Annotated in this window: 43 protein-coding genes and 3 tRNA genes (1 of these 46 running past the window's edge); 25 read left to right on the top strand and 21 right to left on the bottom strand. The window is 70.5% G+C overall.

Annotation, left to right across the window (positions count from 1 at the left end):
- The first annotated feature begins 5 nt into the window (after positions 1–5).
- The 3 genes from RBH18_RS05970 to RBH18_RS05960 are packed head-to-tail and all read left to right on the top strand — an operon-like array spanning position 6 to position 3,186.
- The gene (locus RBH18_RS05970) at positions 6–1,745 is read left to right on the top strand and encodes a replication initiator (protein ID WP_306204931.1); all 1,740 of its coding nucleotides are present in this window, start codon (positions 6–8) and stop codon (positions 1,743–1,745) included.
- Positions 1,742–1,942 carry a helix-turn-helix domain-containing protein gene (locus RBH18_RS05965; RefSeq protein ID WP_306204922.1) on the top strand — a complete coding sequence of 67 codons (201 nt, stop codon included), beginning with the start codon at positions 1,742–1,744 and terminating at the stop codon, positions 1,940–1,942. Before RBH18_RS05970 ends, RBH18_RS05965 begins: the two co-directional genes overlap by 4 nt.
- Positions 1,939–3,186: a tyrosine-type recombinase/integrase gene (locus RBH18_RS05960; RefSeq protein ID WP_306204921.1), complete on the top strand. Its 1,248-nt coding sequence runs from the start codon at positions 1,939–1,941 to the stop codon at positions 3,184–3,186. The genes RBH18_RS05965 and RBH18_RS05960 overlap by 4 nt, the downstream gene beginning before the upstream one ends.
- A 67-nt stretch (positions 3,187–3,253) precedes the next feature.
- On the opposite strand, the gene RBH18_RS05955 is transcribed toward RBH18_RS05960, so the two are convergent.
- Positions 3,254–3,329 (bottom strand) — tRNA-Arg (locus RBH18_RS05955).
- Positions 3,330–3,380: 51 nt separating this feature from the next.
- Positions 3,381–3,471, bottom strand: a tRNA-Ser gene (locus tag RBH18_RS05950).
- 119 nt (positions 3,472–3,590) lie between these two features.
- Here RBH18_RS05950 and RBH18_RS05945 point away from each other — a divergent pair.
- Positions 3,591–4,766: a hypothetical protein gene (locus tag RBH18_RS05945; protein ID WP_306204920.1), complete on the top strand. Its 1,176-nt coding sequence runs from the start codon at positions 3,591–3,593 to the stop codon at positions 4,764–4,766.
- On the opposite strand, the gene RBH18_RS05940 is transcribed toward RBH18_RS05945, so the two are convergent.
- Positions 4,721–5,500, bottom strand: a complete 780-nt coding sequence (locus RBH18_RS05940) for a CPBP family intramembrane glutamic endopeptidase (protein WP_306204919.1) — start codon at positions 5,498–5,500, stop codon at positions 4,721–4,723. The genes RBH18_RS05945 and RBH18_RS05940 overlap by 46 nt on opposite strands.
- Positions 5,501–5,567: 67 nt before the next feature.
- Here RBH18_RS05940 and RBH18_RS05935 point away from each other — a divergent pair, with 67 nt between their 5' ends.
- The gene (locus RBH18_RS05935) at positions 5,568–6,674 is read left to right on the top strand and encodes a globin domain-containing protein (protein ID WP_306204918.1); all 1,107 of its coding nucleotides are present in this window, start codon (positions 5,568–5,570) and stop codon (positions 6,672–6,674) included.
- Here RBH18_RS05935 and RBH18_RS05930 read toward each other — a convergent pair.
- The gene (locus RBH18_RS05930) at positions 6,671–8,206 is read right to left on the bottom strand and encodes a peptide deformylase (protein ID WP_306204917.1); all 1,536 of its coding nucleotides are present in this window, start codon (positions 8,204–8,206) and stop codon (positions 6,671–6,673) included. The genes RBH18_RS05935 and RBH18_RS05930 overlap by 4 nt on opposite strands.
- Before the next feature lie 392 nt (positions 8,207–8,598).
- On the opposite strand from RBH18_RS05930, the gene RBH18_RS05925 reads away from it, so the two are divergent.
- On the top strand, positions 8,599–9,321 hold the full coding sequence (locus RBH18_RS05925) for a hypothetical protein (protein WP_306204916.1): 723 nt from the start codon (positions 8,599–8,601) through the stop codon (positions 9,319–9,321).
- 204 nt (positions 9,322–9,525) lie between these two features.
- On the opposite strand, the gene RBH18_RS05920 is transcribed toward RBH18_RS05925, so the two are convergent.
- Positions 9,526–11,106: a hypothetical protein gene (locus RBH18_RS05920; RefSeq protein ID WP_306204915.1), complete on the bottom strand. Its 1,581-nt coding sequence runs from the start codon at positions 11,104–11,106 to the stop codon at positions 9,526–9,528.
- A gap of 48 nt (positions 11,107–11,154) precedes the next feature.
- Between RBH18_RS05920 and RBH18_RS05915 the strand changes: the two genes are divergently transcribed.
- Complete coding sequence (locus tag RBH18_RS05915) at positions 11,155–11,382, top strand: hypothetical protein (protein WP_306204914.1); 228 nt, start codon at positions 11,155–11,157, stop codon at positions 11,380–11,382.
- A 379-nt stretch (positions 11,383–11,761) separates the two neighbouring features.
- Positions 11,762–12,475: a class I SAM-dependent methyltransferase gene (locus RBH18_RS05910; RefSeq protein ID WP_306204913.1), complete on the top strand. Its 714-nt coding sequence runs from the start codon at positions 11,762–11,764 to the stop codon at positions 12,473–12,475.
- 593 nt (positions 12,476–13,068) lie between these two features.
- Here RBH18_RS05910 and RBH18_RS05905 read toward each other — a convergent pair.
- Both RBH18_RS05905 and RBH18_RS05900 read right to left on the bottom strand, forming a co-directional pair.
- Positions 13,069–13,599 carry a YbhB/YbcL family Raf kinase inhibitor-like protein gene (locus tag RBH18_RS05905; RefSeq protein ID WP_306204912.1) on the bottom strand — a complete coding sequence of 177 codons (531 nt, stop codon included), beginning with the start codon at positions 13,597–13,599 and terminating at the stop codon, positions 13,069–13,071.
- A 313-nt stretch (positions 13,600–13,912) separates the two neighbouring features.
- A complete protein-coding gene (locus RBH18_RS05900; RefSeq protein ID WP_306204911.1) occupies positions 13,913–14,236 on the bottom strand; it encodes a C40 family peptidase in 324 nt (107 codons plus the stop codon).
- A gap of 889 nt (positions 14,237–15,125) precedes the next feature.
- Between RBH18_RS05900 and lipB the strand changes: the two genes are divergently transcribed.
- Entirely contained in the window at positions 15,126–15,758 is a 633-nt protein-coding gene (gene lipB / locus RBH18_RS05895) for a lipoyl(octanoyl) transferase LipB (RefSeq protein ID WP_306204910.1), read from the top strand.
- Between the two features lie 400 nt (positions 15,759–16,158).
- Here lipB and RBH18_RS05890 read toward each other — a convergent pair whose 3' ends face one another.
- Positions 16,159–16,935, bottom strand: a complete 777-nt coding sequence (locus RBH18_RS05890; protein ID WP_306204909.1) for a TIGR02452 family protein — start codon at positions 16,933–16,935, stop codon at positions 16,159–16,161.
- 63 nt (positions 16,936–16,998) lie between these two features.
- Positions 16,999–17,083 (bottom strand) — tRNA-Ser (locus tag RBH18_RS05885).
- Positions 17,084–17,300: 217 nt separating this feature from the next.
- Between RBH18_RS05885 and RBH18_RS05880 the strand changes: the two genes are divergently transcribed.
- Positions 17,301–19,127 carry a ricin-type beta-trefoil lectin domain protein gene (locus RBH18_RS05880; protein WP_306204908.1) on the top strand — a complete coding sequence of 609 codons (1,827 nt, stop codon included), beginning with the start codon at positions 17,301–17,303 and terminating at the stop codon, positions 19,125–19,127.
- A 38-nt stretch (positions 19,128–19,165) separates the two neighbouring features.
- On the top strand, positions 19,166–20,146 hold the full coding sequence (locus RBH18_RS05875) for an NAD(P)H-quinone oxidoreductase (protein ID WP_306204907.1): 981 nt from the start codon (positions 19,166–19,168) through the stop codon (positions 20,144–20,146).
- 353 nt (positions 20,147–20,499) lie between these two features.
- Here RBH18_RS05875 and soxR (RBH18_RS05870) read toward each other — a convergent pair whose 3' ends face one another.
- Entirely contained in the window at positions 20,500–20,931 is a 432-nt protein-coding gene (gene soxR, locus RBH18_RS05870) for a redox-sensitive transcriptional activator SoxR (protein ID WP_306204905.1), read from the bottom strand.
- Between the two features lie 58 nt (positions 20,932–20,989).
- Here soxR (RBH18_RS05870) and RBH18_RS05865 point away from each other — a divergent pair, with 58 nt between their 5' ends.
- From RBH18_RS05865 to RBH18_RS05855, 3 genes are all read left to right on the top strand, one after another.
- On the top strand, positions 20,990–21,529 hold the full coding sequence (locus RBH18_RS05865) for an NADPH-dependent FMN reductase (protein WP_306204903.1): 540 nt from the start codon (positions 20,990–20,992) through the stop codon (positions 21,527–21,529).
- Positions 21,530–21,531: 2 nt separating this feature from the next.
- Positions 21,532–22,161, top strand: a complete 630-nt coding sequence (locus RBH18_RS05860) for an antibiotic biosynthesis monooxygenase (protein WP_306204902.1) — start codon at positions 21,532–21,534, stop codon at positions 22,159–22,161.
- Positions 22,162–22,273: 112 nt separating this feature from the next.
- Complete coding sequence (locus tag RBH18_RS05855) at positions 22,274–22,696, top strand: hypothetical protein (RefSeq protein ID WP_306204901.1); 423 nt, start codon at positions 22,274–22,276, stop codon at positions 22,694–22,696.
- Positions 22,697–22,702: 6 nt separating this feature from the next.
- On the opposite strand, the gene soxR (RBH18_RS05850) is transcribed toward RBH18_RS05855, so the two are convergent.
- Positions 22,703–23,143, bottom strand: a complete 441-nt coding sequence (gene soxR, locus RBH18_RS05850; protein ID WP_306204900.1) for a redox-sensitive transcriptional activator SoxR — start codon at positions 23,141–23,143, stop codon at positions 22,703–22,705.
- 46 nt (positions 23,144–23,189) lie between these two features.
- On the opposite strand from soxR (RBH18_RS05850), the gene RBH18_RS05845 reads away from it, so the two are divergent.
- Both RBH18_RS05845 and RBH18_RS05840 read left to right on the top strand, forming a co-directional pair.
- Entirely contained in the window at positions 23,190–23,858 is a 669-nt protein-coding gene (locus RBH18_RS05845; protein WP_372338872.1) for a transketolase, read from the top strand.
- Between the two features lie 2 nt (positions 23,859–23,860).
- The gene (locus RBH18_RS05840; RefSeq protein WP_306204929.1) at positions 23,861–24,730 is read left to right on the top strand and encodes a transketolase family protein; all 870 of its coding nucleotides are present in this window, start codon (positions 23,861–23,863) and stop codon (positions 24,728–24,730) included.
- On the opposite strand, the gene RBH18_RS05835 is transcribed toward RBH18_RS05840, so the two are convergent.
- Positions 24,727–25,167, bottom strand: coding sequence for a hypothetical protein (locus RBH18_RS05835; RefSeq protein WP_306204899.1), 441 nt, complete (start codon positions 25,165–25,167; stop codon positions 24,727–24,729). The two genes, RBH18_RS05840 and RBH18_RS05835, sit on opposite strands and share 4 nt — an antisense overlap.
- Before the next feature lie 72 nt (positions 25,168–25,239).
- Positions 25,240–26,364: a thiolase family protein gene (locus RBH18_RS05830; protein WP_306204898.1), complete on the bottom strand. Its 1,125-nt coding sequence runs from the start codon at positions 26,362–26,364 to the stop codon at positions 25,240–25,242.
- A 30-nt stretch (positions 26,365–26,394) separates the two neighbouring features.
- On the opposite strand from RBH18_RS05830, the gene RBH18_RS05825 reads away from it, so the two are divergent.
- Both RBH18_RS05825 and RBH18_RS05820 read left to right on the top strand, forming a co-directional pair.
- Complete coding sequence (locus RBH18_RS05825; RefSeq protein WP_306204897.1) at positions 26,395–26,823, top strand: PH domain-containing protein; 429 nt, start codon at positions 26,395–26,397, stop codon at positions 26,821–26,823.
- A gap of 156 nt (positions 26,824–26,979) precedes the next feature.
- Positions 26,980–28,023 (top strand): DUF4236 domain-containing protein, encoded by a 1,044-nt coding sequence (locus RBH18_RS05820; protein ID WP_306204896.1) that lies wholly within the window; start codon positions 26,980–26,982, stop codon positions 28,021–28,023.
- Between the two features lie 25 nt (positions 28,024–28,048).
- Here the strand turns inward: RBH18_RS05820 and RBH18_RS05815 are convergent, their stop codons facing one another.
- Both RBH18_RS05815 and RBH18_RS05810 read right to left on the bottom strand, forming a co-directional pair.
- Positions 28,049–28,951: a rhomboid family intramembrane serine protease gene (locus tag RBH18_RS05815; protein WP_306204895.1), complete on the bottom strand. Its 903-nt coding sequence runs from the start codon at positions 28,949–28,951 to the stop codon at positions 28,049–28,051.
- 13 nt (positions 28,952–28,964) lie between these two features.
- Positions 28,965–29,489, bottom strand: a complete 525-nt coding sequence (locus RBH18_RS05810; protein WP_306204894.1) for a peptidylprolyl isomerase — start codon at positions 29,487–29,489, stop codon at positions 28,965–28,967.
- Between the two features lie 162 nt (positions 29,490–29,651).
- On the opposite strand from RBH18_RS05810, the gene RBH18_RS05805 reads away from it, so the two are divergent.
- A complete protein-coding gene (locus RBH18_RS05805; RefSeq protein WP_306204893.1) occupies positions 29,652–30,359 on the top strand; it encodes a hypothetical protein in 708 nt (235 codons plus the stop codon).
- Positions 30,360–30,558: 199 nt separating this feature from the next.
- Here RBH18_RS05805 and eccB read toward each other — a convergent pair whose 3' ends face one another.
- The 3 genes from eccB to RBH18_RS05790 all read right to left on the bottom strand — a co-directional run bounded on the left by eccB (position 30,559) and on the right by RBH18_RS05790 (position 34,539).
- Positions 30,559–31,962 (bottom strand): type VII secretion protein EccB, encoded by a 1,404-nt coding sequence (eccB, locus tag RBH18_RS05800; RefSeq protein ID WP_306204892.1) that lies wholly within the window; start codon positions 31,960–31,962, stop codon positions 30,559–30,561.
- A gap of 30 nt (positions 31,963–31,992) precedes the next feature.
- Positions 31,993–33,150 carry a magnesium/cobalt transporter CorA gene (gene corA, locus RBH18_RS05795; RefSeq protein WP_306204891.1) on the bottom strand — a complete coding sequence of 386 codons (1,158 nt, stop codon included), beginning with the start codon at positions 33,148–33,150 and terminating at the stop codon, positions 31,993–31,995.
- Positions 33,151–33,444: 294 nt separating this feature from the next.
- Positions 33,445–34,539 carry an aminotransferase-like domain-containing protein gene (locus RBH18_RS05790; RefSeq protein ID WP_306204890.1) on the bottom strand — a complete coding sequence of 365 codons (1,095 nt, stop codon included), beginning with the start codon at positions 34,537–34,539 and terminating at the stop codon, positions 33,445–33,447.
- A gap of 39 nt (positions 34,540–34,578) precedes the next feature.
- Here RBH18_RS05790 and RBH18_RS05785 point away from each other — a divergent pair, with 39 nt between their 5' ends.
- The 4 genes from RBH18_RS05785 (at position 34,579) to RBH18_RS05770 (ending at position 37,634) form a co-directional block, all read left to right on the top strand.
- Positions 34,579–35,028: an NUDIX domain-containing protein gene (locus RBH18_RS05785; RefSeq protein ID WP_306204889.1), complete on the top strand. Its 450-nt coding sequence runs from the start codon at positions 34,579–34,581 to the stop codon at positions 35,026–35,028.
- Between the two features lie 56 nt (positions 35,029–35,084).
- Positions 35,085–35,816 carry a phosphocholine cytidylyltransferase family protein gene (locus tag RBH18_RS05780; protein WP_306204888.1) on the top strand — a complete coding sequence of 244 codons (732 nt, stop codon included), beginning with the start codon at positions 35,085–35,087 and terminating at the stop codon, positions 35,814–35,816.
- Positions 35,804–36,865 carry an iron-containing alcohol dehydrogenase family protein gene (locus RBH18_RS05775; protein ID WP_306204887.1) on the top strand — a complete coding sequence of 354 codons (1,062 nt, stop codon included), beginning with the start codon at positions 35,804–35,806 and terminating at the stop codon, positions 36,863–36,865. The genes RBH18_RS05780 and RBH18_RS05775 overlap by 13 nt, the downstream gene beginning before the upstream one ends.
- Before the next feature lie 64 nt (positions 36,866–36,929).
- A complete protein-coding gene (locus RBH18_RS05770) occupies positions 36,930–37,634 on the top strand; it encodes a CDP-alcohol phosphatidyltransferase family protein (RefSeq protein WP_306204886.1) in 705 nt (234 codons plus the stop codon).
- A 32-nt stretch (positions 37,635–37,666) separates the two neighbouring features.
- Here RBH18_RS05770 and RBH18_RS05765 read toward each other — a convergent pair whose 3' ends face one another.
- From RBH18_RS05765 to RBH18_RS05755, 3 genes are read right to left on the bottom strand one after another with little or no spacing between them, the layout of a single operon-like run.
- Complete coding sequence (locus tag RBH18_RS05765; RefSeq protein ID WP_306204885.1) at positions 37,667–37,987, bottom strand: hypothetical protein; 321 nt, start codon at positions 37,985–37,987, stop codon at positions 37,667–37,669.
- Between the two features lie 23 nt (positions 37,988–38,010).
- The gene (locus RBH18_RS05760) at positions 38,011–39,507 is read right to left on the bottom strand and encodes an arylsulfotransferase family protein (RefSeq protein WP_306204884.1); all 1,497 of its coding nucleotides are present in this window, start codon (positions 39,505–39,507) and stop codon (positions 38,011–38,013) included.
- Between the two features lie 30 nt (positions 39,508–39,537).
- The gene (locus RBH18_RS05755; RefSeq protein ID WP_306204883.1) at positions 39,538–40,728 is read right to left on the bottom strand and encodes a glycosyltransferase family 4 protein; all 1,191 of its coding nucleotides are present in this window, start codon (positions 40,726–40,728) and stop codon (positions 39,538–39,540) included.
- Positions 40,729–40,753: 25 nt separating this feature from the next.
- On the opposite strand from RBH18_RS05755, the gene RBH18_RS05750 reads away from it, so the two are divergent.
- Complete coding sequence (locus tag RBH18_RS05750) at positions 40,754–41,614, top strand: Fpg/Nei family DNA glycosylase (protein WP_306204882.1); 861 nt, start codon at positions 40,754–40,756, stop codon at positions 41,612–41,614.
- Positions 41,615–41,822: 208 nt separating this feature from the next.
- Positions 41,823–42,781, top strand: partial view of a sugar transferase gene (locus RBH18_RS05745; RefSeq protein ID WP_306204928.1) — the 5' portion only. It continues 601 nt past the right edge of the window; the window shows 959 of its 1,560 coding nt (coding positions 1–959); its start codon is at positions 41,823–41,825; its stop codon lies beyond the right edge, outside the window.

Here is a 42,781-nt window from a genome sequence, read left to right as displayed (position 1 = left end):
ACCCGATGACCATCTCCCTCGAACCCGCGTCGAGACCTGGCTCGCGGGCTGCGCGCCTCGCCATGCCGCGCGCCATCGACGCCCTGAAGCAGTTGGCCACCGACCACGGCGTCTGCATCCGCCCGATTGCTCTGCGCCGCACCGATCTTGCCACGGGACAGACGGAACTGATCGACCTGCCGTGCGGCGCCACTCTCGAAGCGAAATGCCCACCATGCGCGAGACGCGCTCGCCACTTCCGGCAAGTGCAAATCCGCGAGGGCTGGCACCGCACCGACGAACCGCTTCCTGCACCGGGCCCCGCAACCGAGGAGCAGCGGGCACTGATCACGCTGCGGGCTCATTTCGAGTATTACCGCGCCGCAGCCGAGCGCGACGCCGAGTGGGACCAGGTTGCTGACCTCGACATGGCCATTCTCGACGTAGAGGGCGCGATCGCCGAGGAAGGTCTGCGCGGCCGGATCAGTCCGCCCCATACGAACGTCGAGGATGACGGCACAGAAGACAGTGACCGTCCTCGGCGTAAGCGGTCGACCCGACGACGTCAGGACGTCCCCGACCTGCCACGCCAGAAGGTGCAGCCACGCACCGTCGGACGTACCTACGTCGGCAGTGACGGCACCACTCACCAGCCCTCCATGTGGTTGACGCTGACCCTCGACAGCTACGGTCCTGTTCACTTCAGCTACGCCGGGCGGCCCTGCGCCTGTCACCGCCAGCACAATCAAGATGATCCGCTGCTCGGCACGCCGGTCAACCCCGCCACCTATGACTACCGGCGCGCCGCCTGGGACGCCGTCCACTTCCCGCGGCTGCTCGACCGCTACTGGCAGAACTTGCGACGCGCGGTCGGCTGGAACGTCCAATACGCCGGATGCGTTGAGCCGCAACGACGCCGTGCACCGCATGCGCACTTCGCCATTCGCGGCACGATCCCACGCAGCATGCTCGAACGCGTCGCCGCCGCTACATATCACCAGGTGTGGTGGCCGGCGGCTGACACACCGAGCTGCGTCCCTCAGTGGGACGGTAAGACCTGGATCGACGCGACCACGAACCTGCCACTATCGACCTGGGGCGAGGCCTTGGACGCGCTCGACGACGACCCCGATAGCGAGCCCGCACACGTGGTCAGGTTCGGACCACAGGTCAAGGCCAAAGGTGTTTCGGCCGGCAGCCGGGACGCGACCCGCACCATCGGCTACATCACCAAATACGTCACGAAGTCCGCGGCCGACTGCCACGAAACCACCAGCGACCCGCAACGTGATCACCTCGACCGGCTCTGGGCCGAACTTCGACGCACGCCCTGCTCGGATCGCTGCGCGAACTGGCTGCTCTACGGCATCCAACCGAAGAAGGCTCACGGCCGGCTACGCCCTGGCCTGTGCAAGGGCAAGGTCCACCAAAAGACCACCCTAGGCATGGGTGGCCGGCGCGTCCTGGTCTCCCGCGACTGGTCCGGCAAAACGCTCGCCGACCACCGAGCAGACGCACACGCCTGGGTGAAGGCACTCCTCGGTGTGAGCGAGGAAGCGGCCACCGCGCAGGGCGCATCGCCTTTCGCCTGGGAGTTAGCCCGGCCTGATGACCGTGACCTTCCGCCGCTACAACACCGGCTTCTGCGCATGGTCAGCCAGCGCATTCAGCGGAGGGGGCAACTCGATGTAGCCCGCCGGCGGGGGAGAGCCGACCCGCCTCGGTCATCCAATCTTCTGGCCAATGCCCAGGGAGAGGCGGCGTGAGCGTGCAGGCGAAGGTGGAACTCGTATTGCTGCGGCCGGAGCAGGCCGCGGAAGCGCTGTCGATGGGGCGAACGGTGGTCTACGGGCTGATGCGCTCGGGCCAACTCCGCTCAGTCAAGGTCGGTGGGCTTCGTCGCATCCCCGCAACCGCCTTGGCGGAATTCGTTCGGCAGCTCGAACAGGAGCAGGCCGCATGAGCGAGGCGAAACGGCCGAGGGCACGTCGCGGGCAAGGCGAGGACTCGATCTATCGCGACGGGGACCGTTGGCGTGGGGCGGTGTCTCTCGGATTCGGGCCGGACGGGAAGCGGCTGCGCAAGAAGGTGTCCGGAGCGACGCGCGACGAGGTCGTGCAGAAGCTTCGCAAGCTACGCGAACAGCTCGATGCGGGCCTCCCACCAGCTGATGACCGCCTGTCGGTCGGTGACTTCTTCGACCGCTGGCTTCTGGTCAACCTGCCTGGACAGGTCGGGCCGTCGACATTGGATGACTACGACGACACGGTCAGATTGCATCTACGGCCGGGCCTCGGCCGGAAGAAGTTGACCAAGCTGACCGTGCGCGAGTGCGACCAACTTTGGCAGGCCAAGCGAGAAGCCGGCTACAGCTCGAACAGCATCCGGATCATGCGCACAGTTTTGCGGAAGGCCCTAGGGCAAGCCGAGAGGGAGGGCTTGGTCTCGCGCAACGTCGCCGCTCTGTCGGCAGCACCCCGCCTCTCCGCGAAGGAGGGCAGAACGCTAACCCTTGACCAGGCTCAGGCGCTCTTGACCGCCGTCCGCGGGGAGCGGAGGGAAGCGCTCGTAACACTCCTGCTGGCGTATGGGATGCGCCGAGGTGAGGCGCTGGGGCTGTACTGGGATCGGCTGAATTGGGACGAGGGGACGCTCCTGGTCACGCACAGCGTCAAGCGCATCAAGACGCACGACGAACGGCCTAACGCTCGTCTTACGAAGCTGGTCGTGAGCGAGCTCAAGACCCGTAAGTCTCGCCGCACCCTGTACCTAACCCCGGAGTTGATCGCGTTGCTTCGCCGGCATCGCGCGGTCCAAGCCGAGGAGAGGGCTGCGGCCGCCGATGCCTGGCAGGATCATGGGCTGATCTTTCCGAGCGAAGTGGGCACGCCGATGGATCCGGACAACTTCTCGCACCGCTTCTCCTCGCTCTGCGAGCGGGCCGGTCTCGGTCACTGGCACCCGCACGAGCTGCGCCACTCGGGCGCCTCGCTGATGCTCGCCCAAGGCACTGAGTTGCACGTGGTCTCAGAGGTGCTCGGGCATACGTCGATTGCCATCACGAAGGATGTCTACGGTCACCTGTTGGAGGCGGGCCGACGATCGGCAGCCGAGCTGATGTCTCGTGCGCTGTTCAGGGCGAGCGGGAGCCAGATTGGCTCCCACAATCCTGGTGGCTCCCAGCGTGGCTCCCGCGGCGCTGCATGAACCGGAAGCCAGATATGAGAAAGGCCCTCCACCTCGCCGTTGTGGCTGGTGGAGGGCCTTTCCTTGCTGGTGCGCCCGAAGGGACTCGAACCCCTAACCTTCTGATCCGTAGTCAGATGCTCTATCCATTGAGCTACGGGCGCTTCACGCTCTCGCGCTTGGTGCTTTGCCAGCATACACACTGGCTCAGACCGCGGAGACTCCGGGATTCGAACCCGGGAGGGGCTTTAAAACCCCAACCGCATTAGCAGTGCGGCGCCATAGACCAGACTAGGCGAAGTCTCCTCGGTGACGCGGGGCCACCGATCCACGAGGATACCGGACGGGCCGAGGGGCGTTCAAACAGGTATGCACCGTGTTGCTCGAGGGGTGACGGGGCGGGTTTGGGGCTAGGCTCGCGAGGCATGGAGGACAACCCGCCCACGCCGCGCCCGCCGCGCCCGCCTCGGCCCTCGTTCAGCACCCCTGAGCAGGCCGAACCTTCCGGGTCGCCGGGGCGGCGGGCGGCGCCTTCGGTGACCTTCCAGCCGCCGGCCGGTGACGCCGCCGGGGCGTCCGCGGGGACCGGGGAGCCGGTCGCTCCCCAGAGCCCGCCCCGGAAGCGCGCGCCGGCGAAGAAGGCGGCGCCGAGGGTCGAGCGCCCGGCGGAGAAGGCGGCGCCGGCGACCGGGGAGGCGCCCGCGAAGGCGACTCCGGCCAAGAAGGCAGTGACGAAGGCCACAAAGCCGGTCAAGAAGTCCTCACCCGCGGCGACGAAGACGACACCAGGCCCGACACCGGAGGCGGCGACGGCGGGCTCGGGGGTGACGAAGGCAACACCGAAGCGGGCGGTGAAGCGGGCCGTCGCCGAGGTGGCGCCGGCCGTTGTCGCTCCGACGATGGAGACGGTTCCGGACGAGCCGGCGCCGATTCTGCCCGCCCAGCGCACCCCGGCCCCCGAGCCGGCCGAGCGGACCGAGGCGTGGGCCCGGCTGCTCGCCGATCCGGGTCACTCTCCCGAGTTGCTCGCGCTGGCGGCCGTCCAGTCGCTGGGCCCGGCCGCCGCCGAGTGGGCGAAGGGCGTGCGGGAGGCCTACCCCACCGCGACGCCGGACGGGATCGCGCGGCTGGCCGTGGAGCGGTTCACCCGGTTCGGCACGGCGAGCAGCGTGTTCGCCGCCGTGGCCGGTTCCTACGCACCTCCCGCCCTGCTCGGCGCGGCTGCGTACACCCAGGCCGAGCTGTGCCTGCACGTGGCGGCGGCGTACGGGCTCGATCCGGCCGACGAGGCCCGCGCGGTCGACCTGCTCGTGCTCAGCCGGGTGCACCCGAGCGCGGAGGACGCGGTGGCGGCGCTCGCCTCGGCACGGGAGTACACGTACGAGAACACGGGCCTGACGGACGCCGCCTGGCGCCTGGGCCGGATGGTCGTCGCGCAGGCCGGCGGCTGGGCTGCCCTGCGACTGGTCAACCGCGTCTTCCCGGGCACGAGCCTGCTCGCCGCGTGTCTCACGAGCCGCGCCGCGGTCCGCACGAGCGCCGCCCGCGCGACGCTCTACTTCAGGAGCCAGTCCAGCCAGTCCGACGGCACGAGCGTGTAGCCGACGAAGGCCACCACATCGAGCAAGGTGTGCGCCACGATCAGCGGCATCACGCGACCCTTGCGCAGGAAGAAGAGCGAGAACACGACGCCCATCACCGCGTTGCCCACGAACGCGCCGAAGCCCTGGTAGAGGTGGTAGGAGCCGCGCAGCACCGAGCTCGCGGCGACCACCCACCAGAGGCGCCAGCCCAGCTGGCGGAGCCGGGTCACCACGTAGCCGACGACGATGACCTCCTCGAGGACGGCGTTCTGGACGGCCGAGAGCACGAGCACCGGCACCGCCCACCAGACCGGCTGCAACGCGGCGGGCACGATCTGGGCGTTGAGGCCGAGCTGCGCGGCGGCGTACACGAGGAGCAGGCCGGGAAGCCCGATGCCGGCGGCGAGTCCGGTGCCCCACCCCAGGTCGGTGGCCGGGCGCCGGAAGTCGATCCCCAGCGTACGGAAGGGGGAGAGCCGGTCGCGATGCAGCAGATAGAGCGCCAGCAGGACCGGGATCAGCGCGAACACGATGTCGAGCAGCTGGTAGGTGAGGTCGAGATAGACGCGCGTCGACCGGGACTGGTTGAGCACCGCCGCCTGGTTGGCGAGTCCGCCGGGGGCGGTGAGCTTCGCCACGAGGGACACGACGGAATAGACCGCGGACTGGCCGAGCGACAGCAGCAGCACGATCGCGAGCTCCCAGCGCAGCTCCGTGCGGGTCGCGGACGGGCGGTCCAGGGTCATCGACACGGAACAACATTAGATCGTCGCACCGGCCGTGCGATGGCGCGGCGGGCGAGGTCCCCATGGTGAGGAGATGGGAGACCTCGGACGCTTGCTCAAGGAGAGCTGGACCCTCGTCGAGGAGCACCAGGACAAGGTCGCGGGCTACTTCTACGCGCGTCTCTTCCTGACCCGGCCCGAGCTGCGCGAGCTGTTTCCCGTACACATGGACGGCCAGCGGGCCCGGCTGCTCCAGGCATTGATCACCTCCGTGCAGACGCTGGAGGACCCGGAGCGCTTCGACGAGTACCTGCGCGGCCTCGGCCGGGACCACCGCAAGTTCCACGTGGAACCGGAGCACTACGAAATCGTCGGCCGGACGCTGATCGAGGCGCTGCGCGAGCACGGCGGCGAGCACTGGTGCGTCGAGTACGACCAGGCGTGGACCGACGCGTACACGAAGATCGCCGAGAAGATGCTGGCCGGCGCCGCGGCGGACACCAACCCGCCCTACTGGTACGCCGAGGTGGTCGCGCACGAACGCCGCGGTCATGACATCGCCGTCTTCACCGTGAAGCCGTTGCAACCGCTCGAGTTCCGCGCCGGCCAGTACCTGAGCCTGGAGTGCTCGCGCATCCAGCCCCGGCTGTGGCGCACCTACTCACCCGCCAACGCGCCCCGGCGGGACAACTCACTGGAGTTCCACGTACGCGCGATCGGCGCCGGCTGGGTCTCGAGCGCGCTGGTGCGCCGCCTCGAGGTGGGCGACATGGTCCGGCTGGCGGCACCCATGGGCACCATGAACCTCGACCGCCGCTCGACCCGGGACGCGGTCTTCGTCGCCGGGGGCACCGGGCTCGCCCCGATCAAGTCGCTGCTGGAGGAGCTGACCCGCTACAACCGGACCCGCTGGGTGCACGTCTTCGTCGGCGCCAAGCACCGCGACGACCTCTACGACCTGCCGGCCCTGAACCGCCTGGCCGCCCGCTACCCGTGGCTGTCGGTGGTGACCGCGTGCAGCGAGGACCCGTCCTTCCCCGGCGAACAGGGCAACATCTCGGACGTCGTCGCCCGTTACGGCCCGTGGAACGAGCACGACTTCTTCGTCTCGGGCTCCGGCGCGATGGTCAAGGCGACCCTCCGGACGCTCGCCGAGCTGCAGGTGCCGCCGGTCCGCATCAAGTACGACAGCTTTACCTAGTATGCCCAGGGCTGTCCGGTCTGCCGGTACTCCTCGACGGGCACGAGCGTCGCGTCCGGGGCCATCCGGTCCACGTACAGGCGGCCCTCCAGGTGGTCGATCTCGTGGCTGACCAGGCGCGCCATGGCCAGCTCGAAGGAGGTGATGACCCGGGTGCCGTCGTAGCGGGCGTGCTCGACGTCGACGCGCAGCGGCCTCGGGACCAGTCCCCGGTAGTCGAAGAACGACAGGCAGCCCTCGTACTGCTCGTCGGTCTCGGCGGACTCGTCGACGACGCGCGGGTTGAGCAGGACCACGGGATCGAAGCCGCGCTCGGGCGGGCGTACCACGATCGCGGCGACCGCCAGGCCGATCTGCGGCGCAGCCAGCCCGACCCCCTTGCTGAAGTCGTGGACGTCCTCGAGCCGGTCGAGGGTGACGCGCAGGGCGGCCACCGCCTCCCGGGCGCCGGACTCCTCGCGGGGCAGCTGGAAGTGCCGGGCGCGCTGCCGCAGCAGGTCGGAGCCGCGCTGCACGATGCCGATCCCGCGCATCCGGTGACTGGCGCGCAGCGAGTGCCCGTTGACGCCGGTCTTGAGGGTCGTGCCGTTGCGCGGGGCACTCTCGCCCCGGAACCGCCACTCGAGGCGGTAGCGGGCGTTGAGCAGCGGCGCGTCCGTGGACCACTCGAAGACGGCGCGCCGGTCGTCGTCTCGGCGCTCCAGGGGCGTACGGACGGGAACCTCCGCCGCGAGCGAGGTCTCCACCCCCCACACCTGGGGCTCGAACTCGACCGGGAAGTCCAGCCGCACGGTCAGGTTGCGCGTGGGCAGCCGGACGGCCCGCTGGAACCACTGCCCCCATTTCTCCTCGCCGACCGTGTACGCGTACTCGATCGTCGTGCGCTGGCCCGGATAGAGCGGGAACTGGCCGTGGTCGTTGGCGAAGAGCAGCCAGACCTCCTTCGCGGCGTCGCGGTCGAGCTTGAGCCGCCAGTGCATCGGCTCGGCGGCCTCGCCCTCGCCGGCGACCGCGCGCAGGTCCATCTCGTCGAAGCTGAGCGGGTGCTGCCGGTGATGCCGGTTGGAGCCCGCCGGATCGTGCGGGTAGCGGTCCACCGCGATCTTGACGAGATAGCGCGTGACCGGCTCGACGCCCGCGTTGTAGAGCGCGCGGCGGATGCGGCAGCGGTAGGCGCCGTTGGTGTAGGTGAGCTCGGCGATCTCCTGCTCGACGATGAGCCCGGTGCCGGGCGGCATCCACTGCACCGGCACGGGCGGGTCGCGGTGGAGCGCCGGGCCGCGGGCGTGCCGCAGCTCGTCGTACTCCTGGAAACGCTGCCAGATCACGCCGCCGGCGGCCAGCACGGCCTCGGCCCGGCGGGCAAAGTCCTCGGTCGGTTTGTGCCGCCGTCCCTCGACGTGGCTGACGTAGGAGGGGTCGAAGCCCATACGGGCGGCGAGCTGCTTCTTTGTCATCCCGCGCTCGACCCGCCATTGCGCAAGCGCCGTCACGAACTGGTCGGCGGCCCTCTCGACAGGCGAGGTGGTCATCACGGATGTCCCCTTTGCGACAGGAATCTCAGTGTCCTGCCTTCCGCTGTCCGCATGGGGGTAGTAGCGCGTTGCCGACAGATCTCTTGACGAACATCCCAACGGGACAACTGTCCGTCAGGTGATCCTGACCAGGGGTATTCGTCCGAAAAAGACCCGTCCGGGTTCGGCCGCGAGGATGGTTAGGCTAGCCTTAGAAGGGTACGGTGGGTTACCGGGACCGACGGTGATCCCGACGCGGACACGGACGGGGTGAGCACGGTGAATCTGCAGCACGCCTGCGGGCACCGGAGAGGCCTGAGCCGGTGACGACGGCCCTCGACCGGTCGCCGTCCGGTCACACTGCGTTCGCCGATGAACCCCTGGCGCCCATCACCGCCACTCTCCGCGCGATGTTCGGCACCTCGACGGCCCTTCCGGGCCTCGCTCCCGATCTTGTGGTGCACGACACTTCTCGATGGATGCCGACCGCGGCCTTCGCGGGCCCCGAGATCGAGAAGCTGCTGGAGATCTCGCAGCGCCGCTGGCAGGCCCAGCCGCATGTGGCCGCCGCGCTGGCGTGGAAGGCCTACACCTATTGGCTGGCGCTTCCGGTCGTCCTCGGCTGGGCCGCCGCCCGCCGGGTGCCGCTGCTCACCGGCTCGCACGCGCTGATGCACTTCGACGACCCGCGCCCGTTGGTCACTCTCGGCATGCACCCCGAGGTGACTGTGGCGGTGCTGCCCTCCGACCCGCTGGCGCTGCGCGGCCTGCCCAACGTGCGGGTCGCGCCGGACGAGGGCGCGCTGCTGGCGGAGCTGCGCCGGTCGCTGCTCGACGAGCACCTGACGCCGATGCTCGACGCGATCCAGTCGCGGGTGCGGCTGGGCGCGCGGCCGCTGCTGGGGTCGCTCGCGTCGGGGGTGGCTTACGCGGTGCTGCGCTCGGCCGACGTGACCGCCGGCTCGTCGGCGGAGAAGATCGCGTCACTGCTGGGTGCGCTCGGCGTGGCGGATCTGATCGAGCTGGTGCCCGGCCGCACCGGCGAGCTGGATGTGCAGCGCAAGACGTGCTGCCTGGCTTTCACGCTGCCCAAGCCCAAGGTGTGCGTGGGCTGCTGCATCAAACAAGCCTAAGATCAAGAGCTGCATGTCGTAGCGATGGGGCGGGATAGCCTTCAGTCCGGTTCGGGTGGAGGGCGGGGCGGTTGGACGGGGGTACAGACCGCTGCTCACGCCGAGGTGCCCGGCGCGACTCCGCTGGCCGCTGACGCGTCCAGAACGCGAAGCCTCACCGGGCCACGTGCGTGATCCAAGACCCCGAAAAACCAAAACCCGAGGTCAGGGCGCGGCGCTGAGGGTGGCGGCCGGGTTGTCGACCAGCTCGCGGACGTTCCAGACCCAGGCGCCGCCGGTCCAGGTCGGCTGGAAGCCCAGGAGGTCCGTCATCGCCCGCAGCATCTCGATGTCGCGGACCTGCGGGGTCAGCACGACGACGCCGGCCTTCCAGTAGCGCAGGTCGGCGAGGGTCATCTCGCGCCGGGTGTCGGTGATCTCGGGCGTCGGGTTGCCCTGCTTGATCGAGGCGAAGAGCCCGCTGGTCGGCCGCCACGCCGGGGCGAAGACCGCGGACCGGTCGTCCGGGTCGAGCGGGTTCTGGCTCGGCAGCAACGCGTAGCCGCTGACGATCCGCAGGTCCTGCCCGGTGTAGGCGCTCCAGCGCATCGGGTCGGGGTAGGAGCTGTCGGGCAGCGGCAGGGCGACCATGGTGTGGTTGTCGTCCACGTACTGCTTCCAGGTGCCCGCGGTGATGAACTCCGGCACCGGGTCCATCTGCACCGTGTGCAGCGGAGTGGGCGTCAGCGGCACGAGCGCCATGGCGACGGCGGTCATCATGGCGATGCGCACCGGGCCGCGGGTAGCCGTCTGGTCCCGCATCAGCTCCGAGGCCTTCTGACAGCCGAGGGCCAGGACGAAGGCGACGACCGGGGCGATGGCCATGGCCCAGCGGGTGGGCACCGCCGAGTTGAGCACCGGCACGCTGTGCAGCAGCGACCACGGTCCGGCGATGCCGGTGCTCACGCCGTTGAGCGTGATGGTCGGGCCGAGCGACATGGCGCCGAAGAAGATCGCGAGGCCGGCCAGCGTCAGCACCGCGGCGCGGCGGCGCATCCACACGACCAGGCCGAGGAAGAGAATGACCAGGCCCCAGCCGAAGAACGCGTTCTGCTCGGCGGCGTTCTGGGCGAGGCGGCTCGCGGTGAGCGTGTTGCCGGCGATGGACTGCTGCGCGTACGCGGTGAAGGAGCCGAGGTCCGCCCCGAAGTAGCGGACGAACTCGGGCAGCCCGTGATAGCTCTGCGGCCCGAAGAACTGCACGCTCAACGGGTAGGCGAGCGCGGCGAGGGCGGCGCCGGCCGCGATGCCGAGCCCCTTGAGGAAGGCGACGATCTCGCCCGGCTCGCGGCGCCGGCGGACGACCGCCATGACGACGCAGAAGATGCCGAGGCCGACCGCGGTCATGAAGAGGATCTCGAGGTTGATGAACGCCTGCCAGACCAGGAGGCCGGCGAGGATCAGCCCGGTGCGCACCGCGTGGCCGCGGCGGCGCAGCTCCAGCGTCCGCCAGATGATCAGCGGCACGAGGAACTGGGAGACGATGTTGGGGTGGCCGCCGGCGTGCGACACCATGCTCGGCGCGAAAGTCGCGAACAGGGCGCCGACCCAGGCCGCCAGCCGGCTGGTCACGAACTGCCGGGAGAGCACCAAATACCACGAGATGCCGGTGCTTGCCAACGCGAGAGTGAGAAACGCGTTGAACGACACATGCGGACCGAACAACACAGTGACGGGCGTCAACGGCAGGGAAACGGCCAGCACCGAGGTGTTGGCCATCATGTTCACCCCATCGGGGTAATTCATGCGATCCGAGAAGAACGGATAAACGCCATCCGTAACTACTCGCGCACCGTGCGCCAGCATCCACTCGAAGAATGCCTGATCCTGCGGATCATCGCGCAACTCATGATCAAGATTGAGCCACAACGGCGCCGTCAGGAACAGTGCTACCGCAATGAAGGTGGCAATCGCGAGCGCATCTCGCCAGGTGAGAGTGCGCCACCACCGCAACCGCGGCGCGGCGGCGGGCTCGGCGAGCGGCTCGGCGGGCGCCGGCGACTCATCGACGGGTATGACTGAGACCGACGCGAGCGAGACATCGCTTTCCAGCGCGGCCAGCTCCGCATCCAGGTCTTCGGCGGCGGCCCCGCGCTTCGGCGACTGGCCTGTCGAGTCAATACCCGTAATCGTCATAGCAACGGCGAGCCTAACCGAGGTTGGTAACAGAGCAGTGACGGGCGGGCGAGGCGTGACCGACCCGATATGGATCCGCTTTTACCGGGACGCCGCACGCGTCGTGCATGATGGGTAGAGAAGTTGGGTACACCGAGGGGCAATGTCTCAATCAGGCAAAAATGAAGCGGTTGCCCCCCGCTCAACTTTCGGTTGAGCGCGCCGGATGGTTAACTCGTCCGGTCCCGCTGTCAGCTCGGATCGGCAAGACGAGGGAACCACACTTATGGCAGACATCACTGGTGACCAGAGGGTCCAGTCCGAAGTGCTCGAAGGCCTCGCCACGGCCGTGAACCACCGCCGCTGGTTCGTCGAGCTCGCGATCCCCTACCTGGGGGAGAACCCGATCGAGATCGGCAGCGGTCTCGGTGACTACGCCCTGGCCTGGGCGGAGCACGTCCCGCACTTCACCGCCACCGAGGCGGACCCGGACCGGCTGGTGCAGCTCAAGGAGCGCCTGGCCGACCACCCGAAGATCGACGTCCGGCAGATGCTCCTGCCGGCGCCCGACGCGGCCGGCGAATACAGCGCCGCCGTGTCCTACAACGTGCTCGAGCACATCGAGGACCACGTGGGCGCCCTGCGCAGCATGGCCGAGCTCGTCCGCCCGGGCGGCCGGATCATCCTCATCGTCCCGGCCTTCATGTTCGCCATGAGCCACGTGGACATCGCGACGGGCCACATCCGCCGCTACACGAAGAAGACGATGCGCGCCGCGATGACCGAGGCCGGCCTCACCATCGAGAAGCTGCACTACGCGAACGCCCTGGGCCTCATCGGCTACTACGGCGCGACCAGCATCTTCAAGCTCGCCCCCAAGGAGGGCGGCATGGTGAGCTTCTACGACAAGCTCGTCCTCCCGGTCACCAAGGCCGCCGAGACGATCATGAAGCCGCCGTTCGGCCAGTCGGTCTTCGTCGTCGCGAAGGTCCCCGGCTGACCCGTCGCCGCCCGGCCTGCCCGGCAGTGGTCGTCACGCTCGCCTGATCGGCAGCGTCGCCGCCGCCCGGTTGATCGGCAGCGGTCGCCGCCGGCGGGCTTGATCGGCAGCGGTCGCCACGGCCCGCGCCACGGCCCGCGCCGCGGCTCGCTTCGGTGATGCACCACCCGGACCTGCTCCGGTGGCAAGGACCCCGCACCGCGGCTCGCGCCCCCGCGGTGACGAGGAGTGTGTAGTGAGTAGCGCGAAGCCCGCCGGTTCCGCCGGCGGGCTTCGTCGTTCCCGGCGCGTTGCCGGCACGTTCTTCCCGGCGCGTTGCCGGCACATCTGGCGACCGCGCGCGTCGACCGGCTCGCGGTCGATGCCGGTCAGCTCGTGGGCGCGGCCGGCACGTTGTCGCCCCGCGCCACCCGGCCTGCGGTTGCGCCGGTCCGCTTCGGGCCGCGCGCCGGCCAGCTCGCGCTCGCTCGCGAGCATCGCGGGCTCGCTCGCGGCGCTTGCTGGCCCCGCAAGGCCGGATTGTCCCGGTTTCCGAGCGAGCGCGTCACCACGGTGATCCGGCGACGCCGCGCGGTCCCGGAGAGTGCGCCGGCTCAGCCCTTGATCTGGTACGTCGGCCGGATCGTCGCGCGCGCCAGCGTGTGGAACGCGAGGTTGAAGCCGACGTAGGCCGGAGTCGCGCCCTCACCGACCTCCAGCCGGTCGACGTCGATGGCGTGCACCGCGAAGACGTACCGGTGGGGGCGGTCTCCGGGCGGCGGGGCGGCACCGCCGTACCCGCTGTCGCCGTAGTCCGACCGGATGCTGAAGGCGCCGTCCGGCAGCGGGTCGGCGCCGCGCGGCAGCTCGGTGACCGATGCCGGCAGGTTGACCACCACCCAGTGCCAGAAGCCGCTGCCCGTCGGGGCGTCCGGGTCGAAGCAGGTCACCACGAAGCCCCGGGTCTCGGCGGGGAAGCCGGACCAGGCGAGCTGCGGGGACAGGTTCTTGCCGCCGACGCTGGTGTGCACGTACAGCTCGTCGAGCTGCTGGCCGTCGGTCACATCCGTGCTGGTGACCGTGAACTCGGGCACCGCCGGCAGGAGGTCGTAGGGATCCGGTGCCGTGGGACGCTCCAGGCTCATGCGTTCAGCCCTCCTCGACTGATGGTTCGGTCCGGACCAGTTGCCCTGGTCGAGCCGAGACTAACCAGCCGAGATGTCGGGCGCCTTTCGGAGCGGCAACACCCGCGCGGGAAAACGCACAGCTGGTGCGCGGCCCGGGGCTTGCGCCGGGAGATAGTCATGTCAGACATCCGACCGGGTTCGTGCGGCAGAGATCCCCGTGCCCGGTGGTGACAGGTTCGTCCAGCGCCGGACGACCGGCAAGTCGGCACCCGCCTCCGGGCGGGTGCCGACTGCCGTATCCGGACCTTTCTCCGGGCGCCGCGAGGTGACCTCAGAAGCGCTCGATGTGCAGGCCCCGGTAGAGCTTGCGGTAGACCACCCCGGTACGCGAGTTCCCGGCGTCGATCATCATCCCCCCGCCCATGTAGATCCCCACGTGTCCCGGACCGACGACCAGGTCGCCCGGGCGGGCCGCGGAGCGCGAGACCATCCGGGCCCGGGCAGCCTGCGCACCCGAGGAGTGCGGCAGCTGCAGACCCACGAGCCGGTACGCCGACTTGGTGAAGCCCGAGCAGTCGAACGAGTTGGGCCCCGAGGCGCCGGCCGAGTACCGCTTGCCGACCTGGGAACGGGCGAACGCCAGGACCGCGCTCATCCCCGTGGGCTGCCGGCGCGGAACCGCACGTGTGCGCACTGTCACTTTTCGCTGCGGGGCGACGACCGTACGCCTGGTCAGAACGCGCCGGGACGGGACCGCGGCACGGCGTTTCGCGGCGGCCACCAGGGCGGCTCTACGTTCGGCCAGCCGGGCGGCCCGCTGCTCGACAATTGCGCGCAAAGTCGCGGACTGCTGATTTTCCTGGGGCCCGGGCGCCGCTTGCCGGGCTTCGGCGCGGGACTCTTCCGCACGCCGTACCGCCAGCACTTGACGCTGAGCCGCACGCAGCGCGGCGGCGGCAGGTTGCCGGACCGCCCGCCGGACCGCGGCTCGTGACGCGGGTCGCTCCTCCCGAAGCGATAAAAGTGGTTCGACCGTGCCGACCTGGGGTAATTCGATGGTGTCGGCAGCGTGGGTCGGGGGGATCTGCGCCTCAGCGGGAGAGGCGACGGGCTCGAGGGCCGGGACACCGACGGCCAGCGCGAGAACGCCGGCGGCCAGCACACGGCCGGAGGACGGACGGGACAGCGAAGCCTCCGAGTTCGGCCCGGGGCACTCACGCGAATCCCATTCGCGGCGGACCACATCGGCCGCCGCAGTTGTCAGCCGTTGACCGCCGACAATGGGAACCCGGGCAAATTGGGTTATTCCGTCGACCATGCCAACACATGTTCGCTCCTTGATAAGGCGGAACACGCAAAATCATCCCGGTGTCGCCGACGATTTCGAGATCGTCCCCGGGCGGCGCGAGTCGTCGTTCGCGCGCCCGCGCGTACCCCGTTCTCGCAGGTGGAAACACTTTGCCGGGGTATCGACCGGGTGATGTGACCGCCGCCCGTGGCGAAGAACACGCGGCGGCCCGGCGACCCCGGAGCACACTGGGGCGATGGAGCGCGTCGACCTCGGTGAGGTGCCCTACGACGAGGGCTTGCGGAGCATGGCGGGCTGGGTGGCGGAGCGGCAGGCGGGGCGGGCTCCGGACCGGCTGTTCCTGCTGAGCCATCCGCCGATCATCACGTACGGGCACACGACGCCCGCCTCGGATCTGCCCGCCGATCTCGCCCGCATCCCCGCCGTGCGCACCGACCGGGGCGGCCACGCGACCTATCACGGCCCCGGGCAGCTGATCGGCTATCTGGTGCTCAACCTCCGCGAGCGCGGCCCCGGCGACGTCATCCGGTGGCTGGAGACGACCCTGATCGCCGCGCTGGCCGACCTCGGCTTCGCCACCGTGCGCCGCGACACGCCGAAGGGATCGCCCAGTCTGGTCGGCGTGTGGACACCGGACGGGGAGAAGCTCGTCTCGATCGGCATGCGCATCCGCGGCGGCGTGACCAGCCACGGCTTCGCGCTCAACATCGACCCCGACCTGTCCGTCTTCGACACGTTCGTCGCCTGTGGCCTCGACGACGTCCGGATGACCTCCCTGCGCCGCCTGTCCGAGCGCCAGGGCGTGCCGCTGCCGCCCGACCCCGAGATCCGCGACACCCTCGCCCGCCACCTCACGAAGGCCTGGTAGGGCACGCGTCGTCGGCACCTCGGCGCGCGCGGGCAACCGGCCGCCGCCGAGACACGTGCCGGTTTCGTCGGCGCCACAACGCGTCGACGGCACGACCTCCCGGACCCTCGCGGCACCTCGCCCGCCATCTAACGCGCAGCTGCGCTGGACCGATCCGCGGGCAACCGCACCCCCACCGGCAGCGCCCGCATCCGATCGCCGTCGCGGCGGCCGTGCTCAAGAATGCGCGGCCGGAGGCGCCTCGGTGGCTGCGCGGCCGGAGGCGCCTCGGTGGCCGCGCGGCAGGAGGCGCCTCGGTGGCCGCCCACGCGGTCAGCCGGCGTGCGAAGGCCTGATGGTCCGTCATCTCACGCAAGCCTGGGAGGGCTCCCTTGTGGCGCACTGGCCGGCGAGCCCGGGCTCAACGGCTCGCCAGCACGCTCTCGAACTCGGGCCGATTCGGACCCAGCACGGCGAAGACCACCCGCTCGAACGGCCGCTCCCGCAGCGCCTCGGCGAAGGCCCGCGCGACCACCACCGGGTCGTTGCCGAACACGCCGCAGCCCCACGCCCCGAGCACGATCCGCCGATGCCCGTGCGCCGCCGCCACCTCGAGCACCCGGCCCGCCCGCCGGCGCAGGATCTCGGGCACCGACCCGGCCAGGTGCGGCTGGTTGCGCCGGATCGCCCCGAGATTGGGCGCGGCCGCGGTGAGGAAGGACACCGGGTAGGGCTCCGGCAGCAGCTCGCCCCGGTCGTCCCGGAACACGGGTACGCCCGGCGAGTAGATGACCCGATCGGAGTACGTCAGCTCCGGGTGCCCCCGGTGGAACTCGTAGAACTCGCGCGCCGCCAGCAGGCACGGGTAGAGCGCCGAGCTGCGCGCGATGCTCTCCTCCTGCGCCTGAGCCCCGTTCAGGAACCCGCCGCCGGGGTTGCGCGCCGACGCGAAGACGAGCGCCGCCACGTCGCCGCCGACCCGCCGCGCAGCCGCCACAGTGGACTCGCCGGTCACCTCGACCGCGGTGGGCCCGTCGTAGCCGGTCGGGGACAGCGCGTCCGCCGGCTCGTACAACCGGGTGCCGGCAACGGCGCTCGCCGCGTCGATCGGCATCTCCACGCCGGCTGGACCCCGGTAGGACCCGCGCTCGGCGATCTCCACGGCCTCCCGGGCCATGGCCTTCAGTCTGCTGCTCATGATGCGCCCATGATGGCCCGGGCGCGGCGCCTCGGTCACCGGATATTCAGCTGAGCGTGAGAGCGGAGGGCGTGGGATTCGAACCCACGATGAGTTTCCCCATACCGGTTTTCAAGACCGGCGCCATCGGCCACTAGGCGAGCCCTCCCGGGAACTGCGGCGGGACTCAGTCTGCCAGATCGGCTCCGGACCGGCCGCAGGAGACGGCGCCCGACCCTTTTTTCACCCTATGAAACAGCCGACCGAGCTGCTGAAACATCGCATCGTCGCAGGTCAGGCCGGTTGACGCTGAATCGACCGCTGTGATTAGTTCGGGTTCTTACCTGTCAGACCGGGGCCCCCACCCCGGCCGGAAGGGAGTCCCCATGCTCAGACGGTCCCTCCTCGCCCTCGCCCTCGTGACGGGGGTGACGCTCGTCGGTACGCCACCGGCGCTCGCCGCCAACGAACAGGTGCAGGTGTATCTGACGACGACGAGTGACGGCGGTGGCCGTACCGTCTCGCGGGGTCTGCAGCAGCAGACGCCGATCAACTTCGCCGCGTCCACGGGCGGGGCGAACCAGACGATCACCGTCAACGAGAACACGACCTATCAGCAGTTCGAGGGCGCGGGAGCGTCCTTCACGGACACCGCCGCGTTCGGCATCCGGGGCAGCGGGGCGCTGTCGGCGGCCACCCAGAACGAGGTCATGACGAAGCTGTTCAGCCCGTCGGCCGGGATCGGGGTCAGCGCGCTGCGCAACGTCATCGGGTCGTCCGACCTGGCACAGAACAGCTACTCGTACGACACGACCTGCTGCGACCTCAACGACTTCTCGCTGAGCCGGGACGCCGATGTCATGGCGCTCACAAAGCAGGCGATCGCCCTCAACCCGTCCGCCTTCGTCATGGCCTCGCCGTGGTCGGCGCCGCCGTGGATGAAGGACAACAACGCGTACAGCCAGGGGTACCTGCAGTCGCAGTACTACGGGACCTACGCGCAGTACTTCGTGAAGTACATCCAGGGGTACCAGGCCCAGGGCGTGCCGATCCGGTACGTGACCGAGCAGAACGAGCCGACCTGCTGCGCCGGCTACCCGTCGATGCAGTGGAACGCCTCGGGACTCCAGTACTTCGCCAAGACGAACCTGCTGCCGGCGTTGCAGGGCGCGGGCCTCAACACCAAGCTGCTCATCGGCGACTGGAACTTCGACACGTACGACACGTGGGTCGCGCCGCTGCTCAACGACACGGCGATCCGCAACCACCCGAACTTCGGCGGCGTCGCGTGGCACGACTACGGCGGCAGCCCGAGCGTCGCGACCAATGTCCACAACCAGTTCCCGAACGTGAACATGTACATGACCGAGCACTCGGGCGGCACGTGGGTCGGCAACCAGCACGCCGAGGACATGGGCGACCTGATCGAGTACTTCCGCAACTGGGGCCGCAGCTGGACCAAGTGGTCGCTGGCGGTCGACGAGAGCATGGGACCGCACAACGGCGGCTGCGGCACCTGCACGGGCCTGATCACCGTGCACCGCAACGACGCCCGGCGCGGACAGGTGGACTACACGATCGAGTACTACACGATGGGACACCTGACCAAGTTCGTACGGCCCGGGGCCGTGCGCATCGACTCGAGCGCCAACGGCACGGTGCCGAACGTCGCGTTCCGCAACACCGACGGCTCGAAGGCGCTGATCGCGTACAACACCAGCGGCAGCACGCAGAGCGTCAAGGTCAACTGGGGCGGGCAGTCGTTCGTCTCCAGCCTCCCGGCGCAGACCTCGGCGACCTTCACCTGGTCGGGCACCCAGTCCGGCGGCGGAAGCAGCACCGGCAGCGCGATCCGCAGCGACACCGGCAAGTGCCTCGACGTGACCGACGGCTCGACCGCCAACGGCAATCTGCCGCAGATGTGGACCTGCACCTCGGGCCCCAACCAGACGTGGACCCGCGGCGCGAACGGCACGGTGCAGGCCCTCGGCAAGTGCCTCGACGTCAAGGACAACGGTACGGCCGACGGCTCGGTGGTCCAGCTGTGGGACTGCTTCGGCGGTACGAACCAGCAGTGGACCCTGACGGCCGGCCGTGACCTGGTCAACGCGGCGTCCGGCAAGTGCCTCGACATCGTCGGCAACAGCACCGCCGACGGCGCCAAACTGCAGATCTGGACATGTACGGGCGGCGCGAACCAGAAGTGGAGTTAGCCAGTTTTCTGTCGTACCCCCGGGGCAAGCTGAGGGTCATGCACGCAGTGGTGATCGAGGAGTCGGAGCACTCCCTCGTCTGGTCCGAGGTGCCTGATCCGCAGCCCGGCCCCGGGGAGGTCGTCGTCGAGGTGACGGCGGCCGCGGTCAACCGGGCCGACGTCCTGCAGCGCCAGGGGCACTATCCGCCGCCGCCCGGGGCGCCCGCCTGGCCCGGCCTGGAGTGCGCCGGGGTGATCACCGCGGTCGGTGCCGAGGTGACCGGCCATCACGTCGGCGAGCGGGTGTGTGCCCTGCTCGCCGGCGGTGGCTACGCCGAGCAGGTCGCCGTGCCCGCCGGTCAGCTGCTGCCGATCCCCCAGGGCATGAGCGTGCAGGAGGCCGCGGCGCTGCCCGAGGTGGCGTGCACGGTCTGGTCCACCGTCGTCGACCTCGCCGGCCTGCGCAAGGGCCGCGTGCTGCTGGTGCACGGCGGCGGGGGCGGCATCGGCACCTTCGCCGTCCAGCTGGGCAAGGCCCTCGGCGCCACGGTGATCGTGACCGCCCGCGAGCCCAAGCACGAGCAGCTGCGCGCGCTCGGCGCCGGCCTCGCGATCGACTACAGCACCACCGACTTCGTCGAGGCGGTCCGCGACTTCACCGGCGGCCGCGGCGCCGACGTCATCCTCGACATCATCGGCGCGAAATACCTGGCCCGGAACATCGCGGCCCTCGCCCCGGACGGGCACATCACCACGATCGGCACGCAGGGCGGCACCAGGGCCGAGCTCAACTTCGGGGCGCTCATGGCCAAGCGCGGCTCGATCTCGGCGACGACGCTGCGGGCCCGGCCGGCCGACGACAAGGCGCGGATCGTCCGCGGGGTGCGCAACCAGGTGTGGCCGCTCGTCGACGCCGGCGAGATCCGGCCGATCATCGATCGCACGCTGCCGATGCGCGACGCCGCCGAGGCCCACCGCCTGATGGAGGCGAGCGACCACGTCGGCAAGATCCTCCTGCTGCCCGGCGAGCCCGCGTGACACCGCCCCGACCGCCACGAGCGCCGACCACCGGGAGCACCGGCCACCGCGAGCACCGGCCACCGCGAGCGCCGACCACCGCGGACCGCGGGCGGCACGAGCCCCCATCGCAGCGAATCCCAGCACCGTGATTCCCACCCCCCGCGCGCCCCCAGGCCCCGCGAGCCCGAGCGCCACGACGCCCAAGCGCCGCGGAGGCCAGGCGCCACGGATCGCAGGCAGGACGAGCGCAGCGGGGAGAACGCACGGAACGAGGGCGACGGGAGAACGCGCGGCGCGACGACGGCGGAAGAGCGAGCGGCGCGGGCACGGCGGGGGAGCGGTGCGCGATGAGTGCGGCGGGAGCGGGGGATTCAGTCGGTGAGGAGGCGGCGCGGGCCGGCGCCCTCGCGGCCCAGCGTGTCGCCCGGGTTGACGAGGGGGCAGGCGGCGAGCGACATGCAGCCGCACCCCACGCACGCGGTGAAGTCGTCGCGGAGCTGTTGCAGGTGCCGCATGCGCCGGTCGAGCTCCTCCTGCCAGCACTGCGACACCCGCGCCCAGTCCTCGCGGGTCGGCGTGCGGTTGTCCGGCAGCAGCGCCAGGATGGCGGCGACCTCCTTGAGGGGGATGCCGACCCGCTGGGCGATGCGGATGAAGGCGACCCGGCGCAGCGCGTCCCGCCGGTAACGCCGCTGGTTCCCCGCGGTGCGCGTGCTGGCCAGCAGCCCCTGCCGCTCGAAGAAGTGCAGCGCCGACACGGCCACGCCGCTGCGCTCGGCCAGTTGACCCACCGTGAGTTCCATGACGCCGCCTCCCGTTCGCTTGACCTCAACATTAGTTGGGGTTCTAGCGTCCGGAGGCATGCAGAACTCGCCTCTACGCATCGCCGTCATCGTGGGCAGCACCCGGGAGGGGCGCTTCGGGCCCACCGTGGCCGGCTGGCTGACCGACGAGATCACCCGGCGGCCGGACCTCGACGCGGATCTCGTCGACCCGCTCGGCCCCGGCTCCGTCACCAAGCAACTCGACCTCGCGGACGCGTTCGCCGTCGTCACGCCCGAGTACAACCACAGCTATCCCGCACCGCTCAAGGCCCTCGTCGACGACCACCGGGCGGAGTGGCAGGCCAAGCCGGTGGGCTTCGTCTCGTACGGGGGCCTGTCCGGCGGGCTTCGCGCGGTCGAGCACCTGCGGCCCGTCTTCGCGGAGCTGCACGCGCACACGATCCGGGACACGGTCAGCTTCCACGGTGGACGGAGCTGCTTCGGGCTGGACGGGCGCCCCCTGGACCCCGCGAGCACGGTCGCCGCGCGCCGCCTGCTCGACGGGCTGGCGTGGTGGGGCGTGACGTTGCGGGAGGCTCGGGCGCTTCGGCCGTACCCGGGATCGCGGGGGGAGTGACCATGCAGCGCAGTGACCGTTTTCCCGAGCCGGGCCGAGCGGCCTTCGCCGTGACCGGGGAATGGCGGGGCGCGGACAAGGAGGATGTCGCGGCGGAGCTGCTGGCCACCCGCCGGCGCGAGCCGTGGCCGGAGGGCCTGCTGGGCTGGTCGGTCTTCGTCGACGCCGACGGCGACCTGGTCCGCGACTACGCACAGTGGACCGTCGAGCCGGAGCTCCCCGATCTCACCGTGACCGGGGCGGAGAGCCACGATCGGGCCGTCTACCAGCTGCATCGCGGGACGGGGCCGGTGCCGGTGGAGCCGGGCGCGGCGGTCTTCGTCCGGGTGGACACGACCGGCGCCGATCTGGCGCGTACCTGGATCGATGCGGTCTTCACGGCCCTGGCGGGGGACATTGATCTGCCGCCGGGCGGCCTCGGGGCCTTCTTCCACATCAGTACGGACGGCCGCCGCGTCCTGAACTACGCCGAGTGGGAGAGCCCGGAGGCGCACCGCCGGGCCCTCGCCGCGACGGGAGGCGCCTCCGTCTCGGCGGGCCCGTTGTGGGACCGCGTCCGGAGCATGCCGGGCGTGCGGCCGGTGAGTGTGACGCGCTACCTGCTCTACGCGAGCGTCGTGGACACGAAATAGATCGGCATTGAGCTGCGATCTTCTCCCACTGACCGGTTAGGGGGTTTTCGTCGAGCCTGTGACCCCGTACCGTGCCCTCCGGGTTACTCCAGGTTGGAATCGGGAGGTTCGCGTGAGGGCTCGTCACGTCGCGGTGCTGGTGGCCGCATCGATTGCGCTGGCCGGGTGCGGCAACAGCGCCGAGCCGGCGACCGACAAGGCCGCCGTCGAGGCGCCGGCCGCAGCCGCGCCGGTCTCCAAGGCCGCGGCGCCGGACGAGGACGTGCTGCCCGCGCCGGACGACAAGACGGCCGGGAAGTTCGTCGCCGCCCTGAAGCGGATCGACCCGGAGATCGTCGAGGACGGCACGCAGCAGGTCGTCGACCGCGGCCTGGACCAGTGCGGCAGCGTGCAGGAATTCCCCGACAACCAGGCCTCGCTGATCAGCACGACGAACCAGCGCTTCACCTCCCCCGGGCACCCGAAGGGCTTCGGCAAGACCAAGGCCAAGAAGATCCTCGCCGCGGTCCGCAAGTACATCTGCCCCGAGTACTGACAGGCGTCACTCCGGGGCGTGCAGGATCCGCTGCGGCCCCGGACCCTTCGCGGCCAGGGTGTCCGACGGGTTGACCAGGGTGCAGCGCTGCAGGGACAGGCAGCCGCAGCCGATGCAGCCCGTCAGCTGATCGCGGAGGCGTTCCATCATCGCGATGCGGTCCTCGAGCTTGCGCTGCCAGCGGGCCGACAGCCGGGCCCAGTCGGCGCGGGTCGGGGTGCGGTTGTCGGGGAGCTCGGCGAGCGCCTCGCGGATCTCCTCGAGCGACACGCCGACCTGCTGGGCGATGCGGATGAAGGCGATCCGGCGCAGCTCGTGGCGCTCGTAGCGGCGCTGGTTGCCGCCCGTCCGGGTGGAGCGGATGAGGCCCTCGCGCTCGTAGAAGCGCAGGGCCGACTGGGCCACGCCGCTGCGGGCCGCCATGTCGCCGATCGTCAGGAGGTCCACGGGCTCCCCTTGAGCTGAAGTTCACTTCAACTTGCAGTGTGAGCCTATGACGGTAACGCAAGCACGACCAGACGTGATGGCCCGGATCACCGCGGACCGCAAGCACGCGCCGAGTGCGTACTCGACGCTCGACGTGCTGCAGGTCCTCTACGACCGCGTGCTGCGCATCTCACCCGAGACCGTGGACGCACCCGACCGGGACAGGTTCCTGCTGTCGAAGGGACACGGACCGGCCGCCTACTACGCCGTGCTGGCCGCCAAGGGCTACTTCCCCGCCGAGTGGCTGGACGACATCGGCGGGCGCGGCAGCCCGCTGGGCCATCACCCCGACCGGGTGCTGGTGCCGGGCGTCGAGGTGGGGACAGGCTCGCTGGGACACGGGCTCGGCCTGGCCACCGGCGTCGCTCTCGGCCTGCGCGCCCAGGGGTACGTCGGCACGCGCACCTTCGTCCTGCTGGGTGACGCCGAGCTCGACGAGGGCAGCAACCACGAGGCGATCGCCTATCTGGCCGCCGTCGGGCTGCCGGTGACGGCGATCGTGATCGACAACCAGTCGGCGACGCACGGGTGGCCGGGCGGGATCGCCGTACGCTTCCCGGGCTGGCAGGTCTCGCACGTGGACGGCCGCGATCACGACGACATCGCCGCCGCCCTGCGGGAACGCCCGGACCGCCCGCACGTCGTCATCGCCCGCGTCGAGCCGAAGGGACAGTGATGATGCGGGAAACCTTCGTCGCCACGACCACCGCCCTGCTGGCCGAGGACCCGCGCACCGCGCTGGTGCTCGCCGACATCTCCGCCGACGCGTTCGAGCCGGCCCGCCGTCGGCATCCCGACCGGGTGCTCAACGTGGGCATCCGCGAGCAGCTGATGACCGGGGTGGCGGGCGGGCTCGCACTGACCGGGCTGCGGCCCTACGTGCACTCGTACGCGCCCTTCGCCGTCGACCGCGCGTACGAGCAGCTCAAGCTCGACCTCGGCCACCAGGACGCCGGCGCCGTGATCGTCACGATCGGCGGCTCGTACGACGCCTCGGCCGAGGGCTACACGCACCAGTCGCCGGGCGACGTCGCGCTGCTCGACACGCTCGAGGGCTGGACCGTGCACGTGCCGGGGCACGCGGACGAGGCGGCCGAGATGCTGCGGGCCGCCGCGAGGCATGACGATCGGGTGTACGTACGCCTCTCCGCCACCCAGAACGCCAAGGCCTGCCCCGGTACGGACCTCAAGGTCATCCGCCGGGGCACGTCCGGTGCCGTGGTGCTCGCCGTCGGCCCGATGCTCGACCCCGTGCTGGCGGCGACCTGGGGTCTCGACGTCACGGTGGCCTACACGAACACGCCCCGCCCCCTCGACACGGCAGGTCTGCTCGCCCTGCATCCGACCGAGGTGATCGTGGCGGAGCCGTACCTCGCCGGGACGTCCAGCCGGGTGATCGCTGCCGCGCTGGCGCACGTACCGCATCGGTCGTTGCACCTCGGGGTGAGCCGCACCGAGCATCGCGGCTACGGGACGCCCGCCGACCACGCCGCGCACCACGGCCTCGACGCCATGGGTCTGCGCCGCTCGATCGAGGAGTTTCTCTAGGCGGTCAGGGCCGGGGGTCGCTCGCGGAAGACCTGCTTGAGGAGCGCGTCGAAGTGCCAGACGCGGTCGGGCTCCGGCACCCGGACCCGGAAGCGCTCCCGCACCCCGTCGATCGCCGTGGCCGCCACCTCGAGCGCCGTCTGCCGGGAGTCGGGACTCCACGTGACGTCGCTCAGGTGGCGCAGGTGGGCGTTGAGGTGCAGGCGCAGGCGGCGCAGCATCCGCGTCTCGTGCGTGACGACCAGGCGCCGCTGGGTCAGCAGCAGGAGGTACTCGCCGGCGAACGGCCGGTCGGGGTTCGCGCAGCGGGTCACCAGCACGGTGGTGTCGTCCGGCTCGACGCAGCGGCGGAAGACCGGCAGGTGCCGGCTCACGGTGGGAATGGCCACACCGGCTTCGGCGGCGGCGGGGAGGAACGTACGGGAGAACACGTCCATGCCGCGTTTAACGGTGGTTCACCGGGGAAGAGTCGGCTTGTTTCGAGGAACTTGTCGTCGACCCGGCGGGCGTTACAGCGCCTCGACGATCGTCGCGTTGGCCATTCCGCCGCCCTCACACATCGTCTGCAGGCCATATGCGATGCCGGACCGTCTCATGTGGTGCAGCATCGTCGTCATGATCCGCGCGCCGGAGGCCCCGAGCGGGTGACCCAGCGCGATAGCCCCGCCGCGCGGATTCAGCCGGGCCGGGTCGGCGCCGGTCTCGGCGAGCCACGCCAGCGGCACGGGCGCGAAGGCCTCGTTGACCTCGTAGACGCCGATGTCGTCCAGGCTCAGCCCGGACCGCTTGAGCGCCTTGGCGGTGGCCGGGATCGGCGCGGTCAGCATGATCACCGGATCGTCGGCCGCCACGACGGCGGTGTGCACCCGGGCCAGCGGCGTCAGCCCGTGCGCCCGCGCCCAGTCGGAGGTGGTGACGGCCAGGGCGGCGGCGCCGTCGGAGATCTGCGAGGCCGAGCCGGCCGTGACGACGCCGTCCGCCTTGAAGGGAGTCTTCAGCTGACCCAGCTTCTCCAGCGACGTGTCGCGCCGGATGCCCTCGTCCCGGCCGACGCCCTCCACGGGGACGATCTCGGCCTCGAACGCGTCCTGCGCCTCGGCGGCGGCGGCGTGACTGCCGAGGGCGTACTCGTCGAGCTGGGCCCGGCTGAAGCCCCAGCGCTCGGCGATCATCTCCGCGCCGACGCCCTGGTCGAAGGAATCGGTGCCGTAGCGGGCCTTGATCGACGGGCCGTAGGGGTCCTGATCCTGGTTGCTGGAGCCCATGGGCACCCGGCTCATCGACTCGACACCGCCGGCGACCACGAGATCGGCCTGCCCGGAGATCACCGTCGCGGCCGCCACGTGCAGGGCCTGCTGGCTCGACCCGCACTGCCGGTCCATCGTCGTGCCGGGCACCTGCTCCGGCCAGCCGGCGGCCAGCACGGCGTTGCGCCCGATGTTCCACGACTGCTCGCCGACCTGGGAGACGCAGCCCCAGAGCACGTCCTCGACGTCGGCCGGGTCCAGGCCGCTCCGCGCCGCCAGCTCGCGCAGCACGACCGCCGACAGCTCGACCGGATGGACCCCCGACAGCCCGCCCCGCCGCCGCCCGACCGGAGTCCGCACCGCACCCACGATCACCGCATCACGCATACCGTCGACGGTACTGCCATAGTGGGGACCATGGCGCCTCTCCAGTGGCGGGTGAAGCCCGTCCTCCCGGTGACGAAGCTGCTCGGCGCGGTCGCCCTCGTGGTCCTCGTGGTGGCCTTCGGCGGCGACGACCCGATCCAATGGGTGCTGGCCCTGGCCACCGCGGCCGGCCTGGCCCTGTGGGCCCTGCGCGACCTGATCCGCCCGGTCCGCCTCACCGCGGACGAGACCGGCATCACCGTGGTCGTCGGCTACGCCGCCCGCCGCCACCTGCCGTGGCCGGCGATCGAGCGCATCCGCGTGGACCGCCGCAACCACCGCGGCATCCGCAGCGAGCTCCTCGAGATCGACGCCGGCGAGAGCCTGCACCTCTTCACCATCCACGAGCTGGGCGCCGACCCGGAAGAGGTCGCCCAGGCCCTCAACCAGCTGCGCCTTCAAGCGACAAACCGCTCATAACTCACCCGCCGCCTCGGCTCGACGCAGAACCGCTCGACCGAAGGTGGCGACCGCCGAGCCGAAGGTCCAGGCTTCGGCGGATCAGGGCACGGCCCGTCAGCATGCTCGTTATCGTTCGTGCCGCTGACGGATTGCCGCGAACACTGTGAGCGTGACATGGGCTTCTATCTGCGGACCAGTCTCAGAGCAGGTCCTTTCCGGTTCACCCTGTCGCCCGCGGGCGTCGGGATCTCGGCCGGCGTGCCCGGCTTCCGCGTCGGCACGGGCCCACGCGGCAATTACGTCCGGGTTGCCGGGCCGGGAACCAGCTACTTCGGCGGACAGATGGTCAAGCCTGCTGCCCGACAGCCTCTGGTGCCCTCCCATCCGGCGAATCCGCACAGCGTCTTCATGCGCGAGCTGGCCGGAACACCCGTGCAGAATCTTGTCGCTGCCCACCCGTCCGACCTGCTTCAGCAGATCCAAGCCGCGGCTCGCCGGAAGCCACTGTGGCCGTGGATCACCGCAGTCACCGTCCTGATCGCTCTCGCCTCAGCGCCCCTCGGACTGCTGTTGCTGTTCCTAGCTGCGCCTGGCATCTGGTGGATACGACAACGAGACGTCGCCCGGCGCTCGGTCGTCGTGTTCTACCAGGTAGAGGACGCGCCCGCAGCACGTTACGAAAGCTTCACCGGCAGCAACGGCTTCGTCAGCAATGTTCAGCGCGTATGGCAGGTGGAGGCGGAAGGTGCCCTCCACACCACGCATCAACGGAAGGTCAATGCCGGTGCCGGTGCGCTGATCCGCCGCAGCGCGGGGCGACTCGATCTGGCCGGACCTCCGGTGCTCGTCACGAACATCGCCGTGCCCAGCATCCATGGCAAGGACAGGTCCTTGTTCTTCCTTCCGGACCGTGTCCTGGTGCAGCACGGGAAGCAGTTCGCCGACGTGCCTTATGCCGCGATCAGCGCTCACATGGAAGCCCAGCGCTTCATCGAGAGCGACTCACCACCCACCGATGCTCAATGCGTCGGCACGACTTGGCGCTTCGTCAACAAGTCGGGCGGCCCCGACCGCAGGTTCAACAACAACCGGCAGTTGCCGATCATGCTCTACGGACGGCTGACTCTGACGACCGCCCAGGGGCTGCTGATGGTGTGGGACTTCTCCCGGCCAGATGTTGCGGCGTCACTCGCGGACGCCGTCAACCGGATGCGCTGACAGCCGCCGACGGCGATCGGGCAGGCTATGTGGTCAGGTAGACCGTGCGGGCGATGGCGACGGCCAGCAGGAGGACGAAGAGGGCGGCCAGGCCGATGCCCTGGACGAGGTTGCGGCGGTCGCGCGGGGCGTAGGCCAGCACCACCGCCGCGAGGAAGCCGGTGGCCAGGCCGCCGAGGTGGCCCGGGATCGAGATGCCGCTGATGGTCAGCGTGAAGATGACGTTGATGACGATGACCGGCAGGATCGGCGCGATGCTCAGGTTGAGCCGCTTGAGGAGCACCAGCATCGCGGCCATCAGGCCGAAGACGGCGGTCGAGGCGCCGGCCGTGCGGGCGTCGGGGCCGGCGAAGACGTAGGCCGCCACGTTGCCGCCGAGGCCGGCCAGCAGGTAGAGGCCGGTGAAGCGCAGGGGGCCGAGGGCGCGTTCCAGCTCGCGGCCGAGGATCCACAGGGCGTACATGTTGAGGGCCAGGTGGATGACGCCGTAGTGCAGGAACATGGCGGTGACCAGCCTGTACCACTCGTCGTTGCCCGCGATGCCGGTGACGCCGAAGTTGCTGTAGCTCAGCACCGCGCCCCAGTTGAGCAGCGGGGTGGAGCTGCCGAAGAGGCCGCCGAAGCCGCCGCCGGCGATGGCGCTGCCGCCGCCCGACGAGAGGATCGAGAGGATCATCACGGCGACGTTGAGGCCGATGAGGCTCTTGGTGGCCACGCCGGCCTGACCGGCGGAGCTGCCGCCGAAGGCCGTGCGCGCCGCCCGTTGAGTGCGCCGCCCCTCGGCGACGCACTCCGGGCACTGGTGGCCCACCGACGCCGCGTTCATGCAGTCGGGACAGATGGGCCGCTCACAGCGGGTGCAGCGGACGTAGGTCTCCCTGCCCGGGTGCCGATAGCAGACGGGCGCTGTCACAGGAGACTCACTCACACCATCAAAAGTACTAGGCCCGCTCGATGGTGACGCGCTCGATGACGACGTCCTCGCGGGGACGGTCGCCGGGGCCGGTCGGGGTGGTGGCGATCGAGTCGACGACCTTCGCCGACTGCTCGTCCGCGACCTGACCGAAGATGGTGTGACGCCGGTTCAGGTGCGGGGTCGGGCTGACCGTGATGAAGAACTGCGAGCCGTTGGTGCCCGGGCCGGCGTTCGCCATGGCGAGCAGGTACGGGCGGTCGAACTGCAGCTCCGGGTGGAACTCGTCGGCGAACTGGAAGCCGGGGCCGCCGCGGCCGGTGCCGGTCGGGTCGCCCATCTGGACCATGAAGTTGGCGATGACCCGGTGCGAGATGGTCCCGTCGTAGTACGGGCCACTGCCCTTCTGGCCGGTGCGCGGGTCGACGTAGTCCTTGGTGCCCTCCGCGAGCTCCACGAAGTTGCGCACGGTCGCCGGCGCGTGGTCCGGGAAAAGCTGGAGCCGGATCGGACCGTGGTTGGTGTGCAGGGTGGCGTAAAGCGTCTCAGCCACGGGTACTCCTCACGATGTCGCGGTCGCCGCACCACCGGTTTGGCGGCCGGCGCAGGACAAGTATTTGTCTTTCGGATCCTCCCGCATGTGTCTGAACCCGCAACGTGGGGGTACCCGAAGAGGCAGCATGGGTCGTGGCAGAGAACCACAGGAGGTGCACTGGTGTTCGCAACAATGCGACGGAAGAACCGCAACGCGAAGATGAAGAGCGAGCTCGGTCAGAGCGTGGATCACTTCAAGCGTGCGGCGACGCTCGCCGCGCAGGAGACCAGCGCAACCGTGGGGCCCAAGTTCTACGCCGCACGTGACCGCGTGCAGCCCGCCGCCGCCCGGGCGAAGGACGCAGCGTCCTCCGGCTGGGGCAGTGCCGTCTCGACCGTGGGCCCGATCGTGGCCGCGGCGAGCGACAAGGCCAAGTCGGCGGGCCAGGGCGTGAGCAAGAAGTCGGCCAAGGCCAACGCGAAGGCGGCCAAGGCGGGCAAGAAGGCGGCCAAGGCGTCGAAGAAGGCGGCCAAGATCGACCGTAAGTCGAGCAGGTCCCGGGGCACCGGCAGCAAGCTGGTCGGTCTCGCCCTGGCGGGTGCCGCCGTGGGCGCGGCGGGTGCCTATGTGCTGCGCAAGCGGCGCAACGCCCAGTGGGACGAGTACGACCCGGCGACCCCGGCCACCACGTCGATCGCCTCCAGCACCACCGGCGCCGACGACGCCGCGTTCGAGCCGGCCGACCTCGCGGGGCCCTCGGGCTTCGTGACGCCGCCCGGTGCCGACGAGCCGGTCATCCCGGTGGCCGACGGCGACCAGACGTCCTCGAAGCTGCACAGCCCCGAGGTCGCCCGGCTCGCCAGCGGCAAGAACGACACCCCCCGGTAACGCGAGTTCCCGCAGCAGATGGGTCTTCGGCAACGAAGGCCCATTTGTCGTGTCCACGATCAGGCGCCCGGCGGGCGGCCTTGTCATGCCCACGATCAGGCACGCGGCGGGCGGCCTTGTCATGCCCACGATCAGGCACGCGGCAGGCGGCCCTGTCGTGTCCACGATCAGGCACGCGGCGGGCGGCTTTGTAGGGCCCTCAGCCAGGTGCGCGGCGGGCGGCGGCGGGATCGAGCGACGGCCCGGGCGGCAGGAGCGACACCAATTGCCCGGGTACGCCCACCGGAGTCACGCCCCCGTAGCCGAGCCGGGTCAGCACCTCCCGGCCGGCGAGCGGGAACCGGCGACCGGTGTCCGTGATCACGCTCACCGTGCCGCTTTCCGCCGGCGCCTCCGGTGAGGCGGTCGACACCACGACCGCGCCCTTGCCCCGAGGCACGATCACTTCGTCGGCCTGCACAGCACCGGGCACGGCCGGATCATTGGTCACCGGTACGCCGGACGGCACGGCGGCTCCGACCCGGATGTCAATGTCGCCGTCGTAGGTCAGGCACACGCTCTCCGGACCGTTGACGAGGGCCGGGACGGTGGCGGGCAGCCCGGCGGCGACGGACTGCTGGACGAGGTCGGTTCGGGAGCGCGGCAGGTTGCCGTACCCGGAAATGCTGATCTCCTGCACCCGGACCGGGGTCGCGCCGGTCTGCAGGAGTGCCGCCTGGACCGCGGTCAGGTCCGCCACGCCGTCGTCCAGCACCACGCCCCACTGGTCGGGCGTGCTGCCCTCCCCGCGCACGCGCAGGAGCAGGCCGATGTCGGCTGCGGGCAGCACCGACGACGCGTCGCCGAGATCGTCGAGGTCCGGCGGGTCGAGATCAGGCCCCGCGGGGACGGCGTTGAGCCACGCGGCCGCCACGGCGAGCGGCGTGGCCGTGTAGCCGAACCGCGTGCGGATCTGCTGCACACGCTCGGGCGGCAACAGGAACCGCTGATTCGCGTGGACGAGCCACGTGCGGTCCGCCGGATCATTGACCAGCAGCCCGCGCAACTCCTCCGCCGGGGCACCCACCCGAGGCACGGGCAGCGCCGCGCCACCGGACGCCGCGCTGCCGACGATGAGGACGCTCCTTGCCTGCCCGCCCGAGCACACCGTCCAGCGGGCCGGCAGCAGGGCGCCGGCCGCCGGCAGCGAGTCGGGCGCGTCCGGGATGCCGAGCGGATCGCCCAGCGGCACCGCCGCCAGGCTCTCCGCGGACGCCTCCCGGAGCGAGGGCGTGGCGGCATCGGCGATCAGCAGGCCGGACGTGAAGTTCAGCACGGGATGCAGCCGGTCGTCCGCCTGCAGATAGACGAACCGGGCGCCGGTGCCGCGCTCCAGGAACACCACGGCCGGGTTGCGCGCGTCGACCTTGCCGCCGCCGCGGATCAGCGCGTACGCCGCCACGGCGCCCACCACCAGGGCCGCGACGACCAGGCCGATGAGCACGGTCGTGCCGGCCCGGCGCAGCGGCGAGCGCCGGGGATCGGGGTCGTGGGCGACGAGCGCCGCCACGACCCGCTGCTGGGCGAACTGGTACGACTGCAGTTGGTCCTGCCGCGAGGGCATGCCCTCACAGTAGGGTTCCTCGATCAGTGATTACAACCAGCCATTGCGCCGGAACGTTCGGTAAAGGAAGAACGTGAACGCCAGCATCACCGTGGCGACCACCGGATAGCCGTAGACCCAGTGGGTCTCCGGCATGTAGTCGAAGTTCATGCCGTAGACGCCGGCGATGGCCGTCCACACGGTCGCGATGCCGGCCCACGAGGCGATCTTGCGCATGTCGTTGTTCTGGTCGACCGTGACCTGCGCCAGCCGCGCCTGGAGGATCGTGTTGAGCAGGTCGTCGTAGGAGGAGACCTGCTCGACCGTACGCGTCAGGTGGTCCTGCACGTCCCGGAAGTAGCGCCGGATCTCCTTCGGCACGATCCTGTTCTGCGAGGACGTGATCGTGGCCAGCGGGCGCTGCAGCGGCAGGACCGCGCGGCGGAACTCGACGATCTCCCGCTTCATCTGATAGATGGCCTGCACCGGGCTGCCCTTGTCGCGCGAGAAGGCGGCCTCCTCGATCACGTCGAGGTCGGCCTCCACCTGGTCGGCGACCGAGACGTACTGGTCGACGACCCGGTCGGTCACGGCATAGGCCACGGCCCACGGCCCCTGCGCCAGCAGATCGCTGCGCTCCTCGAGCTCCGCCCGCACCGGCGCGAGCCGCGCGGCGTCCCCGTGCCGCACAGTGATCACGAACCGGTCACCGACGAACAGCATCATGTAGCCGGTCTCGACGATCTGCGAATTCTCGGTCAGCTCGCCGTGCGGGACATAGCGGGCCGTACGCAGCACCAGGAAGTGCACCGCGCCGAACTGCTCCAGCTTCGGGCGCTGCTCGCCCTTCACCGCGTCCTCGACGGCCAGCTCGTGCAGGCCGTAGGTCCGCGCGATGGCCGCCATCTCCTCCTCGGACGGCTCGTGCAGCCCGAGCCACACGAACGCGTCGTCGCGGCCGCACGCCTCGGCCAGCGCCTCCTCGGGGTTGAACTCACCCGGCTCGCGCCGCCCCTGCACGTACACACCGCAGTCGACGACCGCGCTGCCCTTCCACACCTCGCCGCTGCTCGCCGGCGCGCCGTCGGGGGTGCCGAGGATCCGGGTCATGGCCCGCACGGGGGCGGTCCACGCCCGGGACAGTGACCTGTTGACCCCGGTCGACTTCAGACTCGCCGACCGGCTCCGGTGCACGTTGCTCTCGCTCATGAACGCCTCCCCCACACATCCCGACGTCCCCCGCCAACCCGAGGGCCCGCGAAAGGTTACGCCCGCAAGGTTGCCCGTTACCCCCGCCCGGCACGCAAAAGGGCGCCGAGCAGGCCGCCGCACTTTCGGGGGGTGAAAGAACGCGAGCGGCCCGCCCGGCGCCAGGGGGCGGGGATAATGTCGGCGCGCGGCCGCATTGTCATGCAGCGAGCGCTGTAAGCATTGTGATCCGCCCGCCGGTCCCGAGGGAAACCCGGAACCGGCGGGAAGCGCTTACTGTCAAATACCCGACAGTCAGGCCCGAACCTCGTCGATGGCCGCGGCGAGCCGGCGGACACCCTCGTCGATCTGGTCCACCGTCACGGCGGAGTAGGCGAGCCGCACCGAGTGCCGGCCGCCGTCGATGAGGAAGTCGGTGCCCTTGACCACGGCGACGCCCTTCTTCATGGCCGCCGGGAAGAGCTTGTTCACGTCGACGTCCTCGGGCAGGTCGACCCAGAGGAAGTAGCCGCCGTCGGGCTCGGTGAAGGTCGCGCCCGGGATGTGCTTGCGGATCGACTCGGCCAGGACCCGCGCGCGCTCGCCGAGGGCCGTGCTGACCGTCTGCACCGAGCGCTCGATGTCGCCGGAGATCGCGAACTGGTGCACGATCGCCTCGGAGACCATGCCGGGCGAGATGTAGAGGTTGGTGGCCTTCTTGGCGATCGCGTCGATGAGCGCCGCCGGGCCGACCAGGTAACCGACGCGGACGCCGGGGCACACCGTCTTGGTGAAGCTGGAGGCGTGCACGACCAGGCCGCTGGTGTCCATCGACAGCATCGAGGGCAGGGCCTCGCCGCGGAAGCGGATGTCGACGTACGGGTCGTCCTCGAAGATCACGAACTCGTACTGCGCGGCGAGCTCGAGCAGCACGCGCCGCTTCTCCGCCGAGAGCGTGATGCCGGCCGGGTTCTGGTAGTTCGGGATGATGTGGGCCAGCCGCGGGCGCACGCCGGACTCGAGCAGCCCGCGCAGCTCCTCGACGTCGATGCCGTCGGGCTGCAGCGTCACCTGGTGCACCTTGGCGCCCAGGTTCTGCAGGCTCAGCAGCGTGCGGTCGTAGGTCGGCTTCTCCACGATCACGTCGTCGCCGGCCCGCACGAGGTGGTTGAAGAGGAACGCGTCCGCCTGCAGCGAGCCGTTGGTGACGATGACCTGATCCGGCGAGACGTTGTGCTTGTCCGCGATCCACTTGCGCAGCGGCTGGTAGCCGACGGAGGTGCCGTACGCGGTGATGCCGGCCGGGTCGGCGTCGAAGGCCCGGGCGGCGGCGGCCTTGAGGCCCGCCACGTCGATGATGTCCAGCGACGGCGCGCCCCGGGCGAATGAGATCAACTGCTCAGCGGTCATGGCACCAGCTTACGAGCAGCGGCTATACCATTTTTCTCCGTGTCGAGTGAACCCCTTCGCGTCGCCGCTGCTCTCGTTCTCGACGATGCGGGCCGCATTTTCTTCCAGCTGCGCTCGCCGCAACGGAAGCTTTTCCCGAATTCGTGGGACGTCGTCGGCGGGCACCTCGAACCGGGCGAAACGGTCGAAGAGGCGCTCGCCCGCGAGATCGAGGAGGAGACCGGCTGGCGGCTCGCCGAGATCATCGCCACGGTCGGCGACTACCGGTACACCGGCGAGGACGGGCTCACCCGGTGGGAGACAGATTTCCTGGTCCGCGTGCACGGCGACCTCGCGCATCCGAGGCTGGAGGCGGGAAAGCACACGGCATATCGCTGGCTCGGTCCAGACGATCTGGACGTTCTGGATGAAAGCCGTCATATCAACGACGGCATGATCCGCCGGCTGGCCGAGGACGGCTTCGCGGTCCTGCGCGCTCTCGATATGTGAACGCACCGCTATCCTCGGACGGCACCCCCCTCGATTTTTCCGGGAAGGAACCACCCATGATCGGTCTGGTACTCGCCGCCGGCGCCGGACGCAGGCTGCGTCCGTACACGGACACACTGCCGAAGGCGCTCGTCCCCGTCGACGGGGAAACCACGATCATGGACATCTCGCTGCGCAACCTCGCCGCCGCGGGGCTGACCGATGTCACGATCGTGGTCGGTTACTGCGCGAGCGCCGTCGAGCAGCGCAAGGCCGCCTTCGAGGAGAAGTACGGCGTCTCCATCACCCTCGTGCACAACGACAAGGCCGAGGAGTGGAACAACGCGTACTCGCTGTGGCTCGCGCGTGACCACTTCGCGCAGGGCGCACTGCTGGTGAACGGCGACACCGTCCACCCGGTGAGTGTCGAGCAGACCCTCCTCGCGAACCGCGGACCGGGGATTCTTCTTGCCGTTGACAATGTGAAGAAGCTTGCTGACGAGGAGATGAAGACAATCTTCTCGGCAGATGGACGACTCACCAAGATTACGAAGCTCATGGATCCCTCCACGGCCTTCGGCGAGTACATCGGCGCCACGGTCATCGAGGCCTCCGCCGCCGCCGAGCTGGCCGACTGCCTCAAGGCGACCTGGGAGAAGAACCCGGACCTCTACTACGAGGACGGCTACCAGGAGTTCGCCGACCGCGGCGGCGAGATCCGCGCGGCGACCATCGGCGACATCCCGTGGGTCGAGGTGGACAACCACGACGACCTCGCCAAGGCGCGGGACATCGCATGCCGCTACTAGCCCGCAGCGTCCAGACCCCGCTGCACATCGACGTCCGCCGGGGTGCGGTCGCCGACCTGGGGCAGATCCTCGCCGACGGCCGCATCTCCTCCGGCGGTGACGTCGCCGTGGTGGTCGGCCCCGGGCTGGGCGAGCGGATCGCCGAGCTGATCCGCCCCACGCTCGGCTCGGCGGACGTCTTCACCACGGGCGGCGGCACGCTCGACGCGGCCATGGAGCTGGGCGCCAAGCTGCGCGCCCGCTCCTACGACGCCGTCGTCGCCATCGGTGGCGGCAAGACCGTCGACACCGCGAAGTACGCGGCGACCCGCTATGCGATCCCGATGGTCTCGGTGGCCACCAGCCTGGCCAACGACGGCATCGCGTCGCCGGTGGCCAGCCTGGTCAACGACGGCATCAAGGGCTCGTACGGCGTGCACATCCCGCTCGCCGTCATCGTCGACCTGGACTTCGTCGAGAACGGCCCCGACGCGGTCAACCGGGCCGGCATCGGCGACGTGATCAGCAACATCAGCGCGCTCGCCGACTGGGAGCTGAGCCGTGAGGTCCGCGGGGAGCCGGTCGACGGTCTCGCCGCGTCCCTGGCCCGCATGGGCGCCGAGGCGATGCTGACCATACCGGGCGACATGTCCGACGACGCCTTCGTCACGGTTCTGGCCGAAGCGCTGATCTCCAGCGGCCTGGCGATGGCGGTGTGCGGCACCAGCCGACCCACCAGCGGCGGCTGCCACGAGATCATGCACGCCACGGACTCGCTCTTCCCCGGTACGGCGTCCCACGGCGAGCTGGCCGGCCTGGGCGCGCTGTTCTGCACCTTCCTCCGGGGCGACGAGCGGCGCTTCGTGCAGATGGCCGACTGCCTCGAGCGGCACCAGCTGCCCCTGACCCCGGCCGACGTCGGGCTGGACGCCGACCAGTTCGTCGAGATCGTCGAGTTCGCGCCGCGGACCCGGCCGGACCGCTACACGATCATCGAGCACCTCGCCATGACCCCGGACGAGATCCGCAGGAAGCTGGCCGACTATGCCGACGCCGTCGCCCACCGCTGACCAGCCCCCCGCCGGCCCCTCGCCGGCGGGTGGCACTGTCCCTCCGAGCACCACCACCACGGCCGTGGGCAGCGCCCCCACGGCCGCGGACTACTACCGGGTCAACCGGGGCGGCGGCCTGTTCAGCGAGGCGATCAGCCAGCGCCTCGGCTCCCGGGTCGCGGTCTTCGCCCACAAGCACCGGCTGGCGCCCACCGTGCTGTCCGTGGCCAACCTCGGCCTGAGCTGCCTGGTCTCGTTCATCGTCGTCGCGGCGGCCGAGCCGGTGGCCGACGACCGCATCTGGGCGTGGCCGATCGGCCTGCTCGCCCTCCTGGGCTGGCAGGCCGCGTACGCCCTCGACTGCTCCGACGGCCAGCTCGCCCGGGTCACCGGCCAAGCCAGCACCGCGGGCGGCCGCGTCGACGTCCTGTGCGACGTGGCGGCGCAGATCGCCCTGGTGGCCGCCCTGTCCGCCACGGCGTCGGCCCAGGTCCCGGAGACCCCCTCCTGGCTGCTGGCGGCCTTCGCGGGCACCTGGATGGTCAACCTGGTCACCTCGGTCATGCAGACCGGCGCCCAGGCGTCCAGCATGGTGACGAGCAGCTCGCTGCCCGTACGCGTGGTCAAGCTGGTCCGCGACTACGGCGCGGTGATCGCCCTCGCCGGGGTCGTCCTGACCGTCGCACCGCAGTTCACGATCTGGGTGATCGGCGCGTTCACCCTGGTCAACGGCGGCTTCCTGGCCGCCAGCATCGCCTTCTCCGGCCGCAAGGCCCTCAACGGCTAACTGCCCGGTGGCTTGACGGCCACCGGGCCCGGTTACTGAAGATCATCGTTCGCCCAGGGATGGGCGCGCACACGTTCCAGCTCCTGCTGCCACTCCGGCCGCTGGTCCTCATGCCAAAGTCGCCCCATGAACCTGCCCGGGTGACCCTGCGCGTTGACCACCAGGACGGTGAGGTCGGGCTCCCGGCGCCCTTCGCATTGCCTCGCGAGCCGGTCGAGCACCGCTTGCTGCCCCTGGTTGGAGCCGCCGAAGCAGCGGGCCAGTTCGCCGTACGTCGGCAAGTGGGTTTCCTTACGGCGGAGGGCCCCCAGCAGGAAAGCCCTGACCGCGAAGTCGTTCCGGATCTGCTGCACCACCTCAGGCTGGCATGCCGGCCTCACACGCGGACGGGAATGGCCGACGAGGTGCCCAGCACCTTGCCGGCCTCGTCCAAGGCGTCCACGGCGACGTACTCGACCATGCCCGGGATCGTCAGCTCGGTCTCGAAGCCGGCCGACGCCGCCTCCACCGGCTGCGCGAGCTGGCCGGGCTGCGAGCCCGAGCGCGCCCGCCACGTGGCCACCTTCGTCGCGCCGTTCCAGCTGGCGTTGACGATGACGGTGTCGTTCTCGACGCGGAGGCCGAGGGCCGGCTGGTCCGCCGGGGCGCCCGCCCAGTCGATCTTGTAGGCGCGGTACGACTGGTTGTCCAGGGGCAGGTGGCCGTCGAGGCGGACGGTGCCGTCGGGGGCGTACTCGGTGAACCACGGCGACTGGCCCCAGCCGATGAAGGAGCCGCCGTCCGGGAGCTCGCGGAAGTTGCCCTGGGTCGGGGCCAGCAGCTTCTGCGGGTGCTTGAACTCGCGGACCATGGCGACCGTCTTCGCCGACTCGTCGATCCGGAAGATCAGGCCCCGGCTCTGGTCCTTCTGCTGGGTCAGGCCGGCGCCGTTGTCGAAGACGCTGTACGTACCGTCGCTGCGCCGCCGGAAGTCGTGCTGCCAGCTGAAGGCGGCGTCGGCGGCCACTGTGAACGACGATTTCTTGCCACCCACCCGCCACATGACGGCGCCGGTGCGCTTGTTGATCTTGTAAGTGGTCCACGTGTGGCGGGCCGACACGAGCACGTTGCCGTCCGCGTCGAGGCCGACGGAGTTGGCGTGGAAGTAGTCGTACGGCAGGTGGGCCGAGTCGCCCGTCGGCACCGGCGCGTAGGACTCGTCGATCGGCACGTACTTGCTGGAGCGCCATTCCCACAGGCGCTCGCCGGTCTCGATGTCGACCTCCTGGATGACGCCCTCGTGCAGGACGCCGTCCGCGGGGCCGCCGAGCGGCGTGAGGTCGTACGGGATCGGGTCGTAGACCCAGAAGAGCGCCGTGTTCTGCGGCGTGATCACGAAGTCGTGCTGGTCCGCCTGCTCCGAGCCGACCGCGCGGACCCGGGTGATCTCCCGGTACGCGCTGTCCGCGATCACGAACTCGCCCTGCCCCACGCCCTGGCCGCCGGTGCCGCCGATCGTGCCCTCCCACCAGGTCAGCACCGGCTCGCCGCGGTAGGTCTGCGCCTTGAAGTCGATGGCGACCGTGGCGGGCGGCGGCACGCTGCGGTACCAGACGGTCTGACCCGCCTGGTTCACGATCAGCGGACCGGTCGCCGTGGCGAACGGGGTCAGCATGATGACGCCCGGCGTGGTGCCGGTCGCGGGCGTGGTGATCGTGACGGGCACCGGGTTCAGGTCGGGCCGCGACTTGTAGGCCGCGGGCGTCGCGGCCGTGTCCGCCTGACCCTCCGAAGGCGCGGAGGAGGGCGCCAGCGCATAGCCGACGCCGCCGCCCGCGGCCGCCACCACGGCGGCCCCTCCGATGCCCAGCAGCAGTGTGCGGCGAGAAGTCATGCGGCCGAGCTTTCCCGTTCCGGGCCCGCTCTATCTCGATGTGACCTGGGAATTTGCCGTCAGTTCCGAGTAAATTCCGAGCAGCCGCCGGGTCACGACGTCCGGGTGGAAGGCGCCGAGATAGCGCTCGCGGGCCGCGGCCGCCTTCAGCGCGGCGCCCGCCCGGGCGATCGGCAGTGCCGCCGCCAGCGCCGCCGGGTCCGGGGGCACGGCCCAGCCCGCCGGCTCCGCGGTCTCGCCGACGCCGAGCAGATAGGGGATGCCGCCCACGTCCGTGCCCAGCACCGGGCGCCCGGCGGCCATCGCCTCCAGGATCACCGTCGGGAGCACGTCGTTCCACGTCGGCACGGCGACCACGACCGACGCCGCGTCCCGGGCGGCGGTCATGCCGGCCCGGTCCAGCGGCCCGAGATAGGTCACGTCGTCGCGCTCGGCGGCGGCCCGCTCGGCGAGCTCGCGCAACTCGCCGTCGCCCGCGATGCGGAGCGGGCCCAGCTCGCCGTCCGGGTGCTGCCGCCAGGCCTGCAGCAGCAGGTCCAGGCCCTTCTCCGGGGAGAGCCGGGCGGCGTAGAGGAAACCGTCGCCCAGCGGCGCCGGCTCGCCCGGGTCCGGCAGGCCGTTGGGCTTGATCACGATGCGGTCGTCCGGGATGCCGTAGTCGCGCAGGTGGTCCGCGATCCGCCCGGTCAGCGCGATGTACCGGTCGACCGAGCGCCAGGTGGGCCGGTGCACCGCGAGCGTGGTGGCCATCAGCGCGCTCTGCGCCGCCGAGCCGCGGTAGCACTTGTGCTGCACCGCCGGCCAGCCGAACGCTTTTCCTCGGCAGTCGTGGCAATTGTGCCCGTCGCGGAAGTAGAGGCCGGAGGAGCACACCTGCCGATAGTTGTGCACGGTCTGCACCACCGGCACGCCGTGCTTGTGCGCGGTCTTGACGACCCACGGCGACAGCAACGGGTACGGGTTGTGCAGATGCAGCACGTCCGGACGCTCGCGCTCCAGCAGCTCCGCGAGGTCGCGCTGGGCGGCCCGGCCCCAGATCGGCGACACCGGCAGCAGAGCCTTCTCCACCGCCGGCAGGTCACCGATCGAGTCGGAGGCACGCTGGAACGGCAGCACGTCGACCCCGGCCTCGGCGAGCTGGGCGATCTCGGTGTCGACGATGACGTTCTCCCCGGAGGGAATCGCCTCGCGGTATCTGTTGTGCGCAACGACGACCTTCACGGCGACAAACGCTACCGTTGTCTGTGTGCCAGAGCTGCCCGAGGTCGAGGCGCTCGCCGCGTACCTGCGGGAGCGTGCGGTCGGCCACACCGTGGAGCGCTTCGAGGTGTCCTCGTTCAGTGCCCTGAAGACCTATGACCCCGCGCCGAGCGCCGTGGCCGGACTGACGGTCGCCTCCGCCGGCCGGCACGGCAAGTTCCTCGACGTCGGGCTCGGCGCCGACGTCCATCTCGTCGTGCATCTGGCCCGGGCCGGCTGGCTGCACTACCGCGACTCCTTCAAGTCGCCCGCGCCGCTCAAGCCGGGCAGCGGCCCGATCGCGATCCGGGTCCGGCTCGACGACGGCTCCGGCTTCGACCTGACGGAGGCCGGCACGCAGAAATCCCTGGCCGCTTATCTCGTACGCGACCCGGCCGAGGTGCCCGGCGTGGCCCGCCTCGGCCCCGACGCGCTGGCGGTGGACCGTGACGAGTTCGCCGAGCGGATCCGCAGCCGCAACGGGCAGGTCAAGGGCGTGCTGACCGATCAGGAGGTGCTCGCCGGGATCGGCAACGCCTACTCCGACGAGATCCTGCACGTGGCCAGGATGTCGCCGTTCGCACTGACCGGCAAGCTGACCGACGAGCAGCTCACCACGCTCTACGAGGCGACGCGCCAGGTGGAGACCGACGCCGTGACCCGGTCGGTGGGGCAGAAGGCCGCCGAGCTCAAGGGCGAGAAGCGGGCCGGGATGCGGGTGCACGCGCGCACCGGGCTGCCCTGCCCGGTCTGCGGCGACACGGTGCGTGAGGTCTCGTTCGCAGACAAGAGTCTTCAGTACTGCCCGACGTGTCAGACCGGCGGCAAACCGCTGGCCGACCGCCGACTGTCGAAGCTGATCCGCTGACGCCGCCGGCCGTCACAGGCAGTGATCGCGTGAGGACACGTCGAAAGCTGCCACGACGTCACCTTCTTCTGCGTCGTTCCATCGGTATAGTGGCCCGGTCCCCACGCGTCGTCCGTCGCGCATGGGGCATCGACGGCCCCGCCGGGGTTCCGGGGGCCGTGGCGGTGCGTAATGTTCGCGGTGCGGGCGGTCCGTGATGCGGGAGGACATAGGCGAGGTGACCACAAGCCTCCAGCGCCCGGCGCCCAGCACCAGCAAGAGCCGGAGCGGCATGCCGTACGACAGCTTCGAGTGGCAGCAGGAGCCACCGCCGAGTAACGGCGTGCCACGGTCCGCGTGGACGCGTCAGCACCGCCGGCTCTCCCGGTGGCACCGGCCGTACACGGCGATCCTGGTCTTCCTGGACCTGATCTCCGCGCTCTTCGCGAGCTATCTCGCGGTCACGTTCATCCAGAAGGCGAGCTCCGGCTTCCAGGGCCGCGAGGAGATCTTCTACCTCGTGGCCTTCATCGGCCTGCCGCTCGGCTGGCTGGCGATCCTGTGGGGCAACGGCAGCTACGACCGCCGCTGCCTGGGCCTGGGCAGCGAGGAGTACAAACGCGTCGTCCGGGCGTTCGTCGCCGTGGTCGCCGCGGTCTCCCTGCTCGCGTTCGGCACCAAGACCGAGCTGTCGCGTCTGACCATCGGCTATGTGACGATCACGGCCCTGATCTTCATCTTGTTCTGCCGGGTCGCAGCCCGGCAGGTCCTGCACGTCGCCCGGCGCAAGACCGGCCACGGCGCGCACCGGATGATCCTGGTCGGCACGCTGCCCGAGGCGCTCGAGGTCTACACCGCGGTCACCCGCAGCCCGGCCGCCGGCCTCATCCCCGTCGCGATCCACATCACCGACGGCTATGCGGCGGCCCGGGGCATCGAGACGCCGGTCCCGGTCTATGCCGGACGCGACGTGCTGACCCTCGTCCGCGAGGTGGGCGCCGACACGATCGCGGTCTGCGGCTCGGCCAGCTCCGAGCCCGGCGAGCTGCGCCGCCTGGCCTGGCAGCTCGAGGGCACCGGCGTCGACCTCGTCGTCGCGCCGCAGCTCACCGACATCGCCGGCCCGCGCGTGCACATCCGCCCGATCGAGGGCCTGCCGCTGCTGCACGTGGAGGAGCCGACCCTCTC

Source organism: Actinoplanes oryzae (assembly GCF_030757795.1).
GTDB lineage: Bacteria > Actinomycetota > Actinomycetes > Mycobacteriales > Micromonosporaceae > Actinoplanes.
Note: the sequence above shows the minus strand (reverse complement) of the source record. Positions and strands in the feature narration are given on the sequence as shown.

Bases quoted from the DNA above. Each gene is read 5' to 3' on its own strand.
- RBH18_RS05970 (WP_306204931.1), top strand. From the start codon at position 6: ATGACCATCTCCCTCGAACCCGCGTCGAGACCTGGCTCGCGGGCTGCG.
- RBH18_RS05960 (WP_306204921.1), top strand. From the start codon at position 1,939: ATGAGCGAGGCGAAACGGCCGAGGGCACGTCGCGGGCAAGGCGAGGAC.
- RBH18_RS05945 (WP_306204920.1), top strand. From the start codon at position 3,591: ATGGAGGACAACCCGCCCACGCCGCGCCCGCCGCGCCCGCCTCGGCCC.
- RBH18_RS05935 (WP_306204918.1), top strand. From the start codon at position 5,568: ATGGGAGACCTCGGACGCTTGCTCAAGGAGAGCTGGACCCTCGTCGAG.
- RBH18_RS05930 (WP_306204917.1), bottom strand. From the start codon at position 8,206: ATGACCACCTCGCCTGTCGAGAGGGCCGCCGACCAGTTCGTGACGGCG.
- RBH18_RS05925 (WP_306204916.1), top strand. From the start codon at position 8,599: ATGTTCGGCACCTCGACGGCCCTTCCGGGCCTCGCTCCCGATCTTGTG.
- RBH18_RS05920 (WP_306204915.1), bottom strand. From the start codon at position 11,106: ATGAATTACCCCGATGGGGTGAACATGATGGCCAACACCTCGGTGCTG.
- RBH18_RS05910 (WP_306204913.1), top strand. From the start codon at position 11,762: ATGGCAGACATCACTGGTGACCAGAGGGTCCAGTCCGAAGTGCTCGAA.
- RBH18_RS05905 (WP_306204912.1), bottom strand. From the start codon at position 13,599: ATGAGCCTGGAGCGTCCCACGGCACCGGATCCCTACGACCTCCTGCCG.
- RBH18_RS05900 (WP_306204911.1), bottom strand. From the start codon at position 14,236: ATGAGCGCGGTCCTGGCGTTCGCCCGTTCCCAGGTCGGCAAGCGGTAC.
- lipB (WP_306204910.1), top strand. From the start codon at position 15,126: ATGGAGCGCGTCGACCTCGGTGAGGTGCCCTACGACGAGGGCTTGCGG.
- RBH18_RS05890 (WP_306204909.1), bottom strand. From the start codon at position 16,935: ATGAGCAGCAGACTGAAGGCCATGGCCCGGGAGGCCGTGGAGATCGCC.
- RBH18_RS05880 (WP_306204908.1), top strand. From the start codon at position 17,301: ATGCTCAGACGGTCCCTCCTCGCCCTCGCCCTCGTGACGGGGGTGACG.
- RBH18_RS05875 (WP_306204907.1), top strand. From the start codon at position 19,166: ATGCACGCAGTGGTGATCGAGGAGTCGGAGCACTCCCTCGTCTGGTCC.
- soxR (WP_306204905.1), bottom strand. From the start codon at position 20,931: ATGGAACTCACGGTGGGTCAACTGGCCGAGCGCAGCGGCGTGGCCGTG.
- RBH18_RS05865 (WP_306204903.1), top strand. From the start codon at position 20,990: ATGCAGAACTCGCCTCTACGCATCGCCGTCATCGTGGGCAGCACCCGG.
- RBH18_RS05860 (WP_306204902.1), top strand. From the start codon at position 21,532: ATGCAGCGCAGTGACCGTTTTCCCGAGCCGGGCCGAGCGGCCTTCGCC.
- RBH18_RS05845 (WP_372338872.1), top strand. From the start codon at position 23,190: ATGACGGTAACGCAAGCACGACCAGACGTGATGGCCCGGATCACCGCG.
- RBH18_RS05840 (WP_306204929.1), top strand. From the start codon at position 23,861: ATGCGGGAAACCTTCGTCGCCACGACCACCGCCCTGCTGGCCGAGGAC.
- RBH18_RS05835 (WP_306204899.1), bottom strand. From the start codon at position 25,167: ATGGACGTGTTCTCCCGTACGTTCCTCCCCGCCGCCGCCGAAGCCGGT.
- RBH18_RS05830 (WP_306204898.1), bottom strand. From the start codon at position 26,364: ATGCGTGATGCGGTGATCGTGGGTGCGGTGCGGACTCCGGTCGGGCGG.
- RBH18_RS05825 (WP_306204897.1), top strand. From the start codon at position 26,395: ATGGCGCCTCTCCAGTGGCGGGTGAAGCCCGTCCTCCCGGTGACGAAG.
- RBH18_RS05820 (WP_306204896.1), top strand. From the start codon at position 26,980: ATGGGCTTCTATCTGCGGACCAGTCTCAGAGCAGGTCCTTTCCGGTTC.
- eccB (WP_306204892.1), bottom strand. From the start codon at position 31,962: ATGCCCTCGCGGCAGGACCAACTGCAGTCGTACCAGTTCGCCCAGCAG.
- corA (WP_306204891.1), bottom strand. From the start codon at position 33,150: ATGAGCGAGAGCAACGTGCACCGGAGCCGGTCGGCGAGTCTGAAGTCG.
- RBH18_RS05790 (WP_306204890.1), bottom strand. From the start codon at position 34,539: ATGACCGCTGAGCAGTTGATCTCATTCGCCCGGGGCGCGCCGTCGCTG.
- RBH18_RS05780 (WP_306204888.1), top strand. From the start codon at position 35,085: ATGATCGGTCTGGTACTCGCCGCCGGCGCCGGACGCAGGCTGCGTCCG.
- RBH18_RS05775 (WP_306204887.1), top strand. From the start codon at position 35,804: ATGCCGCTACTAGCCCGCAGCGTCCAGACCCCGCTGCACATCGACGTC.
- RBH18_RS05760 (WP_306204884.1), bottom strand. From the start codon at position 39,507: ATGACTTCTCGCCGCACACTGCTGCTGGGCATCGGAGGGGCCGCCGTG.